We start from the raw sequence: 57,671 nt of genomic DNA, 5'->3' as shown, positions 1-57,671 counted from the left end.
CCCGTCGTGGGTGACGGTGGTCTCCTCCTTGATCACGTTGTGGTCGGAGTCCAGGGTGAGGTGGGTGTGCACCGAGCCGTTCGCGGTGTCGATGGTCTGGTCGACGGGCGGTGCGCCGGGGTCGGTGGCCCGGCAGAACTCCGGCACGGTGCCGTCCGCGCCGGGGTGGCACTGGTCGGCGTGGGCGTTGCGGTACTCCCAGGCGGCCTGCCGGTCGCGCCACTGGTCGAGCCCCATGTTGGCGCCCATCACGCCCAGCCCGTCGGCGATCTGGGCGTCCACGTCGAAGAAACCGTCGGCGACGGCGCCGAACACGTCGCCGAGCTTCTTGAGGTGGTCCACGGCCCGGTTCATCGGGTCCTTGGAGAGCCGGTAGAGGCTGCGGAAGCCGTTGGTGACGTTCGGGTCGCCGAACACCGCCTGGGCGTCGCCGAGCTTCCCCGAGCCGTACTGGGAGAACAGGCTGTCGTGCAGGGTCGGGGAGATCCGGTCGGCCAGGTTGTGGAGGTCCTTGCGGGCCTCGTGCAGGACGCCGTAGTCCATCGAGAAGTCGGGCACGGGATTTCCCTCCGGTCGGATCGGCGCGCGGTTCCCGGTCGACCACGTGCCGGCGGCCCGCACGGTTCACCGGACAGCGGAGGCCGGCCGTCGTGAACCGTCCGGGACCCCGGCACGTGGTCCCCCCGAGAGGTGCCGCGCGCCGCGGCGGCCGGGCCGTGCCCACGGACGAGGAGGAGACGACGGTGCCCCAGCGTCCGACCGACTGGAACGCGATCGGCCTGTCCGCCGACCCCACACCGGGGGACCCGGACCGGATCGACGAGGTGCAGCGCTCCCTGGCCGACCTCGGCCGCACCGCCCGGGAGATCGACGACGCCCTCGCCGCCGTGCTCGACAAGACCGGCCAGGGCGCGTTCACCGGGCAGACGGCGGACGCCCTCCGGGACAAGATCAGCGGGCCGCTGCGGGCCTTCGTCCAGTCGGTGGCCGACGGCTTCGAGAACTCGGCGCGGGCCCTGACGACCTACGCCGGAGTGGTCCGCGACCAGCAGTGGCGCGCCGACAACGCGCTCTCCCAGGGCCGCGGCCTGGCCGAGGACGACACCCGGCGCACCGAACTGGCGAGCACCGCCCGTCAGGCCGGCACCGCCCAGGACGAGGCCGGCCGCACCGCCGGATCGGCCCTCAGCAGCGCCGCCCGCGGGATCAAGCAGCCGGTCTCCGACTGCGACCTGTTCTGGGAGGCCTTCCAGTGGCTGGCGATCGCGCTGATCCTGCCCGCGCTGATCTTCGGCGGGCCGATCGCGCTGCTCGCCATCGGCGTCAACCTGGCGATCTTCGTGAAGACCGCGGTCGACTTCTCCCAGGGCAAGGCCAGCGCGCTCGACCTCTTCCTGTCCGGCCTCGGCATGATCGCCCCCACCACCAAGGGCCTGCCGCTGCTCAAACTCATCAGCGCCGGGGCCAAGTTCACCTGGACCGGGATCAAGGGCGTCGCCCAGGCCGTCGGGGGCTTCTTCCGCGGCGTCTTCACCGGCGGCGGCTCGCACGCCTTCGCCTTCCTGCCGGGCCTCGCCGACCTCGCCCGGATGACCGGCGGCTGGGTGAAGGCGGGCGGCCTCTGGGTGCTGAACGGGGTCACCAGGCTGCCGCACTTCGCCGGGGTGACCTTCCGGGCGAGCGGCATCGCCGTGGTCAACGGCGTCAAGGGCCTGCCCGCTCTGGTCCGCGGACTGCCGGCCAACCTCCGGCTGGCCGGGTCCGCCTCCTGGGACTTCGCGCGCGCCCAGCTCGGCGGCGCCAAATGGCTGCGCCTGGTGCTGCCCGTCGATGCGGCCGAGATCGGCCGGTACGGGCTGCGCGGCGCCCTGCGGATCGGCCTCTGGGAGCGCGGGGTCCTCGGCAACTTCCGCTACGGCGCCCCGCTGCTCGGCACCGCCGGGCGGACCGCCGCCGCCGTGCCGGTGCCGCCGCCGGTGCACAAGGTCGATGCCCTGGTGGACCTCTCCCGCACCGATCTGGCGAAGGTCAGGGTCGGCGACTGGGCCGGGCCGCGGCGGCTGGAGATCCCGCACCTGGAACCGTCCGGCTCCGGCCTCTCCTACACCCGGCCGTCCGACTTCCGCCTGCACAACGACCTGGCCGACCGCCTCTCGATCGCCCCGGACGCCGTCCGCCGGCTGGACGCGCTGCTCGACACCCCGATCCGCGAGCTGCGCCCGGTCGGCAGCTGGGCCGGCGGCACCGTCGTCACCCCGGGCGGACTGCACGTGGAGACCGGACTCGGCGTCAGCGCCGCCCCCGGCGGCCTGCACGGGATCGGCGGACTCACCGGTGCCCCGACCCCCACCCCCGTGCACCTGGCCGACACCCTCACCGTCGGCGCTCCCGCCACCGCCCACGCCCCGAACCTCCAGACCCAGGCGCTCGCCCTGCACCAGGCCGGGGGTGCGCCGGCCGCCCTCGGCACCGGCGCGCTGCACACCGCCTCCCCGGCCGCCCCGGCCGTGCACACGGCCGACCTGTTCACCCCGTCCGCCGCCGCCGTACCGCATCTGACCACCGGTACGCTCCCGACCGCCGCGCTGCACGGCGGCGGCACGGGGCTGCCCTCGGCCGTCACGGGTGCCGTGACCGTCCCCGGTCTCGGCACGACCGGCCCCGGCGCGCACCTGAACGGCGCCCTCGACCTGCTGGCCACCGGCTCCCCGCTGAACCGGGCCGACGCCCCCGTGTTCACCGCGGGCGGGCACCTCGGCGACCACAGCACCCGGGCCCTGGCGGCCAGTCAGGTCAACCTGCACCTGGGGGAGTTCGCGGCGCCTCGGGTCGCCGCGACCACGGCCCCGGTGCTGCCGCCGGTGCACGCCGTCACCCCGCCCACCGCGCTGGTCGGCGTGCCCGGCCCCGGCGGTGTCACGGACCTCGGCGGGGCCGGGGCGCACGGCGGCCTCGGCCGGGTGGACGAGGCGCTCGGACTGCTCCAGCCCGGCCCCGGACACGGGCACGGCCCGGTCCAGGGGCTCGCCGGGCCGGTCCCGGCGGCACCCGCCCCGCTGCCGCCCGCCGTGCTCGGTTCGACGCCGCTGCCGCCCGTCACGCCGCTGGCCCAGGGCCCGGTGGCGCCGCTGCCGCCGGTCGGCCCGGCGCACCCGGCCGCCGGGTCGGCGCACGACCTGCCGACCGTGCCCGGTACCGGCGGACACGGCGGCCCCGAACGGCTGACCGGCGCCCAGCTGGACCGGCTCTGGCGCGAGCAGGGCGACCGGGTGGCCGGGCTGTTCGGCGCGAGCGACGACCCCGGCCGCGGCGCCCGGCTGGACGCCTGGGCCGACCTCACCCTCGCCCGGCACGACCTCGGCCGGGCCGAACGCCTGCTGGCCGACCTGCGGGCGCGCCCCGGCGGCGGTTCCCGCCCCAGCCCGGTGGTGATCCACGCCGAGGCGTCGGTGGACGCGGCCGCGTTCAAGGTCGACGTGGCCCTGGACCGGGTCACCGGCCTGGGCATCGACCCCGCCCGGATGGACCGCGACCTGGCCGCGCTGACGGCCGACAGCCTGCGCGAGCGTCCCCGGCTGCTCGGCGGCTCGGACGGCGGCGGCGGGGTGCCCCCGCACGTCGGACAGCAGCCCCAGCTCGTGCCCCAGCCCGGTCCGGCCCCGCACGGCCAGGGCCCGCAGCACGTCCCACCGCAGCACGTCCAGCCGCAGCCGCCCGCGCCGCAGCCCGTCGTGCTCGCGCTCGCCGACCAGGGCACGGCGGGCCCCAACGGCCTGCGGGTCGAGTCCACCGTCACCCCGAACGGAACCGTGCACCGGGTGCTCGACGCCCACGACGTGCCCGACCCGATGCTGCAGCCGACGCCCCGTCCCGGCGGCGGCTTCGACCTGCACGACACCCGGCTGGGCACCACCCAGTCCTACGACGGCGGCGGCCGCCTGATCGCCGAGGACCTGCCGCTCACCGGCCTCGACGGCGGCCCGGCCGGCCTGCGCGTGCACACCGACTTCGACGCCCAGGGTGCGGCCACCCACCGGGTGCTCGACCCCAACGGCGCGACCGGCCTCCAGGCCGCCCCGCGCCCCGGCGGCGGCTTCGACCTGCGCGACCCCGCCACCGGCGGCCACCGGGGCTTCGACCACGCCGGCCGGCTGGTGGAGGAGGGCCGCCCGCTGCTGCGCGGCGACGGCACGCCGTTCGGCCCGGTCCTGCTGCTCGGACACGACAACGGGACGGTCACCCGCTCGCTGTCCGGTGGCGGACATACCCTCACCGAACTGCCCGGCGGCGCCGGCCTGCGGGTCACCGACCCGGTCTCCGGCCGCTCGGCGCTGTTCGACGACGGCGGGGCCTTCCGGGCCGAGGGCCTGGCCCTGGGCGACGCCGCGGGCCTGCGCGGCCACCGCTTCGCGATGCGCCAGGGCGGCGGGTTCGTGGTGACGGACGTCGCGGGGGCAGTGGTACCGGGTTCCTCGGCGGTAGGTGTCGCGGGCGGCGGGGTGCGGGTCACGGAGGCGGTGTCGGGCGGTTCGGTGCGCTTCGGCGCGGACGGTCTCCAGGTGGAGCGTGGTGTGGCGCTGGCGGACGGGGTGGGGGTGCGCGGCGTGCGCTTCCTGGAGGGGGCTCCGCCGCGGGTGACGGATGTGTCCGGGGCGGCGGTGCCCGGTCTGTCGGGCGAGGGCCTGGCCGGCGGTGGCTGGCGGGTAACGGACTCGGTGTCGGGTGGGTCGACGCGGTACACGCCGCAGGGTGCGGTGGTGGAGCGTGGTGTGGCGCTGGCCGACGGGGCCGGGGTCCGGGGTGCGCGCTTCCTGGAGGGGGCTCCGCCGCGGGTGACGGATGTGTCGGGTGCGGCGGTGCCGGGTCTGTCCGGGGAGGGTCTGGCGGGTGGCGGTTGGCGCGTCACCGATCCGGTGTCGGGTGGGTCGACGCGGTACACGCCGCAGGGTGCGGTGGTGGAGAGCGGTGTGGCGCTGGCGGACGGCGCCGGGGTCCGGGGCGTGCGCTTCCTGGAAGGGAACCCGCCGCGGGTGACCGACGTGGCGGGCGGACCGACGGGTCTGTCCGGGGAGGGTCTGGCGGGCGGTGGTTGGCGCGTCACCGATCCGGTGTCGGGGCAGTCCACGCGGTACACGCCGCAGGGCGCGGTGGTGGAGAGCGGGGTCGCGCTCGCCGACGGGGCCGGACTGCGCGGCGGCCGGTTCGTCGTGCCGCAGGGCGGCGGGCACGCGCTCACCGACGCGGCCGGCGGCGCACTGCCCGAGCGCGTGGTGGCGCACCCCGGCGGCGGGTTCCGGGTCGAGGGCGCGCCCACCGTCCCGGGCGGCGGAGTGCCGTACGAGCGGTTCGCCGCCGACGGCACGCCGACCGCCGGCGGGCGGCAACTACTCGACGGCAACGGTGCCGTGGTGGGCCACCTGGAGCGCCCGGTGCCCGCGCCCGGCCACCCGGCGCCCGCCGGGCAGCCGGCCTGGCTGGACGCCGCCTTCCAACCGGACGCCACCCGGGTGGTCACCGCCGACGGCGCCGGTCTGCGGGTCACCGTCGCGGGGGGCTCCTACCGGGTCTTCGACGACGCCGGGCGCCTCACCGACGACGCCGCCCGGCTGCACGCGCCCGGCGGCGGCGCGCTCGACCAATGGGTGGTGGTCCACACCCCGCCCGGCGGTCCGCGCACCCTGGAGGTCCTGGACGCCACCGGCACGCCGGTGCCCAACCTCACCGCCGCCGACCGGCCCGGAGGCGGCTTCCAGGTCACCGACGCCGCCGCCGACAACGGCTTCGTCCGCTACGGCGCCGACGGCGGCCGGCTGGAGACCGGCACCGCGCTGCGCGGCCCCGACGGCAATCCCGACCGGACCTTCGCCGTGCTGCCGCCGCCCGGCCCCGGCGGCGCCGCCCTCCCGGGCCACCTGGAGAACGCGGCGGGCGCGCGGATCCCCGAACGGGCCGTCACCGTCCGCGCCGACGGCGGCCTCCAGGTCTCCGTCGACCGGCCGAACGGCCCCCGGCACGGCGAGTTCACCGCCCACGCGCCGGGTGACGGACGGATCACCCACCAGGGGTTCAACGTCGTCGACGGCGGGCGGCGCACCGATCACCAGTACGTCGTCGACCGCACCCCGGCGGCCGGCGCGACCTGGAGCCGGCAGCCGCACCCGGCCGCCGCGGTGCCGCCGCCGGCCGGCACCGGCGCCTTCCACCACGGCCGGGTGGAGATCACCGGTGGCGGCGACCGGATCCGGCTGCTCTCCTCCACCTACACGCCGGTCGAGGTGTTCGAACGCCGGGTGCTGCCCGGCGGCGGCCTGCTGGACTCCTTCCGCCGCACCGACACCCTGCTGTTCGGCGACCTCGACCGCCGCACGGTCTGGACGCAGTGGGACGCCGCCGGCGGCCTCGGCGCGCACGGCACCCGGCGCTACGACACCTCAGGCTTCGGCTGGCGGGACCTCGACCACCGCGGCAACCCCGTCCACGAGTACCGGGACGGGCTGCAGAAGACCGGCGGGGTCACCGGCCACACCCTCGCCGTCCGCAACGCCGACCGCAGCTGGACCTGGCACCGCTTCGACGGCGCCGGCCAGGAGCTCGCCCACGGCCCGCGCACCCAGCACCGCGACGCCGGCTGGACCGACCGGCTGGCCGACGGCACCCTGGTGCAGAAGCAGTGGGGGATGGGCCACGGCCCCGGCAAGGCCGGCCAGTTCCTGGAGCACACCTGGCAGGGCGGCGGCGTGCGGCAGACCTGGGAGCGGCACTCCCCGCACGGCAAGGAGGTCGGCAAGCGCGAGGTCCTGGCCACCGACAACGGGGTGCTGACCACCAGCCGCTGGTCCGAGCAGCGCCCGCCGGTGTGGGTGCGCCGGCACCTGGTGGGCGCCGGCGGGCCGCAGGGCGTCGCCGCGCACCTCGCCGACGACACCCGCTACCAGGTCTTCCTGTGGGACAAGGCGGGCGGCGTCAACCCGGGCGGAGGCGTCCGCTACGTCGGCATGGACGGGGCCGCCGTCGACCTCGGGGCCGACGGCCGCTTCGTCCGGTCCACCGGGAAGCTGCACGGCGGCACCACGCTCAAGGTCGGCGACCACGCCAACCCGCCCGCGTACCCGCCCACCAATGCGGCGCACCTGCCCTGGGAGGAGCCCGGCCGCCGCGGCTACCGGGCCGAGGTGGTCCCGCCCGCCGGGGCCGGCCGCGACCACCCCGTGTGGCAGGACCGGTTCAGCCCGGACGGCGGCGCCAACTGGCAGGTCGCCCGGGAGGGCTTCGCCGACGGCTCGGTCCGCGAGTACCGGGTGCCGCCCCAGGTGGACCCGGCGACCGCCAACGTCCAGGGCCGGGGCACCCACGCCTGGGTCCAGCGGGACGCGCACGGCAACCTGACCGGCAGCCACGACATCTGGCAGGATCCCCAGGCCAACCGGATTGAGGTCACCGGCGCCGGCCGCCCGGACTCCGGCCGGTGGACCTGGACCGCCACCGACCACCTCGGCAACCGGACCACCGGCCGCCGCGAGTTCTTCCGCGGCTCCGACGACCCCCGGCTGCCCTGGGACGACTCCTTCCGGGACTTCGACGCGGGCGGCGCGCTGCTCCGCGAGCGCAACATGCTGGACGGCGGCCGCTGGGTCGACTCCTGGCGGGGTGCGGCCCCGCCCGGCGGCGGGCAGCGCTGGCACACCGCCAAGTACGAGGCGAACGGCACCGCCGTCGACTTCGGCGCCGGGCAGCAGGTGCGCCGCTGGTGGAACGCCGACACCCGGGCCTGGCAGGACGGCTGGACGGCCGGGACCCGGCACTTCCGCGACGAGTTCCGCCCGGCCGCCGGCGGCCCCGCGCTCACCCTGCGCGAAGTGCCCCCGCACCTCGCGCTCGGCGAGGGGCCGCTGCGGGTGCGCCAGTACGTGCCCGGCGGCAACGCCCCGCACCCCGCCGGGAGCTGGAAGGAGTTCGACCACGGCGCGGTGGTCCGCGAGCGCAAGCCGCTCGGTGACGGCACCTTCCTGGAGAAGGACGCCTGGCGCGGCCAGTGGCGCCGCTACGACCAGCACCAGCGGATCGTCGCCCAGCGCACCGACAGCGGTCTGGTCTGGGAGACCGGGCCCGGCGGCAACCTGCGGGTCACCGGCAACGAGTACGACTTCCGCGGCCCGCTCACCGAGATCCGCGGCTTCGGCCGGCGGGTCCGCGAGGCCAACCGGCTGCCCTGGGGCGACTCGGTCGAGGTGCGGGTGCCGCTGATGCAGAACGCCCTCGCCGGCGTGCCGGGGCTGCCGGCGGCGCGCAACGGGGCGGTCCCGCTCGGCGAGGCCCTCTACCAGCCCTACTGGAAGGTGCTGGCGAAGAAGGTCGCGCTGGAGTTCGGCCAGGAGTTCGTGCTGGAGTTCGGCGCCAACCTGGCCGTCAACGGCATCGTCGCCGCCGCCAACAACAAGCCCTTCACCGGCAAGGACGTGCTCAAGTCCTTCGCCAACGCGGCGGTCGGGGCGGGCGTCAAGAGCCTGGTCTCCACCGGCATGCACGAACTGCGCGGCAGTGCCGCCGGCGGCCCCAAGTCGGTGTTCGGCAACGTCGACGGCGGCAAGCACGAACGACGCCACCCGAACAACCACGACAAGCACTGGGCCAACGAGTGGGCGGGCAACGAGACCCCGACCCGCTGGCGCGGCGGCACCTACGACTTCTTCTACAACGCGGCGCTCGGCGGCGTCGTCGGCTGGGTCAACGGCGCGATGAACGCCTCCGTCTGGGGCGTCACCGGCGCCGACGGCAAGACCCACGTGCTCAGCGGCATGGACGCCTTCCTGGACGGCGGTATCGCCGGTCTGGCCGGCCTCACCACCGCGAGCAGCGCGGCGCTCGCCAAGAACGCCGTCATCGCCGGCGGCGGCAGCCGCTTCTTCCACCGCCAGGGCTTCGCCGAGTTCTGGCTCCAGCTCCCGTTCAAGATCTTCGAGAAGACGGTCACCTCGCTCTGGCTGACCAACGCCTACCGGGCGAGCATCAACCCCGCCTGGTACCGCGCACCCCTGCCCGCCCCCGCCCCCGCCCCCGCACCGCCGCCCGCCCCGTGACCCCGCCCGGCCCGTGGCTCCGGCCGGTTCCGGTAGCCCGGCCCGGCCCGGCCCCGAGACCGTGCCCGTAGCCCCGCCCGCCTGCCCGCCCCGCACCGCACCGAAGCAAGGACAGCAGCCCTGATGCCCCACCGGACGACCACCCGGACCCACGCCGTCGGCCCGCGCGGCCGCGGTGCCCACCGCCTCGTCGCCGACGCCCTGCGGGCCGCGCAGCCCGGTGACACCGTGGTCGTCGCGCCCGGCCGCTACCAGGAGTCGCTCGAACTGGCCCGCCGGGTCGTCCTGGTCGCCGAGCAGGGCCCCGGGACGGTGGTGCTCGCGGCCCCGCCGGGCGGCGCCCCGGCGCTCCGCGTCCTCGGCCCCGACTGCCTGCTCCGGGGCCTCGACCTGGAGGGCGCCGACCCCGGGGACCCGGCCGTCACCGTCACCGCCGGGGCCGGCCTCGTGCTCGACCGCTGCACCGTGACCGGCGGCCGGATCGAGGTCCGCGGGCCCGAGGGCGCCGAGCCGGGGGACTTCCGCGAGGGCGAGGAGGGGACCTCCGCCGTCCTGCTGCGCGACTGCCGGCTGACCGGCGCCCGGCACGCCGCCCTGCGCCTGTCCGGCGGTGCCCGGGTGCGGATCGAGTCCACCACCGTCGCCGACGTCGACGGGGTGGGCGCGGTGCTCGCCGGCACCGCCCGGCTGGACGTCACCGGCCTGCGCCTGGAGTCCACCACCGGCTCGGGGGTCCGGCTGCGCGGGAGGTCCCGGCTGCGGATGACGGAATCCCGGCTGACCTCGCCCGGCCGCGCCGGGCTGCTGCTGGAGGACACCGCGCACGCCCTGGTCACCAACACCCGGATCGAGACGCCCGGGACCGCGGGCCTCCACCTCGGCGGCGACTCCCACGCCGACCTGACCGACACCCGGGTGCTGCGCCCCGCCGCCAGTGCCCTGGTGCTCCAGGACGCGGCCCGGCTGACCGCCGACGGCTGCACCGTGACCGCCCCGGGCGCCAACGGGCTGCTCGCCACCGGCACGGCCCGCGCCCGGCTCACCGACTGCCGGCTGGAGGACTCCGGGTTCAGCGCCGTCCACCTCGCCGACCGGGCCGAGGCCGCGTTCACCGACTGCCGGGTGCGCCGGGGCGCCGAGCACGGCTTCCACGTGGCGGGCTCGGCCGTGCTGGGCCTCACCGACAGCACGGTCGGCGAGATCGTCCTGACCGGCGTCGCCGTCACCGACGAGGCCCGGGCCACCGTCACCGGTTGCCGGATCGACACCGCGCACACCGGGGTCGCCGTCGCCTCCCCGGCCGGCTCCCGGATCGACCGCACCACGGTCGTCGGAGCCGCCCGGGCCGGCCTCGAGGTCTCCTCCGGCGGCCGCGCCGTGCTGACCGGCAACCGGGTCACCGGCTCGGGCGCCGCCGGACTCCTGCTCGACTCCGGTTCCGAGGCCACGGTGGAGGGCGGTTCGGTCGAGGGCGGCAGCGGCTCGGGCGTGGTCGTCTGGACCGGCGCCCGCCCGGTGATCAGCCGCCTGCGGATCGACGGCACCGGCCGCAACGGCGTGTACTTCGCCGAGGGCGCGGGCGGTCTGCTGACCTCCTGCGACCTGGTCGGGACCCGGCTGCCCGCCCTGCACCTGGCGGCCGGTGCCGCGCCGCGGCTGCGCCGTTGCCGGGTGCTGGACTGCCCGGCCGCGTTCGGCGGCGACGGCTCGGCGGTCCCCGTCCTGGAGCAGTGTGACGTCGACGGCGCCCCGCTCGCCTTCGTCGGCGCACCCCAGCCGCCCGCCGCACCCGTCCTGCCGGGCCTGCCGGGCCTGCCCGCCGTACCGGCGGTACCCCTCCCGCCCGCCGCGGCGCCCGCCGAACTCCCCACGGCGGAGCCCGAGGAGGAGCACCTGGACGACCTGCTGGCCGAACTCGCCACCCTGGTCGGCCTGGACCGGGTCAAGCACGACGTCCACTCGATGGTGAAGCTGATGCAGGCCGTCCGGCTGCGCGAGGAGGCCGGCCTGCCCGCGCCGCCGCTCAGCCGCCACCTCGTCTTCGCCGGCAACCCCGGCACCGGCAAGACCACCGTCGCCCGCCTCTACGGCCGCCTGCTCAAGGCCCTCGGCCTGCTGCGCCGCGGCCACCTGGTCGAGGTCGACCGCAGCGCGCTGGTCGGCGAGTACGTCGGCCACACCGGCCCGCGCACGGCGGCCGCCTTCAACCGCGCGCTCGGCGGCGTCCTGTTCATCGACGAGGCCTACTCGCTGGTCCCCGAGTCCGGTGGGCACGACTTCGGCCTGGAGGCGGTGGCGACCCTGGTCAAGCTGATGGAGGACCACCGCGACGACGTGGTGGTGATCGCCGCCGGCTATCCGGCGGACATGGCCCGCTTCGTCGGCTCCAACCCCGGACTCTCCTCCCGCTTCACCCGCACCCTGCTGTTCGAGGACTACTCCGCCGCCGACCTGGTGGCCATCGTCGAGCACCAGGCGCGCGAGCACCGCTACGAGCTGACCGGCCCGGCGCGCCTGCGCCTGCTCCACCACTTCGAGACGCTCCCGCGCGGCGCCGGCTTCGGCAACGGCCGCTCGGCCCGCCAGACCTTCCAGGAAATGACCGAACGCCAGGCCCAGCGGATGGCCGAGGCCGTCACCCCCACCCCCGACCAGCTCTCCACGCTCGAACCCGCGGACCTCCCCGCCACCGTCTGACGGCCGACACGGCGCCCACCGCCGCCCTCTGGCGGTACGGCGCCACGTCGGTAACATGAGCAGTCCTCACATTTTCGCCCGGGAGGCTGCCATGCCGGATCGCTTCGACCTGCCGGCGGGGTTCCGCTGGGGTGTCGCCACCGCCGCCCACCAGATCGAGGGGGCGGTCGACGAGGACGGCCGCGGCCCCTCGATCTGGGACACCTTCACCGCCCGCCCCGGTACCGTCCGGGACGGGCACACGGGTGCGGTGGCCTGCGACCACTACCACCGGTACGCCGAGGACATCGCCCTGATGCAGGGCCTCGGCCTCGACGGCTACCGCTTCTCCATCGCCTGGCCCCGGATCCGGCCCACCGGCGCGGGGCCCGTCAACCCTGCCGGACTCGCCTTCTACGACCGCCTGGTCGACGCGTTGTTGGAAGTGGGCATCACCCCGCTCCCCACCCTCTTCCACTGGGACCTCCCGCAGGCCCTCGAAGACGCCGGCGGCTGGCTGAACCGCGACACCGCTTACCGCTTCGCCGAGTACACCGCCCTCGTCGCCGACCGCCTCGGCGACCGCGTACCCGCCTGGATCACCCTCAACGAGCCCTTCGTGCACATGGTCTACGGCTACGCCCTCGGCATCCACGCCCCCGGCCGCGCCCTGATGCTCGAGGCCCTCCCGGTCGCCCACCACCAACTCCTCGCCCACGGCCTGGCCGCCTCCCTCCTCCACGAGCGCGGCCTCGACGTCCTCGTCTCCAACAACCTCACCCCGGTCGAACCGGCCTCCCCCTCACCCGCCGACCTCGCCGCCGCCGACGCCTACGACACCCTCCACAACCGCCTGTTCACCGACCCGCTGCTCCTCGGCCGCTACCCCGACCTCACCGCCTTCGGCGCCGGCCCCGACCTCCACGGCGCCGTCCGCCCCGGCGACCTCGACCTCATCACCGCCACCCCCCTCACCGGCCTCGGCGTCAACTACTACAACCCCACCCGCATCGCCGCCCCCACCGACCCGGGCCTCCCCTTCGCCTTCGCCGAGATCCCCGACGTCCCGCACACCGCCTTCGGCTGGCCGATCGTCCCCGACGGCCTGCGCGCACTCCTCGTGGGCCTCCGCGACCGCTACGGCCCCGCCCTCCCACCGGTCACCGTCACCGAGAACGGCTGCTCCACCACCGAGGGCCCCGACGACCCCGTCCGCGTCTCCTACCTCTCCACCCACCTCGACGCCCTCGCCGCCGCCGTGGCGGAGGGCGTCGACGTCCGCGGCTACTTCACCTGGTCCCTGCTCGACAACTTCGAATGGGCCGAGGGCTACCACCAGCGCTTCGGCCTCGTCCACGTCGACTTCGAGACCCAGGAGCGCACCCCGAGGGCCTCCTACGCCTGGTACCGCGACCTGATCGCTCAACACCGTTCGCGTACCGCTTCCTGACCGGAGGGGCGCCTGGTCGCCACATCGGCCCGTAGGGCAGGGTGGAGACATGGCAGGCGTGGCGAATCCGGCGGTGTGGCGCTCCGTGCGCGAGGCGGCGCTGCCGCAGGTGTCTCCGGAGCGCGAAGTCGCGGTGCTCTCGCTCCTGGGAACTCGCGCGATGGTGGCGTGCCGGGTCGATGAGGTTGAGCACGGCAGACGGCAGACGGCTTGCGCCGACCGGCTGGACAGCATCCCGATGCTGGAGCGCCTGCTCTGCCTCCCCGTCGGTATTCCGGTCCCGATGGCTTCTCTGTCCGACCCGGCTGTGGTCGGAGGCCTCCCGCAGGGTGCGGTCCACCGGGACGGTGACATGGTGACGCGTCTGGCAGTCCGGCCGCTGGCCGTGGACATCGCGGTGGTTCGGGTGGTCGGCTGGCGGAACGGGCTGGAGCGAGCGGGTCGGTTCGCACCGTTCTGCTGCCGAGCCGTCCTGGTCGACGAGGGGCCGCAGATGGGGGAGGAGGGGGTCCTGGCGGAGGCGGCCTTCTACGGAATCGGCGTTCTCGTCAGGGGGCCGGAGGGAATTCGGACCGCCCTGGAGCCCGAGGTGTACAGGCCGCAGCGGTACACCGTTGCGGCCTGGCACTTCGTCGAGGAGCTGTACGCGCGGCTGCGCTGAGCCGCCGGCGCGCACCTCAGTCGGCTCCGACACCGGCCCGGGTCGAGGGCGCCGGATCGAGGAGAGACCATCTCAGCAACTGCGGTTGGGCCTTGAAGCCGTTCGGCTGTCGGATGGTGGCGTTGGCCAACGGGTACCGACTCACTGCGGAGCGGCAGCGCTCCTGCCAGCATCGTTGGCGGTCGGGCCCGACTGTGGACGACGTACTCGTGACTCCAGCGTACGGAGCGCGCGCCGACTCTTCTCGGTTGCTCCAACCACCGCCGAGCGGAGCATGGTTGGCCGGATCCGTAGGTCGCTTCGGCGAGGATGGCAGCCCGGCGGGCGGGCCGCCGGCCGCCGCCGGCAGTTCGGAGTGCTGTCGCCAGAAGTCGCGCCGCCCGCGCAGTGCTCGGCGGGGTCCTTGGGTGGAGCTGCTGAGTGAGTGTCCGTATCGCTCAGGCGATGCTCGGAAGAGGGCGCATGGCGCCCGAGAAAGGTTATGTCATCACCAAATCCGTTGGTGATTCGGTGAATTGGGATTCAGGTGTCCCAACGGGCGCGATCGAAGGCCTTATTCAGCGGGTGCGGAGAGCCAAGCACCCGCGCGTCCTGCAGAACCGGACTTGAACGGAAGGCGAAGCATGACTCCTGCAGCGCATCGACTGGTGCTCGACCGTATCGAATCGGCGTTCCGGGACCTTGCCGACGGCCCGTTCGCGTTCGACGTCGGCGCTCTGGGGCTGAGACTGCCGGCCGGGCGGGTGCCGCTCGACGAGATGAGGGAACTGCTTCTGAAGCCTCCGCATCCGGACGTGCTGCCGGCCGTGTGGGGTGAACTGGTCAGGAGAACCCGGCAGGAGGCCGATCGGGAGGAGTGGACGGTGGCGGCGCTCGGGGCGATCACCCCGGCACTTCGCGCGATATGCCATCGAGTGGTCGTCACCCGGACGGACCGGGCAGATCTTCAGGCCGAGGTGGTTGCGCAGTTCCTCGTCCGACTGGACGAGGTGGACCCGGACAGCCCAGGACTCGTCGGCCTTCTCTTCGGTGCCGCGCGGAGTGCGGGCCAACGGTTCCAGCGGTGCGTCATCGACGCGGATCGGACGCTCGTTCCGTTCGACACCGCACCGGACCGACCGGTGGCGCGCCGAGGTGGCGGCCATCCCGACATCGCCCTGAGCCGACTGCTCCGGCAAGGAGTTATCAGCGCGGAGGAGGCGGACCTGATTGGGCGGACCCGCCTGGAGGACGAGCCGCTCGCCGCGGCCGCCACCCGGCTCGACATCACCTACGCGGCGTGCCGCAAGCGTCGGCGTCGCGCCGAGCGGCGCATCGTCGAGCACTACGCGCGCACCGGTCTGTTATCGGCCGAACGGGCACGGGGACTGACGACCGGAGGTCTGGAGTGCCTGACCGGAGCCGGGGCGGAAGCTCGTCCGCCCGCCATGGCTGCCTGAACGAACGTTCGAGTGGAGGAGAGTTGATGACAATGACGTATCCGGCCTCCGTCCTGAAAGCGGTGGCCGCAGCCATCAGCGGGCCCGATGCCTGGGTGGGCCCCCTGTGCCTGGACGGTGCGGCTGTTCACCCGGCCCTGCCGCAGGGCAGGCTGTCACTCACCGAGTTGCGGCCACTGCTGCTCCTGCCCGAAGCGCCGGCCGGGGCTCGGGACGCGGTGTGGTCGGAACTGGCCTTCCATGCCCAGCGCCACGGCCCCGACTGGGAGTTGGGCGCCGTCTGGATGATGTCACCCGGCCTGCGCAAGGCGGCGTGGCGGGTCGTGAACAACAGCTGGGTGCCGTACGCCGACATCGAGGCAGAGGTCGTCGAAGGGTTCCTGCGTGAACTCCAGGGTGTGGATGTCGAATCACCGGCGATCGCCGGACGGCTGTGGTGGGCCGGGTACCGCCAGGGGCTGCGGGCACGTGACTCCTACCGCACCACGGCAGCGAGGTCGGAGCTTCCGGAACCGGCGTGGCTGGGGCGTCGCAGGGGATTCGGAGGCCACCCGGACCAGGCGCTGGAGCGGGCTGTGCGAGCCGGGGCCATCACCGGGGACGAGGCCGAGCTGATCGGCCGTACTCGGTTGGAGGACGGTGGTCTTGCCGAGGTCGCTTTTCGTCTCGATCTCGGCTTCCATGCCTGCCGGACTCGACGGGCTGCCGCCGAGGAGCGTCTTGCGCGCTTTCTGGTGGTGTCCGAGCCCAGGAACGACTTCACTCCCGGCGCCCCGGGAGCGGCATGCGGGAGGGCGGCGTGAGATGGCGGCGCGAGTGTTCGGTCACGGTGGGTCGACCGTCGATCACGATGGGTCGACCGTCGATGAGCCGACGCGGCGTGTGCGGTGCCATTGCCGCGTGGACGAGATGGTACGGAGCTCGTGGGCGGCGGGTGACGATCTGGGCCGGCTGCTGCTCGCCGCGCCCGTCGATCGTTCCGAGCCCGGCCTTCTGTGCAGTCCGACCGCCCGTTCGGTGGACCTTGCTACTGGTGTGACGACCGGGCGCTGCCGGAACTGCTTCGCCCGTCTCCGCCGTCTGCGTCATCACGCGTCGTGGTGACGGCACACCTCATCACGCCGTGGGCCGCGCGCCTCGCGCGGCCCACGGGCTGGGAGCCGTACATGGACATCCTCGACCGATACCGGCACGGCCCTTGGGCACCGATCGCCGGTCCGCAACCCGACAGGACGGTGATCCTCGCCGTCCGTGCGCTTCTGACCGAATCACTGCACGGAATCGCCGAGGACCTCCTGCCCGGCGAGTTCGCCCTCCCCGGCACCATCGGTGCGGTGGTCGCCGACGGTGGGAACCAAGGCCGCCGCCGACCGGCGGTCTACGTACGTGCCGACCAGCCGAGCGACTTGCGGGCCGATCTCTGGGGATTCTGCACGGCTCTTGCCGTGCTCGTGTGCGAGGAGCGGATGCCGCTCGCCCTCGGCGAGTGCCTGTTGATCGGGAACGAGCGGACGCCCGTTCGGGGCAGGGGCCCCGCGCTCCTCGGGGCACTGATCCTGCAGCGTCTTGGGCGACGGTCCGGTTCCTGCGGCTTCACGGTCTACCAGTGGCGGGACGAGGCCGAACTCCCGTACGCGGCTGCATGACTGTGCCCTCCGCCGCCCGAACCGGCCGGGGGCAGGGCATCCCGTAGCACACCGGAAGCTCCCCGGTGGTCAAGTCATGGGCCGCGGCACGTCGGTGCGTCCGCGTAGTGTGGTGTCGGGCGGAGGGGAGGGCAGCTGGTTGCGCAGGGTCCCGACGGAGATGTTCCGGTTCACGACGGGGGAGAAGGCCGAACTCTACGGCGCGATCCTCCAGGCGTTCGGAGCGGCCAACGAACGGTTGGAGACCGCGCTCGGGCTGGATGACGTCCGTACGCGGTTGCGGACCGTCGGCTGGCTCGACGCGGTGCACGACGACGAACTCCAGGAGGCGCTGCGCAAGCTCAGGGAGTGGCAGCTGCTGGACGTCGTCCAGAACCATGCGGAGAACTACCGCACCGCCGAGGAGTACGAGCGCCGCAACCTCCAGTACTCGTTGACCCGACGCGGCGAGGCCGCGTTCGCCGGGGTCGAGCACGCCCTCTCCGTGCTCGCCTCGACCGGGGCGCTCCAGACAGCGGTTCTGGAAGCGATCACGGACCGGCTCGACGAGCTGTACCTCCTGACGGGCGATGGCGCCTCCTCGGACCGTCGGGTGTTCACGACACTGCAGGAGCTGGAGGGGCACCTGGAGGCGCTGCTGGCCAACACCAAGGCGTTCAACGGAGAGCTGCAGCGGCTGCTGCGGGCGGAAGGCGCGGACCTGGCGACCTTCCGCGAGGTGAAGGCCGCGACGGTGGCCTACCTTCAGGAGTTCCTCGTCAACCTGGACCGGCGGGGGCGGGCGGTCTCCTCCGCAGTGGAACGGCTGGAGCAGCGCGGAGTGGGCCTTCTGCACGAGCGGGCGCTGCGGGGCGCCGAGCTGCCGCCGGTCGCCGACGGCGATCCAGCACCGGACTGGTTGGCGCGGCGCCGGGCACGCTGGGAGGGGCTCCAGGCCTGGTTCCGACCGGCGGACGGGTCCCGACCGCGGGTGGAGCAACTGCACGACGTGGCGCGCAGGGCGATCGTGACGCTCCTCCAGGTTCTCGACCGGATCACCGAGTCACGGCGCCGTGCGTCCAGCGCCGTCCAGGACTTCCGGGAGCTGGCCCGCTGGTTCGCCGCGGCGCCCGGCGAGGACGACCTGCACCGCCTGTGGTCGGCCGCCTTCGGGCTCGGCCCGGCGCGCCACGCCCATCTCTCGCACCCGGACCCGGAGCTGGTCCCTTCCTCGGACACCTGGGCCGAGGCTCCGCCGGTGGTGGTGTCGGCCCTGCTGCGCACCAGCGGCCGGACCGAGAGGTTCACCCGTACCGGCAGGGTGCGCGACATCCGCGGCCTCAAGGCGGCACGGGCCGAGCGGGCCAGGAACGAGCGGGCCGAGCTCGAGGCCGCCTGGGCCGTCCTGGACACCGACGGCCCGGTGCGGCTCTCCGGCTTCGGCACACTGGACCACACCGCCTTCGAGCGGCTGCTCGACCTCCTCGGTCGGGCGTTGGCGGTACGACCGGACGGCTGCGGAGCGCGTCGGGCGGTCACTTCGGACGGCCGGGTCGAGATCGCGCTCCGGCCGCTGTCCGACGGTTCCAGGGCCGTTCTGCAGACTTCCCGGGGGCGGCTGGAGGGGCCCGACTACCTGATCGAGATCCGCGGCCCGGGGAGCGAGCGGGCGATCCACCAGGGAGAGGCAGGATGAGTACGCTCGCCAACCAACTGGTCCTGGCCGAGCGGCAGGACATCGCCCGAGGCATCAGACTGCTCCTCGGCCGGCCGTTGATCACCGAGCGTGGCGATCGGCCGGCCTTCGAGCTGATCCGCCGCCGACAGGATCCGCTGACGAAGTGGTTCGACTACAACTGCGGCTGGCAGCTGGTGGTGGAGCCGCGCCTGGGGTACGCGCGCCTCCTCAAGATCCGGGAGGTCCCGGACGCCTCGCGTCCCGCGCGTCGGCTGCGGTCCGGCAGGGCCCCGTTCGACCGCCGCCGCTACACACTGTTGTGCGTCGTCGCGGCCGAACTGCTCCCGATCCCGGTGACGACGGTCGGCCTGCTCGCCGACCGAGTCGTCCAGGCCTGCGCCACTGACGAGGGGCTACCGCCCTTCGACACGGCGGGAAAGTCGGAGCGCATGGCCTTCGTGGACGTCCTCAAGCTGTTGGAGTCCTACGGCGCACTCCTCACCGTGGACGGAGCCACGGAGAGCTTCGTCGACTCGGCGAAGGCCAAAGTCCTCTACCGGGTCGACGCCACTGTCCTGATCCGCCTGCTCGCCGCGCCCGTCGGGCCGTCCCGGCTGGCCCTGCCCGCGGAGGACGTACCGCTGCGCTTCGAGGAACTCCTGCGGGGCACGGTGCGCGAGAGCCGCTACGGCGGTGCCGAGGCCTCCGACGCGCAGCGCAACCTGCGGCTGCGGCACTCGGTGCTGCGCCGGCTCCTGGACGACCCCGTGCTCCACCACGACGAGCTGTCCGCAGACGAACTGGCCTACCTGGGCTCGCCGACCGGCCATCAGATCGTGCGGCGAGCCGCCGAGCAGGGCGGCTTCGTACTGGAGGAACGGGCCGACGGCCTGCTTCTCGTCGACCCGGACGGGATCGCCACCGACAGCCGTTTCCCGGACGACTCCGCGACGGCCCGCGTCGCCGCCTTGCTCCTGCTGGAGCCGCTGACGGCCGCACCGGACGGGCTGACACCGGAACAGCTCGCCGTCGAGGCCGCTGAACTCCTGCGGCGCTTCCCGCAGTGGGCGAAGACCTACCAGTCGGAGGACGGCGCCCAGCGCCTCACCGCCGATGCCGCTCGGGTCCTCGGCGAGTTCGGCCTGGCCCGCAGGGTCGGCGACCGCACCGTTCCCCGGCCCGCCGCGTTCCGGTACCGGCCCACCGTGGCCGAAGGCCCCGCAACCTGATCAGGGAAGAGCTCGGATGACTGTGACACGGCTCCCGCAACGCTCGGCGTTCCCGCTGGCGGCCGCGGTGGTGCGATGGAAGCCCTCCCGGGCCGGCATCCTCAACGTCTGGCGCTACTACGACGAGACGTTCACCTTCCACGAGGGGCGGCTGCTCCTGCGCGGGCAGAACGGCACCGGCAAGTCCAAGGCGCTGGAGGTGCTTCTGCCGTTCCTGCTCGACGCCAGCCTTCGCCCCAACCGGCTGTCCACCTTCGGCGGTTCCGAGCGCACCATGCACTGGAACCTGATGGGCGAGGGCACCTCGGGCAAGACCCGGGTCGGGTACGTGTGGCTGGAGTTCGTCCGCGACGACGGCGGTCCCGGCTGGTTCACCTGCGGCGCCCGGCTCCAGGCCAGCGTGCACACCACCGGTGTCACCGTCGACTACTTCACCACCGGTGCGCGGATCGACCGCCCCGGTGGCCTCGCCCTGGTCAACGAGGCGGGCCAGCCGCTCACCCGCGCCGCCCTGGCCGAAGCCTTGGAAGGTCGAGCCGAGCCGCACGGCCGGGGTGAATTGCACGGATCGCCCACCGACTACCGCAACGCGGTCCGGAGCACTCTCTTCCTCGGGCTGAGCGAGCAGCGTTACGACGCCCTGATCACCGCACTGCTCCAGCTCCGTACCCCCAAACTCTCCGAGCGCCTCGACCCCTCGTTGCTGTCCTCCCTCCTCTCGCGGGCCCTGCCCCCGCTCGGCGAGGGCGAGATCACCGAACTGGCCGAAGGCTTCGAGCGTCTCGACCGCCAGCGCGAACACCTGAAGACGCTGGACGACGAGGTGGCCGCAGCCACCACCGTCGCGAACCAGCAACGCGGCTACGCCCAGCGCGTGCTGCGCGCCGGGGCGGCGGCGCTCATCTCCGCGACGACCGAGATGGACAACCTCGCCCGGATCGCCAGGGAGAGCGAGGAGGCGCACGGCGAGGCCCTGCTCCGGCGCGAGGAGCGCAGAGCGGCGCAGGAGGAGTTCGAACACCGACGACAGGAGATCGACGGTGCCCTCGAGGGCCTGCTCGGCTCCGAGACCTACCGGCAGGGACAGGAACTCGACCAACTCCGCAGCCGGGCCGACCAGGCTGTCCGCAACGCCGGCCGTGCCCGCGCCGCCGCCGGCCGGAAGGCCGGCACGGCCGCCGAGGACGCCGGGCGTGCTGACGATGCCCGGGCCCGCTCCGAGCGGCGGGCCGAACTCACCCGCACCGCGGGCGAGGAGACGCGGGAGGCGGCCCGGCGAGCGGCCATGGAGTCCGTCTGCGCCGAGGTCCAGTCGCTGCTCGCCGTCGCGCCGGGATCGCCGGGGGACACCGACGAGCAAGGCCGCACCGCGCGACGGCTGTTGCGCGGTGCTGTCGTCATCCGGCACGGCCGGATCGCCGAGGTCCTCGCCGTCGTCGAACGCCACGAGCGTGCCCTCGCGCACCGGACGACGGCGGAGCAGCACCTCGACACGGTGCGCGAACGGCTGGCCGACGCCACCGCGCGGCGCGAGGGGAACGCCCACGCCTACGACACCGTTGTCGACACCCAGGCGGAGGCGCTGCGCCGCTGGGCCACGGCGGACTGCACCGAGCTGTCCATCGCAGATGTCGAGGAACTCGCGTCCCGCGCCGCCGTCGAGGCCGACGTCCTCGCGCTGGTCGAGGCCGCCGCCCGGGCGGCGGAGAGCTCCGTCACCGCAGACGAGACGACCGCCCGCGCCGGCCGGGCGGACGCCCGCGCCCGCCGCGACCTGGTCGTCGGGGAGTTGGAACGCACCGCGGCCGCGGCCGATCTGCCGCCGGTGCCACCCCGCACCCGTGCGGCCGACCGGTCGGTCCTGCCGGGGGCGCCGTTGTGGCGCCTGCTGGCGTTCCGGCCGGACGTGCCGCCCGGCGACCAGGCGGGCATCGAAGCGGCCCTGGAAGCGGCCGGCCTGCTCGACGCCTGGATGACCCCTGACGGTGGTCTCGCCGTTGCCGGACACGACACGCTGGCGGACCCGGCGGCGGCCGTTCCCGCGACGGGGTCCTCGCTGCTCGACGTCCTCGCTCCGGAACCCGCCGGTCCCGTACCACCCGCCCGGGTCCGGCGGCTGCTGGCGGGTATCGCCTACGGTCCCGTGCTCCCGGACGGACACCCGGCCGCCGTAGCCGCTGACGGAAGGTGGCGGCTGGCGCCGGCGGTCGGCTCCTGGAGCAAGCAGGAGTCCAGTCACATTGGCGCCGTTGCCCGGGAACGCGCCCGACAACGGCGGATCGCGGAACTCACCGCCGAGCTGGCTGCTGCCGACGCCGTCGTCACCGGCTTCGAGACGCGGCTGCACGTCCTGGCCGACCGCCGGACCCGGCTCGGCGCCGACCTGCGCTCTCGGCCGGACCACCGGGCGGTGGAGCAGGCCAGGCGCCTCTGGGAACGGTCCGAGTCCGAGGTGGGTGCCCGCGAGGACGCCGTGCGTGACGCGGTCGAACGGCTGGCGCGCCAGGAGGACGCGGTCGCGGTCGCGCTGCGCGCACTCGCCGTCGCCTCGGCCGAGCACGCCCTGCCGACCGAACGCGCAGCCCTGGACGCCGCCGCGAGGGCCGTCGATGCACTGCGCGAACAGGCCGACGGCTGGCTCGACGCCCACCTCGCCTGGGCGGCCGCCCAGCTGGCCTGGGACGCCGCCCGAAGTCACGCCGACGCGTCCCGTGCCGCCGCAGCCGAGAGCCTGGCCGAGGCCGAGGATGCGGAGGCCACCGCCCGGGGGCTCCGGTCCGCGCTCCAGGCCGTCGAGGACACCATCGGCGAGGAGTACCGTCAGGTGGCCGCGCGGATCGGCGACTGCCGGAGAACACTCGACCGGACCCGGCGTGAGATCGACACCGGTACCCGGAAACTCCTGGAACTCGAAGGCCGGATCGGCGCGCTGGGCGCCACCACCGCCCAGGACGCCACCCGGCGCGACGAGGCCGTGGCGGCCCGGAACGAGGCCGCTCGTGGCTTTCGCCGCCTCTGCCTGCTGGGGTTCCCCGAGGACGCGGGTCTCGGGCTCGCCGTCACTCCGGCGGACGGCACCCGTGCCACCCTCGAAGCGGCGCGCGAGACCGCGGCCGCGTGGCCCAACCTGCTGCACAGCACCAGGAACCTCGGCGATTCCCTGAACCGGCTCTCCGAGGCCGTCCACCGGGCCCGCCAGAGTCTCAGCAGCCGCGCCGACCTCGAACTCGAGGCCGAGGAGGACATCCACGTCCTCACCGCCACCCTCGACGGTGTGCGCGTCGGCGCGACCGGACTCCTCGCCATCGTCACCGCCGACCGGGACCGTAGCCAGGAGGACATCACCGCTGCCGAACGCGGCCTGTTCGACCGGACCCTCACCGGTGACACCCGCCGTCACCTCGCGTCCCGGATCCGCCAGGCCGGCGAACTCGTCGAGCGGATGAACGGCCACCTCGAACGGGTCCGCACCGCCTCACGGGTGGCCGTCCGTCTGGTGTGGCAGGTCCACCCCGAACTGCCCGCGGGTACCCGGACAGCCCGGGAGCTGCTCCTCAAGGACCCGGCCCGGATCACGGACACCGACCGCGAGGCCCTGCACGCCTTCTTCCGCAGCCGCATCGAGGAGGCCAAGACCCGTAACACGGCGGCGACCTGGGAGGAACAGCTCGCCGAGGTCCTCGACTACACGGCCTGGCACCAGTTCGTCGTCAAGCTGGACCGTGCCGACGGCTCCGGGTGGCAACTGCTGACGAAGAAGCTCCATGGCGCGCTGTCGGGAGGCGAGAAGGCCATCGCCCTCCACCTGCCGCTGTTCGCCGCGGTGGCCGCCCACTACGAGGCGGTGCCGGAGTCCCCACGGTTGATCCTGCTCGACGAGGTCTTCGTCGGCGTCGACACCGTCAACCGGGGGCAGGTCTTCGGCCTCCTCGCGGCGCTCGACCTCGACCTGGTGCTCACCTCCGACCACGAGTGGTGCACCTACCGGGAACTCTCCGGCATCGCCGTCCACCAGCTGATCACCGGAGGCGACGGCGACGACGCCGTCACGAGCGCACGGTTCATCTGGACGGGAACCGATCTCCGACCCGACGGAATCGAGACGGAAGCACCGGTATGACGGATCGCCACCCGTTCGACCTCCCCGAACTCCGGCCGCTCTGGTCGGCGGTCCATGACCGGCTCTCGACCGGCCGGCCCGTCAGTCGGGTGCGGTCCGGCCCGCTCGACGACGCCGGCCGGGAGGCACTGGCCGATCTCCTGGGACTCGACCGACTCCCCGGCACCGAACCGACGATTCCGCTCGCCGGACTCGAGGGCGCCGTCCTGGACGCCTGCGGTCGGTCCCTCCGGGACGTGGTGACCACGATCCTCGGCCCGATCCACGACCAGGCCGCCGAGCGCGCCCGCAAGGCCGGTCAACGCGACGCCGTGTGGGAGTGGCTGGCCGGCCACGGCATGGTCACCACCCGGCCGGCCCTCCTGGAATGGGTCGGTCACCTGCGGACCAACGGGCTCGTCGACGGCTCACCCGACCGGACCCGGGCCCTACTGACCGCCGCGCTGACCGTCCTCGCCGCACTCCCGGCCGACGGCGAGCCGCTTCCGGTCCTCGCCGCCCGCCTCCTCGACGGCGACTCCCATGCCCTCGACGACGGGACTCCGGTGTCCGGCCTCGTCCTGCGAGCCCTGGCAGTGCTCCACGGCACCGACCTGCCCGACAGCGCCGAAGCCCGGCGAGCCCTCTGGAGCGCGGCCGGCGTGGCCGACGACCAGCTCTCGACGACCGTGCTCGCCGTCGGCCTGCGCCTCGACGGTGACGGCCCGATCGCGGAGGTCACCCGGATCTGTGCCGACACCGGCCATCCCGTCAGCCTCACCCTCGCCCAACTTCGTACACCCGGCGAACTCGTCGTACCCGCTGGGCCGGTGCACATCACCGAGAACCCCAGCGTGCTCGCCCTGGCTCTGCGCCGCTTCGGGCGTCACTGCCCGCCGCTGGTCTGCACCGCAGGCTGGCCCAACACCGCTGTGATCCACCTGCTGCGTCGCCTCGCCGACGGCGGTGCCTCCCTCCGCTACCACGGCGACTTCGACGGCGAGGGCGTCCGCATCGGGGCTCACGTCATGGCCAGGACCGGCGCGGCCCCCTGGCGGATGGCAGTCGGCGACTACCGGGCCGCCGCACCCCGGGTTCCCGCGGGCCCCGACCCGGGGCGCCTCACGCCCGCACCGTGGGACTCGGCACTTGTCGACTCCATGGCCGAATTGCGCATCGCCGTGCTCGAGGAGGTGGTCGCCGACCTCCTCCTGGACGATCTGACGGACCACCGTCACGGATAAAATCACAGCCTGTTCGACGGGCCGAGGGCTACCACCAGCGCTTCGGCCTCGTCCACGTCGACTTCGACACCCAGCAGCGCACCCCGAGGGCCTCCTACGCCTGGTACCGCGAGCTGATCGCCGCCCACCGGGCGAAGCCCGCGGCACAGTAGCGGGGGCCGGCCCGGGGCACGATCCGGCGGTCCCTAAGCGGCCCGGGGCGGGGGGCTTGCGGTGGTCAGGCGGTGGAGCAGGTCGACGGTCTCTGTCTCGTGCGACGCGAAGGCTCCGTGGTCGCTGGGCCAGGTGACCGTACGAGTGGCGCGGGAGGCGAATCGGCGTTGCAGGTCGGGGTGCATGACGCGGTCCTCGGTGCAGACGACGTAGGTGCTGGGGCGGTGGTGCCAGGCGGCGCCGGTCGTCGGCTGGTGGCCGGGGGCCATGGTCTGGGGGACGAGCCGGGCGGTGTGGTGGGCGCGTTCCGTCGGGTCGAGTCGGGCGTGGAAGAGTCGTCCCGCGGCCTCCGGGGCGATCGTGGTGGTGCCGGCGGGATCACCGACCATGCTGGACCGCAGGTCGGTGGGTGGCGCGCTGGCGAGGAGGCCGAGGGCGGTCTCGCCGAGGTCGGGCATCATCGCGGCGAGGTACACGAGGTGGTCGATCCTGTGCGGCGGAAGGCCCGTGATGACGGCACCGCCGTAGGAGTGACCGCACGCCACGGCGGGTCCGCCCCCGGGCAACAGGTCCAGGGCGGTCTCGGCCGCGGCCGTGTCGGCCGCCAGCGACCCGCGGTGCAACTCGGCGACGGCCACGACGACACCGCGGGCCCGCAGTCCGGTGGCGACGCCGTCCCAGGCGTGGCCGGTGTGCCACGCGCCGTGCACCAGCAGCACGCCCCGTGGAGCGGAGGGGGAAGGGGGAAGGGTCATGACGGGCCTCTTGTGCTCGGTCGAGGGCGGGAACGAAGGGTGGGCGCGGGGCGGCTCCCGCGGTTGCCGGACCCCGTGCAGAAGAGGCACCGGCGGCCGAAAAGGATTCAGCGGATCCGGGAACGGGTGTTTCGGCCTCGACCCGTGACCTTGACCGTGACCTCGGCCTCGACCTCGGCCGTGTTCGCGTCGGCATCTAGGCGCAGAAGCCCCCCCGGGTGTGACATCGGACACACCGTCGTCCTCGGGGGGCCGTCAACTGGTCCCCGTGGCGGTCGAATCCGCAGGTCGGCGGCGCGAACCGCAGCCCCGGCCGGTCCAGGGGCGATCGAACGAAATAGCGGGCCGGGGAGGTTTGACCCTAGCCTGCCCGCCATGTCCCAGAACACGAACACTCCCGGTTTCCCCGGGCAGCCGGCCGCTCCGGCCGGCGACTCCGCCAAGGTGCAGCGTCAGGTGCAGCAGCAGGCCGGTGTCGGACCGGTCGCCGGTGGCGGCGGCACCCTCTTCTCCGAGCCCGTCCTGGTGGTGAACCAGAAGGCGAAGCTGATCGAACTCACCAACGAGTACGCCGTCTTCGACCAGCAGGGTGCCACGCTGGGCTCGGTGGTCCAGGTCGAACAGAGTGCGCTGCGCAAGGTGATACGGCTGCTCACTTCGCTCGACCAGTACCTGACCCACAAGCTCGAGATCCGGGACGCGCACGGCACCCCGGTGCTGCTGCTGACCCGCCCGGCGAAGTTCATCAAGTCGCGGGTGGTCGTGCAGCTTCCGAACGGTCAGGAGGTCGGCCAGATCGTCCAGCAGAACGCGATCGGGAAGATCAACTTCGCGCTGGAGGTCGGCGGGCAGAAGGTCGGCGCCGTCAAGGCCGAGAACTGGCGGGCCTGGAACTTCTCCATCGTCGACGCGACGGACACCGAGATCGCCCGGATCACCAAGACCTGGGAAGGCCTGGCGAAGACGATGTTCACCACGGCCGACAACTACGTGCTCCAGATCCACCGACCGCTGTCGGACCCGCTGCTCAGCCTCGTCGTGGCGACCGCGCTGACCGTCGACACCGCGCTGAAGCAGGACGCCCGCGGCCTCGGTTAGCCGCGACCGCGACCCGTTCGTTGTCCGCACCCCGTCCCTCCGTCCAGGGGCGGGGTGCGGTACGCACAACGACGGAGGAGGGCTCAGCCGGGGCGGCGACGGGTGAACTCCGCGATCTGGGCGCGCCGGAGGGCATCGATCTTGAGGTCCTCGCGACTGGGGTCGGGGAGGACGGCGTTCGGCCAGACCAGCGCCAGTTCGTAGCCGAAGTCGGCCAGCCAGTCGAGGCGTTCGGTGAGAACGGCGCCCGGTGCCTGGGTCTTGCGGGACTGCTGGAGAACCGGCCAGAGGTTCTGGGTCCGGCGCATCGGCCCGATCTGGTCGAGCACCACCCTGTCGCCCCGGGCGGTGGCGTCCCGCTGCAGGGCGTCCAGCTCCCCGCCGGTGATGCAGCCGAACTCGCCGAGGAACGGGCGCGTGCCGCTCAGGCCGGAGAGCACCGGCAGGGCGTCCACCCCCGGGAGCGAGGCGTAGTAGTGGAACTGCGGGCGGGTCACCTTGACGCTGCCGAAGACGTTGGCGATGTCCCGGTGGAAGCGGTGCCCGACGGTGGACGGCAGCCCGGCCGCCTCCACGGCCGCCACGCAGTCCCGCATGAGCGCGGTGAGGGCGTCCTGGTTGACGGACTGGCCGAAGAGGTCGCCCGTGATCGGGCTGACGCACCAGTACGGCTCGTTGACGACGTCCACGGCGTGAACGATCCTTCGGTGCTTCGCGATCGCCGCGACCAGTGGTTTGACGGTGCCCTCGACGAAGGTCGCCCGGAGGTTGCGGTCCTCGGCCACGGCCCGCCGGCCGCGGCCGTAGTTGAGGTCGGTCGGGGTGGGTGGCCCGGGGCCGAAGTACTTCAGCGACCAGGCTTCCGGCTCGTCGAAGAAGCCGAAGTCGAGGAGGACCGGGATGATCCGCAGGTCCGCCTTCTCGCACTTCACCAGAAGTTCCTCCACGTCGTCGAGGAACTTCGGGTGGAGCCGTTTCGGCGGTTCGAACCGCCAGCGGGCAGCCCCGTTGAGGGCGCTGACGCAGAAGACCGTCCCGTCGTAGTTGACGCCGTGCGCCATCAGCCACATCCGCACCACGGTGACGCCGAGGCCGCGCAGGGTGGCGAGGTTGCGGTCCAGGTCGGAGCCCGGCCCCTGCCACGGGTGCGGTCTGCCCTTCTCGTGGATGTTGGGCCCGATGGTGATCGGGTCGTTGCGCATCCAGGGGTAGTTGACCCCGACCTCCATCAGGACCTCCAGCGCGCGGCCTCCGCCGGCTCAGCTCATCTGCGGGAGATTGGTGTTGAGTTGGATGTCGGTTCCGGAGGAGGGGGTGTACTCGTTCCACTCGGCGATCAGCTCGCCCTTCTCCCCGGGCTGGACGACGGGGATCGGGGTGACGGTGCCGTCGTGCCGGTGCAGCAGCCGGTCGAGGGTCAGCCGGCCGGGGTCGGGAACCGCCACGACCGTGCAGGTCTCCTGGAGGTCGCGGTGGCGGGTGGAGTCGATCACGACCGGCGCGCCGGGCGTGAAGCCCCGGCTGGAGGTGACCGCAATGGTCACCGGCAGCCCCGGATTGGCCGGGTTGGGCCCGATGACGGCCGAGCACTCGGTGCTCACGGTGTCCTCGATCCGGACGGTGCCGCGGCCCGGATTGGCCGGCGGGATGCCGGGGTAGTAGCGGTCGTCGTAGGCGGCGATCTCCTGGGCGACGGTCAGGTAGGGGTGGTCGGCGGGGATGTCGGCGTCCTTGAAGCCGCCCTCGCAGAAGCGCACCCAGGCGTCCTCCCAACCCTTGCGGATGGTCAGGACGATGCGCGCGCCGCCGGCCCGCAGGAAGGCCTGCCGGGTGGGGTCGGGATGGCGGATGTGCCGGACGAAGTCCCAGGAGTCGGGGGCGTCCCAGAAGTAGGAGTAGAGGAAGGTCACCACGTTCTCCCACTCCACGGCCTGGTTGACGAAACGGACCAGGTCCTCGTGACGCCTCAGCCTCGCCCACGCGCCGTCCGGCGGCTTGAGCACCCCAGGCGCGAACCCGGCGCCGTGCGCGGTGTCCACGCCGGCCGCGCGGAGCGCGTCCACCGCGCCGGGTGCCATGAACTCGTACTCGGTGCCCAGGAGGTGGCGGAGCACGCACTTCATGATCTCGTCGTTCTCCTCGCGCCGCAGGGTGAGGGTGTCCACCCCGGCGAGGCGGTCCTCCAGTGCGGCGATCCGGTTGGCGATGTCCTGCTGTTCGGCGAGGTACCTGGTCTGCGCGGCGTCGTGCAGCATGTTCCACACCTGGGACTGCCAGCGGGAGAACAGCTCGGGCGTCCGGGCGGTGGTGATCTTCAGGCCCACCCAGGCGGGCCCGACGTCGTGGAGGAAGATCAGCACGTTCTGCTCGCCGGTGCGGCCCTTGAAGGCGTTGTACGGCGGATCGCTGAGCACCACGGCGTCGTGCAGGGGGTCGCCGGAGTCCCTCTCGAAGCCGCTGCCCTCCACGCCGTAGTGCATCCGCGGATTGTCGCTGAGCATGCCGAGGTGGAACTCCGCCGTCACGGCCGAGACGGCGTAGCCGTCCTCGATCCGGAAGCGCATCGGGTAGAAGTGCCAGCCCCCGCCGGCCGGCACGTTGTCGTTGGGGAAGAGCTCCTTGGTGGCCTCGGGCGGGTCCGGAACCTGCACGCCGTACAGATCGCCGAGGTAGCGGTAGTGCTTGCGGTTCGGCGGGAACCCGGGCGCCTGGTCCGCCGGACGGACGTCGTCGGTGATGTCGTCGTGCGGCAGGTTGAAGACGAACGGGCCGAGTGCGGCCCGCAGCGCGGCCAGTTCGACGTAGTCCTTGCGGATCGCCGCGGAGGGCTCCGGGACCACGATGTCGTAGGCCGCCCGCAGCCCGTACCGGTACAGCCGGACCCGCCAGGTGCGCAGCAGGCTGAAGTAGTCGATCCGGACCGCCTGCGTCTGGCTCGGGTTCTTCACCGTCCGGGTGGTGGTCTCCTCGGTGCCGGTGACGGTCAGGGTGGAGATGGTGACCTTGTGCTCCTGCTTGGCCCGTGAGGACGCCTTCTGGGTCAGTCCGGAGGCGTGCTTGCGGCTCTCCGACGCGGAGGTGGAGGAGCTGTCCTGGGCGGTGAACCCGGACGAGGCCGAGCCGTTGATCACCGGAATGCCGCCGGACACCGTGCCGGTGATGTTGAACTGGTTGGAGTGCTGCTGCTGGTTGGCGGTGGACTGGGAGAGCTCGGTGTTGTCGGTGACTCCCGTCTCGCTGTAACTCTCCAGCGAGTCCGTCACGATGGAGGTGAACTCCCGGGAGGTGACCGACCACTCCTTGTGGGTGACGGCCGTCTCCTCCAGCGGGGCCAGCGGAACGGTGGCGATCAGCTCACCGCGCTGGATACCGGCCGGCGCCATCTCCAGGCGCTCCAGGTTGAGCATGCTCAGGCGGCTGGAACGGGTGTTGAACACCAGGCTCTGGACGGCGACGGCGGCGCGGTCGGCGTGCGCGGTCGCCGAACCGCTTGCGGTGCGGCGCAGTTGCGTGAGCGCGAGGCCGAACGCGACGAGGTCGTCGACCGGCACCTCGGCGAACGGCGCCGGCCCCGGTGGATCCGCCGCACCCTCCTCGTACCCGGTGAGCAGTCGGGCCAGCGCGGCCCCGCCCGGCTGGCCGGCGGCCCGTGCGGTGGCCTCCACCTCGCCCGGCCGCAGGGCGAGTTGGTGGGCGAAGCTGTGCTTGAGCAACGCCTGACCGCCGGACGGCGGCGCGATGTCCAGTGCCACCAGGGTGGCCTTGGGAATGTGCCGCGAGGCGGGCGCCAGCACGGGCGGGGGATCGCTCGGGGGAGTGGCCGGTGCCGGGATGCCGACTCCGGGCGCCGGGGCGCCGACTCCCGGGGCCGGGGCGCCGACTCCCGCCGTCGGAGCGGCGGACGGTGAGTGGCCGATGATTGATGCGGGCTCGGGTGCGTGATCGGACATGGTCGTCCTCCCGGACGCGTCGATCTGGCGAGCAGTCAGGAAGCAGGCATGCCAAGCCTAGGAATCCGCTCACCGCGATGGCCAGGTCCCGACCTCCACTGTCACCTCATCGAGTGACACCACCACGGCGTGTCGCGCGCCGGGGTCCCGTTCCGTGCCTCGGTGCCGGGTCGACGGGGCCGCGGGCGCCCGGGTGTTCAGGGCGGAGGACGGTCCCCGGTCAGGACGGTCCGGTACAGGCTGCGGAGCTCCGCACCGGGCCCGGTGCCGAGTTCCTCGGCCAGCCGTCGCCGTACCGCGCCGTACCGCTCCAGCGCCTCCGCACCCCGCCCGGCCGCGTGCAACGACCGGATCAGCACGCATTCGAGGGGTTCGGCCAGCGGATATTCGACGGTGAGATCCGGTACGGCGGAGATGACCGCGGCGGGGCGGCCGAGCCGGAACTCCGCCTGCGCCCACCGGACCAGGGCGTCCAGCCGCCGCCGGTGCCAGCTCGCCCGGACCTGTGCGGCCCAGGCGCCCGGGAGGCCGGCCAGGGGTTCCCCCCGCCACAGGGCCAGGGCTTCGGCGAGTGTCGAGGCCCCGGTCGCGTCGTCGTCCGGCGCGCCGTCGCCCTGCTCGACGAGCCGGCGGAACCGGTGCAGGTCCACCAGCTCGGGGTCGATCTCCAGCACGTAGCCGGCGTGCCGGCGCTCCACCCGCGCGGCCGGCCCGCCACCGGGTGCGGTGGTCTGTCTCAGCAGCCCGCGGATCCTGCTGAGGTGTGCGTACAGCGCGGGCCGGGGGCCGGCGGGCGGGTCGTAGCCCCAGACGCGGTCGACGAGTGCCTCCATCGAGACCGGTCTTCGGGCGTTGACGACCAGTACCGCGAGCACCACCTGCTGCTGCGGCGTCCCCACACCGAGCGGCCGGCCCGCCGACCGGACCTCGACCTCGCCCAGCAGCCGGATGTCCACATGTCCCCCCGTGCGGTCGACGGCCCGTGCGAAACATCCCCACGGTCCATGCTGGCGGGCCCGACAAGGTGCCCGCAAGGTGTCCGACAGGTGCGCGACAAGGTGCCCGACCAGGTGCCGGACCAGGTGGTCGACAAGGTGCCCGACAAGGTGCGCGCAAGGTCGGTACCCAGGCCGTGGCGGCAGGGTGGGGGCCGTCCGGGCCGGGCGCGGCCGGACCGGGCGGACCAGCCTCGTCCGCCTGCCGGTCGAGACCTACGGAGGAGAACAGCATGCGGATGCACCGTCCCCGGCGGACCGGCGGTTCCGGGAGGACCGCCCGACCCGCTCCGGTCACCCCGGCGGCCCTGGTGGCGGCACTGGCGTTCGCCGTCCTCGCGGCGTTCGCCGCCACGCCCGCGCAGGCGGCCGAACCCACCCGCTACGAGCTCGTGAACGCCCGGACCGGGCTCCGTGCCGACGTCATGTGGGCGTCGGCCGACCCGTACACCGGTGTCTTCCTGTGGCCGAACAACGCCAGTGCGTCCCAGGAGTACGAGCTGCTCGACAGCGGGAACGGGTACTTCCGGATCAAGGCCAGGCACTCCGGCCAGTGCCTGATGCTCGACTGGCGGTCGGGGACCTACGGCAACGGCACCGGCATCCTCCAGTACCCGTACTGCGACGCCGGTTACGCGCCGGCCGAATGGACCACCGCCTGGGTCGGGCACACCTGTATGTGCTTCCCCACGACCATGATCCTGAAGAACCGGGCCACCGGCAGGTGCCTGGACGCGACGGCCTCGAACGGCACACCGGTCCAGCAGGCCCGGCTCCAGCAGTGGGACTGCATCACCACCGACGAGGCGTGGAACACCGGGAACCAGAGCTGGAACCTGCTGCAGCTCAACAACTTCCCCAACCCTCCCGGCGTCCACTGAGCGGTCGCGGCGCCGAGGGCGGCTGCGTCCTGGGCCGGATCACGGCCCGGGCGCACCGTCGGTGCCGGACGGACTGTCGCGGGTCGGTGGCGGGCCGGGACGCGGCGGCCGGGTGGCGGGCCGGGGTGCAACGGCCGGGTGGCGGGCCGGGATCAGGCCGGGGCCAGGGCGGATTCGTCGAGTCCGTCGAGGACGAAGCCGTTGTCGAAGCGCACCCGGTAGTCGGTCCGGGTGCCGGTGCCGGTAGTAGGTGCTCCGGCGGCGACGACGCGTTGGCGCAGGTCGTCGACCAGGCCGGCCGCGAAGCTGTCCAGGCGGGCGCCGCGGAGTTGTTCGTCGAAGCTCGCGCGGAGGGCGTCGGCGGCACCGCCGGAGCCCTGGGCGGCGCCGGTGACGGTGCCGGTCAGGCCGGTGGCGAGGGAGAGCGGGCCGGGGGAGCCGATCCCGGCGGCCCTGCCGTCGGCGGTGACCGGAACGTCCCTGGTCAGCTTCACCTTGGCACCGATCGCGTACGGCACGGTGGTCCCCCCTTGTTCGAACACTGTCCTGTCCGGGCAAGCCTAGTCGGGGTGTTGCGGGGGGTACGGGCGTTCGGAGTTGTTCACCGGGGCCGGTCGTGCTGCCAGTCCCAGGGGACGGCGGCGAACACCGGGGCGTCGGCCGCGCGGAGGAGCCGGTGCGGGCCGCAGGCGCGGTCGAAGCGGGCGTGGCTGCCCGGGGCGGCGTCGCGGAGATCGGCGACGAGGGCGTTGTCGGGGACGTGCCGGGCCAGGGCGGCGAGGGTCGGGTCGGCGGCGTCGGTGGCGTCGGTGCGCAGTGAGGGTGCGGGGTGGAGGGGGAGCGAGGGGCCGTCGGGGTGGAGGGCGTCCCAGAACTCGTCCGCGTAGGGCTGGACGCCGTCCTCGAAGCCGATCTCGTCGACGAGGTCCTCGGCGGTGGTGACCAGCCGGTCCAGCCAGACGGCGAGCGAGGGGGCCTGGACGTACAGACCGCCCTCCCGGTACTGCATCAGCACCTGGCCCCAGGTCCCGTCCGGCGCGATGTCGACCCAGGTGAGCCCGCCACCGCCGTCGTCCGCCACCACCTGCCGCAGGTCGGGCAGCGCGGGGTTGCTCCGCTGCCGCGGGTGGCCGGTCAGGCGGACCTCCACCGGCGGTACGGAGAAGCCGCCCAGGTGGCGCAGGACTTCACGCTCGGCGGGCGGCACCGGCGCGGGGAGCGCGGTGGTGTCGGGGCCGGGGGCCGCGGTGGCGTCGAGGCCGGGAAGTACGGCGAGGTCGAACGGGACGCGGGCCGCCAGTGCGCTCAGACGGGTGGCCAGGGAACGACCGGTGATCATGGCGCCACGCTACCGGAGCCGGAGGGGCCCGCAAGGAGCCGGACCGGGCCGCAACCGCCGGAGGGTGCCGCACGGGCCGGACGGGATCGCCGGGCCCGCCGGATCGGCCGGGCGGGTGCCCGTCGGCGCGGGAACACCCCGCGGGCCGCTCCACCCGCTATCCAGGGTTCATGCCGCTCTCGCACCCCAGCAGTACCGGAGGACTCCCCGGACGGCGCCCCGCGCCGGGCGGCGGTGCGGCATGCCGCTGAGGCGGCCCGGCCCCCGCCGCCGGGACCCCCGCCGCCCGGGCTCCCCGGGCCCGGTTCCGGCCGCCACCGGCGCGGGCCCCGTGCTGCGCCGGCTCTCCGACTACGCGTGGCGGCTGCTCGCCGTCGCGGTGGCCGGGTACCTGGTGCTGACGGTGCTGGGGCGGTTCCACCTGATCACGCTGGCCGCCTTCCTCGCGCTGGTGATCACCTCGGTGGTCCGGCCGCTGGTGGATCTGGCCGGCCGGGTCGTCCCCCGCCCGTTCGCGGTGCTGATCGGTCTGGCCGTCGCGATCCTGGTGCCGGCCGGCCTGCTCGCGCTGGTCGGCGAGATCGTGGCGAACGACCTGGACCGCCTGAACCGGGAGTTCGAGGGCGGACTGGACCGCCTGGAGAAGGCGCTGGAGGGGGCGCCGTTCCGCCTGGAGCCCTCGACCTTCGACGACCTGCAGCGGAAGGTCGCCGACTTCGTCTCCGCACACCGCTCGACGCTGATCAGCACAGCCGTCAGCGGTGGCCGGCGGCTGGTCGAGCTGGGGAGCGGCGCCGCGCTCGCGGTGTTCATGTCGGTGTTCTTCCTGCACTCCGGGGGACGGATGTGGCGCTGGACCGCCGCCCAGTTCCCGGCCGCGGCCGGGGAGCACCTCGACCGGGGCGGCCGGGTGGCCTGGCGGACCTTCGCCGGTTACACCCGGGGCATCTTCGTCGTCGCCGCGACCAACGCGGTGATGGTCGGCATCGCGCTCTACTTCCTCGGCGTGCCGCTGGCCGTGCCGTTGACGGTGCTGGAGTTCCTCGCCTCCTTCGTGCCGCTGATCGGTTCGCCGATCGCGATGCTGGTCGCCTCGGTGGTGGCGCTGGCCGCCCGGGGACCGGTGATCGCGATCGTCGTGCTGCTGCTGATCGTGGTGATCGGCCAGATCGAGGGCCATCTGCTGCACCCGCTGGTGATGAGCAGGGCGGTCAGCCTGCACCCGGTGGTGGTCGCCGTCGCGGTGCTCGCGGGCAGCATCGCGGCCGGGGTGATCGGTGCCGTGGTCGCGGTGCCGCTGGTCTCGGTGCTCTGGGCGGTCTACGCCGACCGGCGGGGACCGGCGCCGGGAGCGGCGGCCTCCGAGCCGTCCGGACCTCCGGCGGATCGGGGGCGCTGACGCGGCGCCGGTCGTCCGGCGGGGTCCGGCGGGCGGGGGGGTCGTCCGTCGGGGTTCGGCGGGCGGGGGTTCAGCGGGCGCTGCCGAGGTTCCGGTCGGCGTCGCTGCCCGCCAGCATGAGGGTGGTCTCCTCGATCCGGAGGAAGCGGCCGTCGGGGGCGAACTCGCCGAAGAGGTAGACCTCCATCCGGACGGTGGAGCCGTCGGTCTTGACGACCTCCATGGTGTGCCGGTCGGCGTAGCGGTCGCCGTCGGCGAGCTCGTCGTGCACCTCGACCGATCCGCCGGCGACGACCGTGCGCAGGTGGGCGATGTGGGCGAGGAACTCGGTGCGGTCCGCCCAGCTGCCGTCGGTGCGCTGGCGGTAGTCGGGGGCGAAGTGGCGGTCGGCGGCCTCGTCGAGGTCGAGGCCCGGGGTGAGGAGGAGGTCGGTGAGCGCGGTGCGGATGTCGGTGCGGGTGGTGGCGGCGGCGGTGGCGTTCATGAGGTCCTCCGGTGGGGTGACGGGCGGCCTTGCGACCCCCGATAAAATGCGTGCCTTGAGCACGCTTATGACTGTAGCAGGAGAAGCGTGCTTCGCGCACGCTAATCTTCGGGGGTGACCGATACGACAGGACAGGACATCGCCGAGGCCCTCGGGCTGCTCCTCCGGCGCAGCACCCGCACCGACCTCCACGCCCGGCTGACCGAGGGACTCGGCGAGGAGGTCGACGACCTCACCTACCCGGTCCTCAGCGGCCTCGCCCGCACCGGCCCCCTCAGCGCCGCCGACCTCGGCCGCGAGATCGGCCTCGACCGCACCACCGTCACCCGCCGCGCCGACCGCCTGGAGCGGACCGGCCTGCTGGAACGCCGCCCCGACCCGGCGGACCGCCGCGCGACCCTGCTGGCGCTCACCGACGGCGGCCACGACGTCGTCGCGGTGACCCGCCGCCGACTGGCCGCCGACATCGAGACCTCCCTCGCGGGCTGGCCGCCGGAGGACGCCCGGACCTTCGCGCGCCTGCTGCGCCGCTTCCTCGACGAGGGGCCGTTCACCCCCGACCGCGACTGACCCCGGGGCCCACCGGCCGCCGCCCGACAGCCTCATGGCGGGGACGGCCGGATCGGCGGGGCGTCATGACCGGGGGCGGGTCGGCCGGAGCGCCGGGTCCGGGCGGGCTGACTCGCGCCGGCCGGGCGGCGGGGTGCTGCGCCGCCGGGCTCGGCACGTCGCCTACGCCGCGAGGCTCCGGGCCGCGTCGCGGATGACGTCGAGCACGAAGTCCGGGTGGGACAGCATGGGCACGTGGCTGCTGTCGACGGCGTAGGTCTTCGCGCCCATGCGTTCGGCGGCCGCCCGCTCCAGGTCCGGGTTCACGGTGCGGTCGTTGTTGGCGACGATGTACCAGCTGGGCTTCGTGCGCCAGGCGGTACCGGGGACCTGCTGGCCGAACAGGTCCGGGACGGGCACGGCGCCCGTCGCCAGGACGAGCTTCTGCTCCTCCTCCGGCAGGTCGCCGCAGAAGTCGGGGACGCCGGCCTCGGTGAGCCAGATGCGGCCCTGGCTGATGTCGAGCTTCCCGAACACGGGTGTGGCGTCGAACTTGTTCTGCTGGTCCTGCGAGGTCTCGTCCTCGTCGGGGGCGAGCGCGGCGATGTAGACCAGCGCGCCGACGCGGTCGTGGACGCCGGCCTTGGTGATCAGGGTGCCGCCGTAGGAGTGCCCCACCAGCACCACCGGGCCCGGTACGTGGTCGATGGAGCGGGTGACGCACGCGACGTCGCCCGCCAGCGAGTCGAGGCCGTGCTGCGAGCACGACACCGTGTGGCCCTCGGCCTGGAGGGCGGGGACGAGCTTGTTGAAGCACGAGCCGTCGGCCCAGAGTCCGTGGGCGAAGACGATGCTGGCCTTGGTCGTCATGTATGTCCTCCTGCGTCGGTGTCGAGCCGTGACGGGAACCGTGGGGGCCGGAGCCCACTCCAGCCTCGGGTCTGCCCCGGACTTCCGCGCCCCCGGCCGGGCGCGCGGTGCATCCGAACGGGTGGCCGGACCGGGGTCACGGCCGCCCGGCGGCTACCGTGGCCGGAGGCTGCACCTCACCGGACCCAGGAGGCCCCCGCATGGCGATCCGGCGCATGGACGACGTCCTCGTCGCCGTCGACGACATCGAGGACGTCGTCACCCGCCTGCGCACCCGCGGCGGCGAACTCGTCGGCGAGATCGTCCAGTACGAGAACGTCTACCGGCTCTGCTACGTCCGCGGCCCTGAGGGCATCGTCGTCGGCCTCGCCGAGGAACTCGGCTGAACGGGCCGACGGCCGCCGCTGTCCTCAGGGAGACGGCGCCGGGGCCGGTTCGGAGATGCGGGTGAGGGCGTCGCGGAGGGCGGCGCGGGTGGTGATGCCCAGCTTGGGGAAGGCGCGGTAGAGGTGGGCGCTGACGGTGCGGGGGGAGAGGCGCATCTGTTCGCCGATCTCCTTGTTGGTCAGGCCTCCGGCGGCGAGTTCGGCGACGCGGCGTTCCTGCCAGGTCAGCGGCAGCGGGGCGGGGGCGGGGGAGTGGGGTGCGACGCCGGCGGCCCGGAGTTCGGCGTGGGCGCGGGCGGCCCAGGCGGGGGCGTCGAGGCGGTCGAAGGCGTTGGCGGCCTGGGTGAGCGGGAGGCGGGCGGCCGCGGCGCCGTGCAGGCGGCGGACGGCGATGCCGTGGGCGAGCCGGATCCGGGCCAGCTCGAACGGGAAGCGCTCGGCGGCCGGGTGGGACTGCGCCCGGGCGTAGTGGGCCGCGGCCTCGGTGTCGTCCTCGGCGGTCATGGCCAGGGCGCCGTGGGTGATCAGGGCCAGTCGGGGGGACAGGTCGGGCAGGCCCGCGTCCCGCGCGGCCAGCGCGTGGGCCCGGGCCTGCCCGGCGCGGCCGGTGTGCAGGGCGGCCTCGACGAGGTCGAGCAGGGTCCGCGAGGCCTGGTAGGCGTAGGGCCGGAACGCTCCCGGCGACGTGATGCCGATGGCGTGGAGGAACGCGGTCTCGTAGTCGCCGGCGCTGAGCGCGGTGGTGGCGCCGACGGCGTCGGCGATCTGGGTCAGGAATCCGACGCCGCGCGGGCGGGCCCAGGCGTCGACGGCGGTCTGCAGCTCGCGGGCCTCCGCCGTCCGGCCGCGCACGGCGGCGAGTTGGGCGAGGTAGGCCCGGGTCTGGTGGGCGAACAGGCCGTGGCCGCGTTCGGTGGCCAGGGCGAGGGCGCGGTGTCCGGTGCGTTCGGCGGCGTCCCACTGGCCGAGCGCCAGTTGGTCGAGCAGGACCAGGTGCAGCATGACGATGCCGCTGGACATGGCGCCGGTGTCGAGTTCGCGGTCGACCACGCGGTCCAGGTAGGGGCGCAGCGGGCTCAGGACGTCGAGGTGGTAGGCCGACACGGCGAGGCGGGTGACGTCCCAGGGGTCCTGGTCCTCCAGGTCGGCCGAGGCCCGCTCCACCCGCCGGGACCAGCCGGAGCCGTGCCGGACGACGTCGCTCCAGGTGCTGCCGTACATCCACGCGCGTTCGGAGGCGCGCTCGCCGAGGGTGGTGAGGACCTCGTGGGTGCGCCGCCAGGTGGCGCGGTCTCCCGCGTACTGGCTGACGGCGAGCAGGAGGCTGACGAGCCGGTCGAGCACCTCGTCGGGGCGGTCGGGGCCGGGACGGGGGCCGCCGGCGCCGGGGTCGGTGCCGGGGTCGGTGCTGTGGCCGGGGCGGCGGCCGCGGTCGGGGGAGTCCCGGAGCCGCTCGACGGCGGCGACGATCCGGCGGTGGGTGGCCCTCACCTCGCCGTCCCGGTACAGCGCCAGGTAGCACTCGGCGAGGACGGCGGCGGGGCTCCCGTCCGTGCCGGGCGCGGCGGCGGCCAGCGCGAGGCTGCGTGCCCGGCCGAGGTGGTCCGCCTGCCCGGCGACGTACGCGGCCTCGCCGAGCCGCCTGGAGCGGTCGACCCGGGTCTCGCTCAGTTCCGCGGCGCGGGTCAGCCAGGAGACGGCCATCCGCGCGCCGCCGCGCCTGGTGGCCGACCGGGCGGCGGCCTCCAGGTCGGCGGCCACGCCCTCCTCGGGGTCGACGGTGGCGGCCGCCAGGTGGATGGCGCGCCGTTCGGGGTACTCCCGGTGCAGCTGCGCCAGGACCCGGTGGGCGGAGCGGCGCTGGTCGGGTGAGGCGAGCTGGACGACGCTCGACCGCACCAGCGGGTGCCGGAACGCGGGCTCGCCGGTCATTGGTTCGACGACCAACAGGCCGCAGGCCACGGCTTCGTCGACCTCGCGCATGCGGTAGCGGGCGATCGGCGCCGGGCCGTCGCCGGGCCGGGCCGCCGCTCCGTCCAGGGCGCCCCGGAGCAGTTCCGCGCGGACGGTGTCGCCGAGGCGGGCGAGGCGGGCGGCGTAGATCTCCTGGATCCGCCGGGGGAGCGGGACGCCGTGCAGGCCCAGGAGGTCCTGGCCGGCCCGGTCGCCGGGGCCGGCGGCGAGGTGGGCGGGCAGCTCGAGCAGGGCGAGCGGGTTGCCGCCGGCCTGCTCCAGGACGAGCCCGCGGACCTGCCGGCCGAGCTGCGGGTGGTGCAGGTCCAGCAGGCGGGTGGCGTCGGCGTCGGCGAGGGCGCCGACCGGCACCTCCGGCAGTGCCGCGGTGTCGAAGGGGGAGGCGGTGTCGGCCCGGACGGCGACCAGGAGCTTGACGCCGGGGCGGCCGGCCAGCCGGCGGCCGACGAATCCGCACACCTCGGCGCTGGCCCCGTCCAGCCACTGGCCGTCGTCGAGGACGAGCAGCAGCGGGCGGCCCTTCGCCGCCGTCCAGGAGAGCAGCTCGAGCACGGCGATGCCGAGCGCCATGACCGGCACCGGCGGACCGTCGGACCGGCCGAAGGCCGTGTCGAGGGCGGCGCGGGCGGTGGCGCCCAGCCGGGGGGCCTCGGGGTGCTGCCCGGTGCGGGCGGTCGAGTGGTGGTCGGCCTCCGGGAGCAGCGGGTAGAGCAGCTGGTGCAGCCCGGCGTGCGGGAGCCCGCTCTCCGCCTCGACCCCGGTGGCGCGGACGACCAGGTGCCCGTCCTCGGCCGCGAGCCGCGCCGCCAGGTCGAGCAGGGTGCTCTTGCCGACGCCCGCCTCGCCCCTGAGGAGCAGCGTCTGTCCGTCGGGGGCCCGGACGAACGCGGACAGCCGCGCCCGCTCGTCGTCCCGGCCGACCATCACCGTGCCCGGTTCCACGCCCGGTTCCCTCCCCTGCCCCGAAGGCGCGCGACTGCGGCCGTATTCAACTGGACGGTTAGTTGATTACACTGTGGTCCTGGTGAGCCTGTCAAGTAAACGGTTAGTTAGGAGCAGGGTGCATGGAGCGCGACGCCGAAGCCACCAAGCGGAGACTCATCGCGGCCGGCCGGGCAGAGTTCGCCGCGCACGGGCTGAACGGCGCGCGCGTCGACCGCATCGCCGCTGCCGCGCGGAGCAACAAGGCGCAGATCTACCACTACTTCGGGAACAAGGCCGGGCTGTTCGACGCGGTCTGGAACGAGATGGTCGAGCAGATCGTGGTCGGCGTGCCGCTCGACGTCGACGACCTGCCCGGGTTCGCGGCCGGGCTGGGCGACCTCTACGCCGAGCACCCGGAGATGCCCCGGATCATCACCTGGCAGCGACTGGAGCGCGGCGACGCCTTCAACGAGCTCGCGGTCGCCGAGGTGCGCAGGCGCAGTGCCGAGGTCGCCCGGGGGCAGGCCGAGGGCCGGGTGTCGACCCGGTTCGAGCCCGAGGTCCTGTTCGCCCTGCTCGTCCATGTCGCGATGCTGTGGGCGGCCGCGAACCCGGAGGTGCTGACGGTCGTGGACGTCGCCGACCGGGCGCGCGGCCGCGAGCTGATCCGCCGCATCGCCACCGTTCTGGCGGAGTGAGCCCGCGGGGTACCGCCGGGCCGCCGTGCGCCCCGGCGGCCCCGGCGGCTCCCGGCCGGGCCCTCAGCGGCTCCGGTGGTGTCCGGCCCAGACCGCGGGCGTCCGCTCCGACCACGAGTCCGCCCGTTCGAGCTGCCCGGCGAGGCGGAACAGACGGCCCTCGTGCCCGTACCCGGCCGCGAACTGCATGCCGATCGGGAGCCCCGTGCCGCTGTCGACCGTCAGTGGTACGGACATCGCGGGCGTGCCCGCCACGTTGAACGCCGCCGTGAACGGCGAGAGGTCGAGGATCCGGCGGAGCCAGCCCAGGCCGTCCAGCGCCTCGGCGCCCCGGCCGTGGGTGCCGAGCGGCACCGGCAGGTCCGGCACGGTCGGGGAGAGCAGGACGTCGTGGTCCTCGAAGGTGCGGGCCAGGCTGCGGGAGACCCGGTTGCGGACCGCCAGGGCGGTCACGAACTCGGCGCCGCCCACCCGCCGCCCGTAGTGGTAGCCGGCGAGCGTGGGCGGTTCGAGGGTCGAGGAGTCGACCGGCCGGCCGAGGGCGGCGGCCAGTTCGTCGATCCAGGCGGTGAGGTTCACCGTCCAGAGACGGGCGTTGGCCAGGACGAACTCCTCCCAGTCGACGCCGAGTCCGGGCTCGGCCTCGGTCACCCGGTGGCCGAGCGACTCCAGCAGGAGCACGGTGCGCGCGAGCGCCCCGGCGACCGGCGGCGCGACCGGCCGCCCGCCCCACGGCCGGGTGAGGACGCCGATCCGCAGCGGGCCCGGCTCCCGGGTGACCTCCTGCGCGTACGGGCGGGGCGGCTCCGGCGCGGCGTAGGGGTCACCCGGCTCCGGGCCCCGGACCAGGTCGAGCAGGGCGGCGCTGTCGCGCACCGTCCGGCTGACGCTGCCGTGCACGGCCAGACCGTTGAAGATCTCGTCGACGGCCGGGCCCATCGGCACCCGGCCGCGGGTCGGCTTCAGCCCGAACAGGCCGTTGTAGGCCGCGGGGATGCGGATCGAACCGGCGGCGTCGGTGGCGTGCGCGACCGGCACGATCCCGGCGGCGACGGCCGCGCCCGCGCCGCCGCTGGAGCCGCCGGCGCTGCGGCTGAGGTCCCAGGGGTTGCGGGTCGCGCCGTACAGCACGGGTTCGGTGGTGGTGCTGTAGGCCATCTCCGGGGTGGTGGTGCGCCCGAAGGTCACCAGGCCGGCCCGGCGCAGACGCGTCATCAGGGTGGAGTCCCCGTCGGCGACCTGGCCGGCGGCGAGGCGGCTGCCGAGCTCCGTCCGGCGTCCGGCCGCGGTCACCCCGAGGTCCTTGACCAGGAACGGGACCCCGGCCAGCGGGGTGCTGCCGGGGCGGGGCGCGTCGTCGGCCGGCCAGGTCTCCGCGACGGCGTTGATCCGCGGGCCGACGGCCCGCTCGGCCGCCCGCGCGGCCGTCTCCAGTTCGGCGGGGGTCACCTCCCCCCGGGCGACGAGTTCGGCCAGCCCCACCGCGTCGTGGCGGACGTACTCGGTGATGTCCATGGTCCCTCCCGGAATCGATGACAGTACCGCTCGGTCCTTGACGGTACCGCTTGGTCCCTGGCGATACCGATCGGTATCGCCTGGAACGGACTGGTACCGTAGCAGGAACCTGGGGACGCGCAGCGGCCGCAATCGACCGGAGGCCACGAACAGCCATGACCACGCCCGTCAGAAGGCCGAGCCGGGTGGCGAAACTCCCGCCGCGCGAGCGCATCCTCGACGCCGCCGAGGAGCTCTTCCAGAGCGAGGGGATCCGGCGGGTGGGCGTCCAGGCGATCGCCGAGAAGGCCGGGACCACCAAAATGGCGATCTACCGTCATTTCGAGACCAAGGACGCCCTGGTCGCGGAGTGGCTGCGGATCGTCGCCGCCGACTACCGGGCGGCGTTCGACCGGGTCGAGGCGGAGCACCCGGACCGGCCCGAGGAGCAGATCCTGGGCCTGGCCCGGTTCATCGCCGACGGGTTGCCGGCGGTCTCGTACCGGGGCTGTCCGTTCATCAACTCCCTGGCCGAGCTGCCCGACCGCTCCGACCCCGCGCGGCAGGTGATCGAGGAGCACAAGGAACAGCAGGCCCGGCGGCTGACCGGCATCTGCGCGCGGGCCGGGCTGTCCGACCCCGAGCAGGCGGCGGCCGAGATCACCTTCGCGCTCGAGGGCGCCCAGGTCGCCGTCCAGAACGGGAGCGTCGACCGGGCGGGGGAGCGGCTGCTGCGGGCGGTCGGGGGAATCGTGGCGCGGTACCGCCCGGCGGGGGACGTTCCGGGGCCCGTGGCCTGACGTTTCCACCGGCCGGTACCCGGCCTCGCCCGACTGCAGGCCACCGCGCCGACGGCCCCGGGCCGCTGCAGGCCCGGTCCGGGCGCAGCTCGGGCACCGGGGGCTTGGCAGCCGGCCTCCGGAGTCTTGTATCGTTCTTCGCGAATCATCCAGAGGGGTGGAGGGACCGGCCCTACGAAGCCCCGGCAGCTCCCCGTTCGACCCGGCGTCCGAAGTACGCGCCGTGCCGGGCGGGATCAGTGCCAACTCCGGCCTGTCGCCAATGTGGCGCGGGAAAGATGAGGAGACACGGTGCTCTCTGTGCTGTCCTTCCCCCGGGCGCTTCCCGTCCCGGACCTTTCGCGTACCCGTCTCGTGCCCGGCGCAGGCAATCGGCCGACTTCTGCGGCCCGCCCTCGCTGACCACCCCCACCGGCTCCCCGCGGGGGGCCTCCGTGAGCGCGCCCCTCGGCGGTTCGCGGGACCTGAGACGGAGACATCCATGGAGAACACGAGCGGCGTCGGCGTGCTCGACAAGGTCACCTCGATCCTCGGCACCCTGGAGGCCGGTCCGGCCACCCTGGCCGGACTCGTGGCCGTGACCGGACTGGCCCGGCCGACGGCGCACCGGCTCGCCGTCGCACTCGAACAGCACCGGCTGGTCGCCCGGGACGTGGAGGGCCGGTTCATCCTCGGCCCCCGGCTCGGCGAGCTCTCGGCCGCCGCCGGGGAGGACCGGCTGCTGGCCGCCGCCGGGCCGGTCCTCGCCAGGCTGCGCGACGTCAGCGGGGAGAGCGCACAGCTCTACCGCCGTCAGGGCGGCGTCCGGATCTGCGTGGCCGCCGCCGAGCGCCTCTCCGGCCTGCGCGACACCGTCCCGGTGGGGGTCACCCTGCCGATGAAGGTCGGCGCCGCCGCGCAGGTCCTGCTGGCCTGGGAGGAGCCCGAGCGGCTCCACCGGGGCCTCCAGGGGGCCCGCTTCACGGCGACGGCGCTGAGCGGCGTCCGCCGCCGGGGCTGGGCCCAGTCGATCGGGGAACGCGAGCTCGGGGTCGCGTCCGTCTCCGCGCCGGTACGGGGCCCGGGGAACCGGGTGGTGGCCGCCGTCACGGTCTCCGGTCCGATCGAACGGCTCACCCGCCACCCCGGCGCCCTTCTCTCGCAGACCGTCGTCGAGGCCGCGGACCGTCTCACCGAGGCCCTCCGCCCGAGCTGACGCGCTCCGGTCGCGGGGGCCGCCCTCGCTCCCCGCGGCCGGGGCGGGTCAGCGCAGGCTGTCGAGGTCGATGCTGTCCGCCATGACGCGGTACCCGAGCGGTCCGGGGTGGAGGTGGTCACCGGCGTGGTAGCCGTCCGGGATCGCTCCGGTGCCCTCGGGGTCGATGGCCCGGTCGAAGTCGGCCACCGCGTCGTACGCGCCGGAGGTGCGGATCCACTCGTTCAGGTCGCGGCGCAGCCGGTCGGTCTGCGCGGTCCAGAAGGGTGCGCCGCCGAAGGGCATCAGGGTCGCGCCGACGGCCTTGACCCCCCGGGCGTGGGCGGCCCGGATCAGGGACCGGTGGGCGTCGATCAGCCGCTGGAGCGTCACCGGCGGGTCGTCGCGGTCCACGCCGCAGATCTGGTCGCCGCTGCGGAGGATGTCGTTCATGCCGTGGGAGACGATGACGGTGCCGACGTCGGGACGGTCGAGCACGTCGCGGCGGAAGCGCTTCAGGGCGCTGTCCCCGGCGCAGGCGGAATCGGCGAGCATCTTGTTGGAGCCGATGCCGGCGTTGAGCACCGGTCGCGGGCGGCCGGCGGCGAGGAGCCGTTCGGCGAGCAGGTCGGGGTAGCGGTCGTCGCCGTCGACGGTGGCACCGAACCCGTCGGTGGTGGACTCTCCGAACGCCACCACCGCCCTGCCCACGGGGCGCCCACCGGTGACCTCGACCCCGCCGAGGTAGTACCAGGAGCCGAACCCGGGGCGGACGGCGTCGGTGAACGCTTCCGGGCCGGTGTCCCCGCGGTGGTCGCCGTCGGCCCGGTAGGTGGTGGTCATGGAGAGCTGGTGGTAGCCGGCCGGGCCGGTCGGTCCGTCGAACCAGAGGGTCAGCGACACCCGGTCGCGGGCCGCCACCGGCAGCGGCACCGGATCGCTGAGGGCTTCTCCGCCCGGGGGGACGACGACGGAGCCCCGGTGCCCGAAGCGCAACGGCAGTACCGTCCCGGGAACGACGGCCGCGCCGTCGGCGGCCCGGCCGACGGTGGCCCCGCTCAGCCGCAGCGGGGTCGTCCCGTAGAGATTGGACAGCCGGAACCGGACGGCCTTGCCGCCCGCGCCGAGTCGTACCACCTGCCGCACCGACTGGTGGTCGAAGCCCTGCACCGCCCAGGTCGGGAACCACGGCGCCGCGGAGGGCCGCATCATCGGCGCGTACCACGCGGCCGACCAGCGCTGCGAGTACGCCGAGACCGCGGCTCCGGTGGCGGAGGCGAGGACGGGGACGGAGGTGGCGGTGACGGACAGGGCGGCGGTCAGCGCGGCGACGGATGCGGCGCGGGCGAACGGATTCATGGAGCGCTCCTCGGGACGGTCGGTCGGTCCTGCCGCCTTGACCCGGGGCGGTGCGGGAATGTGACAGCGGACCGGCGCGGCCGGCCGACGGTCCGGTCCGGGCGGACGCGATTTGTTCTGGGCGTGCGGGAGGAGTACTGTCGCCCAGTCGCCTGGCAGGGAGCACCGGACACGCAACAGCGCGGACGGTCCCGGGGCGGCCAATCCTCTGGAAATAACATCGTCACCCGGCTTCGGGTTTATTTGACGTGTCCATTTGTGGGGATTGCGGCCGGATTCGCTTTTCGGAGCGGGGATCGGCTAGAGTTTGAAACGTCGGACGGGGCGTCAAGCCGCAGAAGACACCAGCGAGTTGGGTGAAGGAAGCGCCGGGAACGGCACGGAAAACATCTGATAAGCTGGGAACACGAAAGAACGAAGCGCCCGGAGGGCCGGTGTGAAAGCCGCCTGAAGGAAGTGTCCGTTCCTTGAGAACTCAACAGCGTGCCAAAAGTCAACGCCAGATATGTTGACATCCCCGGCCTCAGGGTTTCCTGGGGTTGGAGATTCCTTTTGAAGTAAACACTAGCGAGGACGCAGTGCGCGGGGCCGCCCTATTCCGGTGGTTGCCGTGCCGCTCGACGCGAGTGCTGACCCGATTACGGGTAATCATTCACGGAGAGTTTGATCCTGGCTCAGGACGAACGCTGGCGGCGTGCTTAACACATGCAAGTCGAACGGTGAAGCCCTTCGGGGTGGATCAGTGGCGAACGGGTGAGTAACACGTGGGCAATCTGCCCTGCACTCTGGGACAAGCCCTGGAAACGGGGTCTAATACCGGATATGACCCGGGACCGCATGGTCCTGGGTGTAAAGCTCCGGCGGTGCAGGATGAGCCCGCGGCCTATCAGCTTGTTGGTGGGGTAATGGCCTACCAAGGCGACGACGGGTAGCCGGCCTGAGAGGGCGACCGGCCACACTGGGACTGAGACACGGCCCAGACTCCTACGGGAGGCAGCAGTGGGGAATATTGCACAATGGGCGAAAGCCTGATGCAGCGACGCCGCGTGAGGGACGACGGCCTTCGGGTTGTAAACCTCTTTCAGCAGGGAAGAAGCGCAAGTGACGGTACCTGCAGAAGAAGCACCGGCTAACTACGTGCCAGCAGCCGCGGTAATACGTAGGGTGCGAGCGTTGTCCGGAATTATTGGGCGTAAAGAGCTCGTAGGCGGCCTGTCGCGTCGGATGTGAAAGCCCGGGGCTCAACCCCGGGTCTGCATTCGATACGGGCAGGCTGGAGTGTGGTAGGGGAGATCGGAATTCCTGGTGTAGCGGTGAAATGCGCAGATATCAGGAGGAACACCGGTGGCGAAGGCGGATCTCTGGGCCATTACTGACGCTGAGGAGCGAAAGCGTGGGGAGCGAACAGGATTAGATACCCTGGTAGTCCACGCCGTAAACGTTGGGAACTAGGTGTTGGCGACATTCCACGTCGTCGGTGCCGCAGCTAACGCATTAAGTTCCCCGCCTGGGGAGTACGGCCGCAAGGCTAAAACTCAAAGGAATTGACGGGGGCCCGCACAAGCAGCGGAGCATGTGGCTTAATTCGACGCAACGCGAAGAACCTTACCAAGGCTTGACATATGCCGGAAACGTCCAGAGATGGGCGCCCCCTTGTGGTCGGTATACAGGTGGTGCATGGTTGTCGTCAGCTCGTGTCGTGAGATGTTGGGTTAAGTCCCGCAACGAGCGCAACCCTTGTTCTGTGTTGCCAGCATGCCTTTCGGGGTGATGGGGACTCACAGGAGACTGCCGGGGTCAACTCGGAGGAAGGTGGGGACGACGTCAAATCATCATGCCCCTTATGTCTTGGGCTGCACACGTGCTACAATGGTCGGTACAAAGGGCTGCGATGCCGCGAGGCGGAGCGAATCCCAAAAAGCCGGCCTCAGTTCGGATTGGGGTCTGCAACTCGACCCCATGAAGTTGGAGTTGCTAGTAATCGCAGATCAGCATGCTGCGGTGAATACGTTCCCGGGCCTTGTACACACCGCCCGTCACGTCACGAAAGTCGGTAACACCCGAAGCCGGTGGCCTAACCCGTAAGGGGAGGAGCCGTCGAAGGTGGGACCAGCGATTGGGACGAAGTCGTAACAAGGTAGCCGTACCGGAAGGTGCGGCTGGATCACCTCCTTTCTAAGGAGCAATGTGCCGCTTGCAGGCGAATGTTCTGCACGGTCGCTCATGGGTGGAACGTTGACTATTCGGCACACTGGGCGAGGGTCCTGTTAGTACTGCTTCGGCGTGGAAAACAGAGTTCTGGCTGGTGTGTCGGGCACGTTGTTGGGTCCTGAGGGAACGGCCGTGAGGCTGTTGCTTCAGAGATGCCGGTCTCATGCGAGGCAGCCTGCTTGCGGGTTGTCGGGTATGAGGGACTGGTCGTTGTTTGAGAACTGCACAGTGGACGCGAGCATCTGTGGCCAAGTTTTTAAGGGCGCACGGTGGATGCCTTGGCACCAGGAACCGATGAAGGACGTGGGAGGCCACGATAGTCCCCGGGGAGCCGTCAACCAGGCTTTGATCCGGGGGTTTCCGAATGGGGAAACCCGGCAGTCGTCATGGGCTGTCACCCATACCTGAACACATAGGGTATGTGGAGGGAACGCGGGGAAGTGAAACATCTCAGTACCCGCAGGAAAAGAAAACAACCGTGATTCCGGGAGTAGTGGCGAGCGAAACCGGATGAGGCTAAACCGTGATGGTGTGAGACCCGGCAGGGGTTGCCGTCACGGGGTCGTGGGATTTTTCTTGACCGGTCTGCCGGCCGGTCGGCGAGTCAGAAACCGTATGGATAGTCGAAGGACATGCGAAAGGTCCGGCGTAGAGGGTAAGACCCCCGTAGGCGAAATCTGTACGGCTCGTTTGAGAAACTCCCAAGTAGCACGGGGCCCGAGAAATCCCGTGTGAATCTGGCGGGACCACCCGCTAAGCCTAAATATTCCCTGGTGACCGATAGCGGATAGTACCGTGAGGGAATGGTGAAAAGTACCGCGGGAGCGGAGTGAAATAGTACCTGAAACCGTGTGCCTACAAGCCGTGGGAGCGTCGGACATGCAGCTTGCTGTGTGTCTCGTGACTGCGTGCCTTTTGAAGAATGAGCCTGCGAGTTTGCGGTGTGTAGCGAGGTTAACCCGTGTGGGGTAGCCGTAGCGAAAGCGAGTCCGAACAGGGCGTCTGAGTTGCATGCCCAAGACCCGAAGCGGAGTGATCTAGCCATGGGCAGGTTGAAGCGGAGGTAAGACTTCGTGGAGGACCGAACCCACCAGGGTTGAAAACCTGGGGGATGACCTGTGGTTAGGGGTGAAAGGCCAATCAAACTCCGTGATAGCTGGTTCTCCCCGAAATGCATTTAGGTGCAGCGTCACGTGTTTCTTGCCGGAGGTAGAGCACTGGATAGGCGATGGGCCTCACCGGGTTACTGACCTTAGCCAAACTCCGAATGCCGGTAAGTGAGAGCGTGGCAGTGAGACTGTGGGGGATAAGCTCCATGGTCGAGAGGGAAACAGCCCAGAACACCGACTAAGGTCCCTAAGCGTGTGCTAAGTGGGAAAGGATGTGGAGTCGCAGAGACAACCAGGAGGTTGGCTTAGAAGCAGCCACCCTTGAAAGAGTGCGTAATAGCTCACTGGTCAAGTGATTCCGCGCCGACAATGTAGCGGGGCTCAAGCACATCACCGAAGTCGTGTCATTGCAGCACATAGGGCCAACGCCTGCTGTGATGGGTAGGGGAGCGTCGTGTGCCGGGTGAAGCGGCGGTGGAAACCAGTCGTGGACGGTATACGAGTGAGAATGCAGGCATGAGTAGCGATACAAGAGTGGGAAACTCTTGCGCCGATTGACCAAGGGTTCCTGGGTCAAGCTGATCTGCCCAGGGTAAGTCGGGACCTAAGGCGAGGCCGACAGGCGTAGTCGATGGACAACGGGTTGATATTCCCGTACCCGCTTTGAAGCGCCAACGCTGAACCCTCTGATGCTAAGCCCGTGAAGCCGGCCCGGAGTCTTCGGACAATGGGACGTGGTGGAGCCGGTGACCCGACGGGGTATTAGGTGAGCGATGGGGTGACGCAGGAAGGTAGTCCAGCCCGGGCGGTGGTTGTCCCGGGGTAAGGGTGTAGGCCGAGTGATAGGCAAATCCGTCACTCATTGAGGCTGAGACCTGATGCCGAGCCGATTGTGGTGAAGTGGATGATCCTATGCTGTCGAGAAAAGCCTCTAGCGAGTTTCATGGCGGCCCGTACCCCAAACCGACTCAGGTGGTCAGGTAGAGAATACCGAGGCGTTCGGGTGAACTATGGTTAAGGAACTCGGCAAAATGCCCCCGTAACTTCGGGAGAAGGGGGGCCATTCCTGGTGACGGCACTTGCTGCCAGAGCTGGGGGTGGCCGCAGAGACCAGCGAGAAGCGACTGTTTACTAAAAACACAGGTCCGTGCGAAGCCGTAAGGCGATGTATACGGACTGACGCCTGCCCGGTGCTGGAACGTTAAGGGGACCGGTTAGCTCTGATTCGTCGGGGCGAAGCTGAGAACTTAAGCGCCAGTAAACGGCGGTGGTAACTATAACCATCCTAAGGTAGCGAAATTCCTTGTCGGGTAAGTTCCGACCTGCACGAATGGCGTAACGACTTCTCGACTGTCTCAACCATAGGCCCGGTGAAATTGCATTACGAGTAAAGATGCTCGTTTCGCGCAGCAGGACGGAAAGACCCCGGGACCTTTACTATAGCTTGATATTGGTGTTCGGTTCGGCTTGTGTAGGATAGGTGGGAGACTTTGAAGCCGTGACGCCAGTCATGGTGGAGTCGTCGTTGAAATACCACTCTGGTCGTGCTGGATGTCTAACCTGGGTCCGTGATCCGGATCAGGGACAGTGTCTGGTGGGTAGTTTAACTGGGGCGGTTGCCTCCTAAAGAGTAACGGAGGCGCCCAAAGGTTCCCTCAGCCTGGTTGGCAATCAGGTGTTGAGTGTAAGTGCACAAGGGAGCTTGACTGTGAGACTGACGGGTCGAGCAGGGACGAAAGTCGGGACTAGTGATCCGGCGGTGGCTTGTGGAAGCGCCGTCGCTCAACGGATAAAAGGTACCCCGGGGATAACAGGCTGATCTTCCCCAAGAGTCCATATCGACGGGATGGTTTGGCACCTCGATGTCGGCTCGTCGCATCCTGGGGCTGGAGTAGGTCCCAAGGGTTGGGCTGTTCGCCCATTAAAGCGGTACGCGAGCTGGGTTTAGAACGTCGTGAGACAGTTCGGTCCCTATCCGCTGTGCGCGTAGGAGTGTTGAGAAGGGCTGTCCCTAGTACGAGAGGACCGGGACGGACGAACCTCTGGTGTGCCAGTTGTCCTGCCAAGGGCATGGCTGGTTGGCTACGTTCGGGAGGGATAACCGCTGAAAGCATCTAAGCGGGAAGCCTGCTTCGAGATGAGCACTCCCACCTCCTTGAGAGGGTAAGGCTCCCAGTAGACGACTGGGTTGATAGGCCGGATATGGAAGCCCTGTGAGGGGTGGAGTTGACCGGTACTAATAGGCCGAGGGCTTGTCCTCAGTTGCTCGCGTCCACTGTGTTGTTCTGAAACAACGACCCCCGGTTCCTGGCCAGGAACCGGGTGCGGTTGACAGTTTCATAGTGTTTCGGTGGTCATAGCGTGAGGGAAACGCCCGGTTACATTCCGAACCCGGAAGCTAAGCCTCACAGCGCCGATGGTACTGCAGGGGGACCCTGTGGGAGAGTAGGACGCCGCCGAACAATCATTGTGAAGAACCCCCGTCGGGAAACCGACGGGGGTTCTTTGCGTTCCGCCGAAAGCGGTTCCGAACGCCGAACAGGGTGTTCCGGTGCGTCAGCCGTTGTAGGAGCCGACGGTGGCGTCGTTCAGGGCGTTGATGGCGTCGTCCCCGGCGACCTGGTTGCCGTCGCCGACGATGACCGTCCCGTAGTTGCCGCCGGCCGCCTGGGCGGCGTCGACGGCGGTGCCGCCCACTCCGCCGGAACCGTTGTGGGAGCCGACGGTCGCGTCGTGGCCGGCGTCGATGATGTCGTATCCGGCGACCTGGTTGCCGTCGCCGACGATGACGGTCCCGTGGTTGCCGCCGGAGACGACCTCGGCGCCGGCTGCGGTCGGAACGGCGGCCAGGCCGAGGACGGCGAGCAGCGCCAGGGTGCGGCCGATCTGACGGTTCATGAGGGTTCTCCGCTTCTGTCCGAAGATGCTTCTGTTCGGTGCAAAGGTGACAGTAGGTGCGGAACCCTGCGCCGGCGGGTGATGGTCCGCCGCCCGTGGCGTGTCGGTGGTCGCCGGTCGGCGGAACCGTCAGCCGTCGGACAGCACGGTGCTCAGGAACCGGGTGGCGGCCGGCAGCAGGGCGAAGCCGTTGTGGGCGATGCCGGGGACGACCTCCAGGGTGGCCGGGACTCCCCGCCCCATGAGGTGCCGGTGCAGTCCGAGGGCCTGGTCGAGCCGGGTGTCGTGCGGAGGTCTGCGAAGCGGCCGGGTGTCGAGTGCGCCCACGGTCACATGCACCGGCACCGGTCCGTCCGGCAGCAGGTGCGTGACGCCGAACTTCTCGGCCACGTCCCTGATTCCGGCGGGCCAGGGCAGCGCCGGGTCGAGCCGGGTGATCGAGCCCGGGGCGCCGACCGAGACCCCGAGCAGCCGCGCCGGGTGCAGGTAGGAGAACCGGAGGGCGAACAGACCGCCGCCGGAGTAGCCGTGCAGCAGGAAGCGGTCCGCGCGCACCGGCCACCGGGCGGCGGACTCCTCGACCATCCGCAGCAGCACCAGGTCGAACCGGACGTCGCGTCGGCGGAGTCGCTTGTAGCTCAGCACGTCCTCCGGCTCCGGGACGCCGACGGGGAACAGCGGCGCGAGGACCACGCACCCGTGGGCGTCGGCGAAGTCGGTGAGCGCGTCCCGGTAGCGCTCGGCGGTGCGACGGTCCCCGTGCACGACGACCAGCAGCGGCCGGGGCCCGGCGGGGACCCTGGGCGGCACGTACAGGCAGTAGGAGAACCGGGGGTCCGCCCGGCAGGCGAGGAACGGGGTCCGGCGGCGCTCCAGTCGCGAGGTGTGGCGGACGGCGAGGCTCATCGGACCTCCGGAATCGGTGACGGCACCCGACATCCTGGTGGCTGGGCCGGGGGAGCGCGGTACCCGGCCGACGGAGATCACCCATTGGGGTGAGGGAATATGACTGGCCGTCAGCACCTGTGCAGACTGGTGGCCGACAAGCCGGAGACCAGGGACTGGAGCGTCATGGGTGGGGTAGTCGAGAAGCCGGTCCGGGTACCGGCGCCAGCACCGGTGCCGACGCCGACGGCGGTGGCCGAGCGGGCGCTCGCGGCCCACCCGGGTGTGCTGGAGGCGGCGGTGGCGCCGTCCGGCGACGGGGTGGGGGTCCTGGTGGTGCTCGACGAGATGTCGACGGCGCTGGAGGTCCGGGAGGACCTGCGCGCCTCGCTGCTCGCGGCCGGGCTGGAGGCCGAGCCCGCGGTGCTGCCCGTGGTCAGGCTGCCCGCGCCGCCGCTGGGGACGTTCGAGGAACTCGTGGCCGGGGCGTCCGTGCCGGGTGCCGCGGAGGTGTCCCGGTACGAGGCGCCGGCCGCCGGGCCGGAGGCGGACCTGGCGGGCCGGCTGGCCGGGTTCCTCGGTCTGCCGCGGGTCGGCGCCCTGGACGACTTCGTCGAGCTGGGCGGGGACTCGCTGGTCGCGGTGGCCTTCCTGCACGCGGTGCAGGAGGCGTACGCCGTGCCGCTGGGCGTGGTCGAGCTGTTCACCGCCGGTACCGTCCGCGGGATCGCCGGGCTGCTGGCCGCACGGCCCGCGGCCGCCCCGCAGGTGGCGTGAGGTGCACTCGCTCCGGCTCGCGGCGGCGCCCGCGTTGGTGGACGGCGTCGAGGCCGTGCCCGCCTCGACCGTGGCCGTCGGCCTGGCGGCCGTCGGGCGCGGTCTCGCCGGGCCGGACAAGGCGCTGGTCGCGATCCTGACCGGGCGCGGCCCGGCCGGCCTGCTGGCATATCTGGGCGCCCTCGACCTCGGCCACGCCGTGCTGGTGAAGGAGCGGCCGGACCTCGCCACCCGGGACGGCCTGCTCGCCGCCTACCGGCCTGAGTTCGCGCTCGACGAGGGTGACGAGCCGCTCCCGGCGGGGTACCGCCCCGTCGGGGAACTGTGCGGCGCCCGGCTGCTCGGCCGGGCGGAGGCCGCCGGCAGCGTGATCCACCCCGAGCTGGCCGCGCTGATCACCACCTCGGGCTCGCTGGGCCCTGCCAAGGCCGTCCGGCTGTCGTACGCGAACCTGGCGGCCAACGCCGGTGCGGTCGCGGCCGCGCTGGGCCTCGGGCCGCAGGACGTCGGGATCACCTCGCTCCCGTTCGACTACAGCTTCGGCCTGTCAGTGGTGAACTCCCACCTGGTGGCCGGCGCGCCGCTGGTGCTCTCCCGGCTGAGCCCGACCTCCCGGCGGTTCTGGCAGACCGCCGCCCGGACGGGGGTGACCGACCTGGGGGCGGTCCCGCTCACCTACCGCCTGCTGCACGGCACCGGCTGGCGGCCGGACGCGTTCCCCGCGCTGCGGCTCGCCTGCCAGGCCGGGGGCCCGCTGGAACCGGCCCTGGTCGAGCACTTCGGGCGGCTGATGGCGGCGCACGGCGGCGGCTTCTGCCCGATGTACGGGGCGACCGAGGCCACCGCGCGGATGTGCTGCCTCGGTCCGGAGGAGCTGTTCGAGCACCTCGGTTCGGTCGGACGGCCGGTGCCGGGCGGGCGGATCCGGCTGGCGGGCGCGGACGCGGACGGCGTCGGCGAGATCGTCTACGAGGGACCCAACGTCATGCTGGGCTACGCGTCCGGCCGGGCCGACCTGGCCGAGGGCCGCAGCGTGCCCGAGGTGCTGCACACGGGCGACCTCGGGCGGCTGGAGCGCGGGATGCTCTACGTGCTGGGCCGCAAGGACCGCCAGTTGAAGCTGTACGGGAAGCGGGTCCTCCCGGACGAGATCGAACGGCGGCTGGCGGCGGTCGGCCCGGCCGCGGTGGTGCCGACGGCCGCCGACAGTGCCGTGGTCTTCGTCGAGGGCCGCAGCGAACCGTTCCGGGACGCGTGGCTGGACGTGCTGCGCGAGCTCGGACTTCCGGCCGAGTGCCTGGCGCTGCGGGCGACGCCGGGCCTGCCGCGCACCGGCTCGGGCAAGGTCGACCTCGGCCGGCTGCGGGAGTTGGCCGATGCCCGCTGAGCGGGGCGCCGGGGCGCCGGTGGTGGAGACCGGCTCGGGCCGGGTGCGCGGGGTGGCGGCGGACGGGGTGCTGGCCTTCCTCGGGGTGCCGTACGCCGCGGGCACCGGGGGCGCGGCGCGGTTCCGGCCGCCCCGGCCGCACCCGGGCTGGTCCGGGGTGCGGGAGGCGGACTCGTACGGCCCGGCCTGCCCGCAGCGGCCGCTGGCCGAGGCGTTCGGCGCGCGTCCGGCGGTGGTCCCGCTGCTGCCGCTGTTCGGCATTCCCGCCGACGCGGGTGCCCAGGGCGAGGACTGCCTGGTGCTGAACGTCTGGACGCCGGGCGTCCGGCCCCCGGCGGCCCGCCCGGTGCTGGTCTGGCTGCACGGCGGCACGGACTTCGGCGCGGGCGACTGGCCGCGGTTCGACGGGGCCGCGCTCGCCCGGGCGGGCGGTCTGGTGGTGGTGACGGTCAACCACCGCCTCGGCGTGCTCGGTCACCTGGACCTGTCCTGGACCGGTCGGGCCGAGTACGCCGCCTCCGGCCGGGTCGGGCTGCTGGACCTGCGGGCGGCACTGGACTGGCTGCGGGAGAACGTGGCGGCGTTCGGCGGCGACCCGGCGAACCTGACCCTGGCGGGCGGTTCGCGCGGCGCCTCCCGGGTGGCCGCCCTGCTGTCCGCGGGCGCGCCCGAACCGCCGTTCCGGCGTGCCGTCCTGAGCAGTCCGCCGCCGCCGCGCCCGGCCGCCGCGACGACGCCGCAGGAGGCGGCCGGGGCGGTGCTGCGGCTGCTCGGCGTCCCGGCGGACCGGCCGGAACTGCTGGCCGCCCGGCCGGTGGCGCAACTCCTCGACGCCCAGGCGGTGCTGCGGGCCCGGGACCGGTTCGCGTTCCAGCCCTCGGCGGACGGCGGCCCGGTCGAGGAGCGGTGCTACGCGGACCTGGCCGCCGGCGCGGCCCCGGGTGTCCCGCTGCTGATCGGCAGTGCCCTGCACGAGACCACCCGGACCATCGACGCCGACCGGGCGTCCTGGGACGGTCTGAGCGACGACCGGTTCGCCCGCCGCTGCTCGCGGATCGCCCGGCAGGACGTCACCGGGCTGATCGCCGAGTACCGGCGCGAGCGGCCGCGGGACCCGGCGCGGCGGGTCGCGGTCGCCGTCACCACCGACGCGCTGTACCGCTTCCCGGCCCTGGACCTGGCCTCGGCCCGGAGCGTCAACGCCACCGCCCCGGTGTACGCGTACGTCTTCGCGGGCGGCACCGGCAGCCACGGCGAGGACGTCCTGTTCTTCTTCGACAACCTGCGCCACGCGGCCCTGGTGTCCCGGAACCCCGCCAACGCCGCGCTCGCCCGGGCCGCCAGCACGGCCTGGATCGGCTACTGCCACGACGGGCGGCCCGAGGTCCCCGGCGTCGGACCCTGGCCCGCCTACACCGAGGAGCGGCGGGAGACCCTGGTCCTCGGTACCCCCACCCGCTCGGTCGCCGATCCCTTCGCGGCCCGTCGCGCGGCCTGGGCGGCCGTCCGCCGGGGTGGCCGCCCGGGCCGGGTGACGGCGGCCGCCCCGGTCGGGTGACGGCGGCTGCCCGGCCGGGTACGGACGGTGCGGGTGGCGGTGGGCCCGGTGGCGGGTTCGGTCAGCCCTGCGCGGTGGGCCGCACCACGATCTCGCCGACGTCCACGCCTTCGGGCTGCTCGATCGCGAAGCCGATGGCGGCCGCGACGGCGGAGGGCGGCATGGCGATCGCGTCGCGCTGTTCGATCAGAGCCGCCGCGACCTCCGGTCCGGCGCCCTTGCCGATGCCCTCGGTGTGGGTGAAGCCCGGTGACACCAGGGTGACCCGCAGATCCGGCCCCGACTCCTGGCGCAGGCCCTCGGTGAGGACCTTCACCGCCGTCTTGGTGGCCGCGTAGACGCCCTGCGGCGACCTGACGGTGCAGGCGGCGGTGGAGCCGATGGTG

Annotated in this window: 37 protein-coding genes, 3 rRNA genes, 1 pseudogene and 1 riboswitch (2 of these 42 cut by a window edge); of the genes and pseudogenes, 26 read left to right on the top strand and 15 right to left on the bottom strand. The window is 72.8% G+C overall.

Translation table 11 applies throughout. The annotated features are described in order from the left end of the window. On the bottom strand, window positions 1-558 hold the 5' portion of the coding sequence (locus BLU95_RS06915) for a hypothetical protein (protein WP_093859200.1). Its footprint begins 225 nt before the window's first position; 558 of the gene's 783 nt are visible here — the first part of the coding sequence; its start codon is at window positions 556-558; its stop codon lies beyond the left edge, outside the window. A gap of 185 nt (window positions 559-743) precedes the next feature. On the opposite strand from BLU95_RS06915, the gene BLU95_RS06910 reads away from it, so the two are divergent. The 12 genes and pseudogenes from BLU95_RS06910 to BLU95_RS45805 all read left to right on the top strand — a co-directional run. After that, window positions 744-9,077 carry a putative T7SS-secreted protein gene (locus BLU95_RS06910; RefSeq protein WP_093859199.1) on the top strand — a complete coding sequence of 2,778 codons (8,334 nt, stop codon included), beginning with the start codon at window positions 744-746 and terminating at the stop codon, window positions 9,075-9,077. A 123-nt stretch (window positions 9,078-9,200) separates the two neighbouring features. Then, window positions 9,201-11,774: a right-handed parallel beta-helix repeat-containing protein gene (locus tag BLU95_RS06905; protein ID WP_093859198.1), complete on the top strand. Its 2,574-nt coding sequence runs from the start codon at window positions 9,201-9,203 to the stop codon at window positions 11,772-11,774. 91 nt (window positions 11,775-11,865) lie between these two features. Next, the gene (locus tag BLU95_RS06900; protein WP_093859197.1) at window positions 11,866-13,203 is read left to right on the top strand and encodes a GH1 family beta-glucosidase; all 1,338 of its coding nucleotides are present in this window, start codon (window positions 11,866-11,868) and stop codon (window positions 13,201-13,203) included. Between the two features lie 49 nt (window positions 13,204-13,252). Further along, window positions 13,253-13,864, top strand: coding sequence for a hypothetical protein (locus BLU95_RS06895; protein WP_093859196.1), 612 nt, complete (start codon window positions 13,253-13,255; stop codon window positions 13,862-13,864). A gap of 623 nt (window positions 13,865-14,487) precedes the next feature. Next, window positions 14,488-15,303, top strand: coding sequence for a hypothetical protein (locus BLU95_RS06890; protein WP_159424810.1), 816 nt, complete (start codon window positions 14,488-14,490; stop codon window positions 15,301-15,303). 26 nt (window positions 15,304-15,329) lie between these two features. Then, on the top strand, window positions 15,330-16,106 hold the full coding sequence (locus BLU95_RS06885) for a hypothetical protein (RefSeq protein ID WP_093859194.1): 777 nt from the start codon (window positions 15,330-15,332) through the stop codon (window positions 16,104-16,106). Between the two features lie 363 nt (window positions 16,107-16,469). Continuing rightward, the gene (locus tag BLU95_RS06880; protein ID WP_093859193.1) at window positions 16,470-16,949 is read left to right on the top strand and encodes a hypothetical protein; all 480 of its coding nucleotides are present in this window, start codon (window positions 16,470-16,472) and stop codon (window positions 16,947-16,949) included. Window positions 16,950-17,109: 160 nt separating this feature from the next. Continuing rightward, complete coding sequence (locus BLU95_RS06875; RefSeq protein ID WP_173862232.1) at window positions 17,110-18,624, top strand: TIGR02677 family protein; 1,515 nt, start codon at window positions 17,110-17,112, stop codon at window positions 18,622-18,624. After that, window positions 18,621-19,835 carry a TIGR02678 family protein gene (locus tag BLU95_RS06870; RefSeq protein WP_093859191.1) on the top strand — a complete coding sequence of 405 codons (1,215 nt, stop codon included), beginning with the start codon at window positions 18,621-18,623 and terminating at the stop codon, window positions 19,833-19,835. Before BLU95_RS06875 ends, BLU95_RS06870 begins: the two co-directional genes overlap by 4 nt. 16 nt (window positions 19,836-19,851) lie before the next feature. Further along, window positions 19,852-23,955, top strand: coding sequence for a TIGR02680 family protein (locus BLU95_RS06865; RefSeq protein WP_093859190.1), 4,104 nt, complete (start codon window positions 19,852-19,854; stop codon window positions 23,953-23,955). Then, window positions 23,952-25,178 (top strand): TIGR02679 family protein, encoded by a 1,227-nt coding sequence (locus tag BLU95_RS06860; protein ID WP_093859189.1) that lies wholly within the window; start codon window positions 23,952-23,954, stop codon window positions 25,176-25,178. The genes BLU95_RS06865 and BLU95_RS06860 overlap by 4 nt, the downstream gene beginning before the upstream one ends. A gap of 20 nt (window positions 25,179-25,198) precedes the next feature. After that, window positions 25,199-25,330: pseudogene (locus tag BLU95_RS45805) on the top strand (family 1 glycosylhydrolase); the annotation flags it as partial. Window positions 25,331-25,363: 33 nt separating this feature from the next. Here BLU95_RS45805 and BLU95_RS06850 read toward each other — a convergent pair. Next, window positions 25,364-26,086 (bottom strand): alpha/beta hydrolase, encoded by a 723-nt coding sequence (locus tag BLU95_RS06850; RefSeq protein ID WP_093859187.1) that lies wholly within the window; start codon window positions 26,084-26,086, stop codon window positions 25,364-25,366. A gap of 327 nt (window positions 26,087-26,413) precedes the next feature. Between BLU95_RS06850 and BLU95_RS06845 the strand changes: the two genes are divergently transcribed. Then, entirely contained in the window at window positions 26,414-27,184 is a 771-nt protein-coding gene (locus BLU95_RS06845) for an LURP-one-related family protein (RefSeq protein WP_502689860.1), read from the top strand. 83 nt (window positions 27,185-27,267) lie between these two features. On the opposite strand, the gene BLU95_RS06840 is transcribed toward BLU95_RS06845, so the two are convergent. The 3 genes from BLU95_RS06840 to BLU95_RS06830 all read right to left on the bottom strand — a co-directional run bounded on the left by BLU95_RS06840 (window position 27,268) and on the right by BLU95_RS06830 (window position 32,090). Beyond that, window positions 27,268-28,413, bottom strand: coding sequence for a hypothetical protein (locus BLU95_RS06840; RefSeq protein WP_093859185.1), 1,146 nt, complete (start codon window positions 28,411-28,413; stop codon window positions 27,268-27,270). Between the two features lie 30 nt (window positions 28,414-28,443). Continuing rightward, the gene (locus BLU95_RS06835; RefSeq protein WP_093859184.1) at window positions 28,444-30,978 is read right to left on the bottom strand and encodes a hypothetical protein; all 2,535 of its coding nucleotides are present in this window, start codon (window positions 30,976-30,978) and stop codon (window positions 28,444-28,446) included. Between the two features lie 353 nt (window positions 30,979-31,331). Beyond that, entirely contained in the window at window positions 31,332-32,090 is a 759-nt protein-coding gene (locus BLU95_RS06830) for an AfsR/SARP family transcriptional regulator (protein WP_093859183.1), read from the bottom strand. A gap of 272 nt (window positions 32,091-32,362) precedes the next feature. On the opposite strand from BLU95_RS06830, the gene BLU95_RS06825 reads away from it, so the two are divergent. Continuing rightward, window positions 32,363-33,010 carry an RICIN domain-containing protein gene (locus BLU95_RS06825; RefSeq protein WP_093859182.1) on the top strand — a complete coding sequence of 216 codons (648 nt, stop codon included), beginning with the start codon at window positions 32,363-32,365 and terminating at the stop codon, window positions 33,008-33,010. Between the two features lie 152 nt (window positions 33,011-33,162). On the opposite strand, the gene BLU95_RS06820 is transcribed toward BLU95_RS06825, so the two are convergent. After that, on the bottom strand, window positions 33,163-33,528 hold the full coding sequence (locus tag BLU95_RS06820) for a hypothetical protein (RefSeq protein ID WP_093859181.1): 366 nt from the start codon (window positions 33,526-33,528) through the stop codon (window positions 33,163-33,165). An 83-nt stretch (window positions 33,529-33,611) separates the two neighbouring features. Continuing rightward, window positions 33,612-34,349 carry an SMI1/KNR4 family protein gene (locus BLU95_RS06815; protein ID WP_093859180.1) on the bottom strand — a complete coding sequence of 246 codons (738 nt, stop codon included), beginning with the start codon at window positions 34,347-34,349 and terminating at the stop codon, window positions 33,612-33,614. A gap of 241 nt (window positions 34,350-34,590) precedes the next feature. Here BLU95_RS06815 and BLU95_RS06810 point away from each other — a divergent pair, with 241 nt between their 5' ends. Then, window positions 34,591-35,748 carry an AI-2E family transporter gene (locus BLU95_RS06810; RefSeq protein WP_093859179.1) on the top strand — a complete coding sequence of 386 codons (1,158 nt, stop codon included), beginning with the start codon at window positions 34,591-34,593 and terminating at the stop codon, window positions 35,746-35,748. Window positions 35,749-35,818: 70 nt separating this feature from the next. Here the strand turns inward: BLU95_RS06810 and BLU95_RS06805 are convergent, their stop codons facing one another. Next, window positions 35,819-36,232: a nuclear transport factor 2 family protein gene (locus BLU95_RS06805; protein WP_093859178.1), complete on the bottom strand. Its 414-nt coding sequence runs from the start codon at window positions 36,230-36,232 to the stop codon at window positions 35,819-35,821. 114 nt (window positions 36,233-36,346) lie between these two features. On the opposite strand from BLU95_RS06805, the gene BLU95_RS06800 reads away from it, so the two are divergent. Continuing rightward, window positions 36,347-36,802 (top strand): MarR family winged helix-turn-helix transcriptional regulator, encoded by a 456-nt coding sequence (locus BLU95_RS06800; RefSeq protein ID WP_093859177.1) that lies wholly within the window; start codon window positions 36,347-36,349, stop codon window positions 36,800-36,802. A gap of 162 nt (window positions 36,803-36,964) precedes the next feature. On the opposite strand, the gene BLU95_RS06795 is transcribed toward BLU95_RS06800, so the two are convergent. Continuing rightward, window positions 36,965-37,651, bottom strand: a complete 687-nt coding sequence (locus BLU95_RS06795; RefSeq protein ID WP_093859176.1) for an alpha/beta fold hydrolase — start codon at window positions 37,649-37,651, stop codon at window positions 36,965-36,967. Between the two features lie 200 nt (window positions 37,652-37,851). On the opposite strand from BLU95_RS06795, the gene BLU95_RS06790 reads away from it, so the two are divergent. Then, on the top strand, window positions 37,852-38,037 hold the full coding sequence (locus BLU95_RS06790) for a VOC family protein (protein ID WP_197698726.1): 186 nt from the start codon (window positions 37,852-37,854) through the stop codon (window positions 38,035-38,037). A gap of 24 nt (window positions 38,038-38,061) precedes the next feature. Here the strand turns inward: BLU95_RS06790 and BLU95_RS06785 are convergent, their stop codons facing one another. Continuing rightward, window positions 38,062-40,953, bottom strand: coding sequence for a helix-turn-helix transcriptional regulator (locus BLU95_RS06785; protein WP_353653542.1), 2,892 nt, complete (start codon window positions 40,951-40,953; stop codon window positions 38,062-38,064). Between the two features lie 122 nt (window positions 40,954-41,075). Here BLU95_RS06785 and BLU95_RS06780 point away from each other — a divergent pair, with 122 nt between their 5' ends. Further along, the gene (locus tag BLU95_RS06780) at window positions 41,076-41,633 is read left to right on the top strand and encodes a TetR/AcrR family transcriptional regulator (protein WP_093859175.1); all 558 of its coding nucleotides are present in this window, start codon (window positions 41,076-41,078) and stop codon (window positions 41,631-41,633) included. A 63-nt stretch (window positions 41,634-41,696) separates the two neighbouring features. Here the strand turns inward: BLU95_RS06780 and BLU95_RS06775 are convergent, their stop codons facing one another. Further along, window positions 41,697-43,148: an amidase gene (locus tag BLU95_RS06775; protein ID WP_093859174.1), complete on the bottom strand. Its 1,452-nt coding sequence runs from the start codon at window positions 43,146-43,148 to the stop codon at window positions 41,697-41,699. A 155-nt stretch (window positions 43,149-43,303) separates the two neighbouring features. Here BLU95_RS06775 and BLU95_RS06770 point away from each other — a divergent pair, with 155 nt between their 5' ends. Together BLU95_RS06770 and BLU95_RS06765 are read left to right on the top strand one after the other, a co-directional pair. Further along, window positions 43,304-43,927 (top strand): TetR/AcrR family transcriptional regulator, encoded by a 624-nt coding sequence (locus tag BLU95_RS06770; protein ID WP_093859173.1) that lies wholly within the window; start codon window positions 43,304-43,306, stop codon window positions 43,925-43,927. 142 nt (window positions 43,928-44,069) lie between these two features. Beyond that, window positions 44,070-44,212, top strand: a riboswitch (SAM riboswitch). A gap of 196 nt (window positions 44,213-44,408) precedes the next feature. Next, window positions 44,409-45,122: an IclR family transcriptional regulator gene (locus tag BLU95_RS06765; protein ID WP_093859172.1), complete on the top strand. Its 714-nt coding sequence runs from the start codon at window positions 44,409-44,411 to the stop codon at window positions 45,120-45,122. 48 nt (window positions 45,123-45,170) lie between these two features. Here BLU95_RS06765 and BLU95_RS06760 read toward each other — a convergent pair whose 3' ends face one another. Next, window positions 45,171-46,460 (bottom strand): SGNH/GDSL hydrolase family protein, encoded by a 1,290-nt coding sequence (locus tag BLU95_RS06760; protein WP_093859171.1) that lies wholly within the window; start codon window positions 46,458-46,460, stop codon window positions 45,171-45,173. A 651-nt stretch (window positions 46,461-47,111) separates the two neighbouring features. On the opposite strand from BLU95_RS06760, the gene BLU95_RS06750 reads away from it, so the two are divergent. The 3 genes from BLU95_RS06750 (at window position 47,112) to rrf (ending at window position 52,242) form a co-directional block, all read left to right on the top strand. Then, a 16S ribosomal RNA gene (locus BLU95_RS06750) occupies window positions 47,112-48,635 on the top strand. A gap of 282 nt (window positions 48,636-48,917) precedes the next feature. Continuing rightward, window positions 48,918-52,040, top strand: a 23S ribosomal RNA gene (locus BLU95_RS06745). A gap of 86 nt (window positions 52,041-52,126) precedes the next feature. Continuing rightward, window positions 52,127-52,242: ribosomal RNA gene (rrf, locus tag BLU95_RS06740) — 5S ribosomal RNA — on the top strand. The 16S, 23S and 5S rRNA genes sit together here, the layout of an rRNA operon. Window positions 52,243-52,336: 94 nt before the next feature. On the opposite strand, the gene BLU95_RS06735 is transcribed toward rrf, so the two are convergent. Further along, window positions 52,337-52,678, bottom strand: a complete 342-nt coding sequence (locus BLU95_RS06735) for a hypothetical protein (RefSeq protein ID WP_093859169.1) — start codon at window positions 52,676-52,678, stop codon at window positions 52,337-52,339. A 129-nt stretch (window positions 52,679-52,807) separates the two neighbouring features. Continuing rightward, window positions 52,808-53,584: an alpha/beta hydrolase family protein gene (locus BLU95_RS06730; RefSeq protein WP_093859168.1), complete on the bottom strand. Its 777-nt coding sequence runs from the start codon at window positions 53,582-53,584 to the stop codon at window positions 52,808-52,810. A 99-nt stretch (window positions 53,585-53,683) separates the two neighbouring features. On the opposite strand from BLU95_RS06730, the gene BLU95_RS06725 reads away from it, so the two are divergent. The 3 genes from BLU95_RS06725 to BLU95_RS06715 are packed head-to-tail and all read left to right on the top strand — an operon-like array spanning window position 53,684 to window position 57,285. Continuing rightward, entirely contained in the window at window positions 53,684-54,340 is a 657-nt protein-coding gene (locus tag BLU95_RS06725; protein ID WP_093859167.1) for a phosphopantetheine-binding protein, read from the top strand. 1 nt (window position 54,341) lies between these two features. Beyond that, the gene (locus tag BLU95_RS06720) at window positions 54,342-55,727 is read left to right on the top strand and encodes an AMP-binding protein (RefSeq protein ID WP_093859166.1); all 1,386 of its coding nucleotides are present in this window, start codon (window positions 54,342-54,344) and stop codon (window positions 55,725-55,727) included. Then, the gene (locus BLU95_RS06715; RefSeq protein ID WP_093859165.1) at window positions 55,717-57,285 is read left to right on the top strand and encodes a carboxylesterase/lipase family protein; all 1,569 of its coding nucleotides are present in this window, start codon (window positions 55,717-55,719) and stop codon (window positions 57,283-57,285) included. The genes BLU95_RS06720 and BLU95_RS06715 overlap by 11 nt, the downstream gene beginning before the upstream one ends. Before the next feature lie 61 nt (window positions 57,286-57,346). Here BLU95_RS06715 and BLU95_RS06710 read toward each other — a convergent pair whose 3' ends face one another. Continuing rightward, window positions 57,347-57,671 carry the 3' end of an SDR family oxidoreductase gene (locus BLU95_RS06710; protein WP_093859164.1) on the bottom strand. It continues 413 nt past the right edge of the window, so only the last 325 of its 738 coding nucleotides appear in the window; its start codon lies off the right edge, out of view; the stop codon is at window positions 57,347-57,349.

Source organism: Streptomyces sp. TLI_053 (assembly GCF_900105395.1).
Lineage (GTDB): Bacteria > Actinomycetota > Actinomycetes > Streptomycetales > Streptomycetaceae > Kitasatospora.
Note: the sequence above shows the minus strand (reverse complement) of the source record. Positions and strands in the feature narration are given on the sequence as shown.

Excerpts from the sequence above, each read along its gene's own strand:
- BLU95_RS06905 (WP_093859198.1), top strand. The coding sequence starts at position 9,201 with ATGCCCCACCGGACGACCACCCGGACCCACGCCGTCGGCCCGCGCGGC.
- BLU95_RS06900 (WP_093859197.1), top strand. The coding sequence starts at position 11,866 with ATGCCGGATCGCTTCGACCTGCCGGCGGGGTTCCGCTGGGGTGTCGCC.
- BLU95_RS06895 (WP_093859196.1), top strand. The coding sequence starts at position 13,253 with ATGGCAGGCGTGGCGAATCCGGCGGTGTGGCGCTCCGTGCGCGAGGCG.
- BLU95_RS06890 (WP_159424810.1), top strand. The coding sequence starts at position 14,488 with ATGACTCCTGCAGCGCATCGACTGGTGCTCGACCGTATCGAATCGGCG.
- BLU95_RS06885 (WP_093859194.1), top strand. The coding sequence starts at position 15,330 with ATGACAATGACGTATCCGGCCTCCGTCCTGAAAGCGGTGGCCGCAGCC.
- BLU95_RS06880 (WP_093859193.1), top strand. The coding sequence starts at position 16,470 with ATGGACATCCTCGACCGATACCGGCACGGCCCTTGGGCACCGATCGCC.
- BLU95_RS06875 (WP_173862232.1), top strand. The coding sequence starts at position 17,110 with ATGTTCCGGTTCACGACGGGGGAGAAGGCCGAACTCTACGGCGCGATC.
- BLU95_RS06870 (WP_093859191.1), top strand. The coding sequence starts at position 18,621 with ATGAGTACGCTCGCCAACCAACTGGTCCTGGCCGAGCGGCAGGACATC.
- BLU95_RS06865 (WP_093859190.1), top strand. The coding sequence starts at position 19,852 with ATGACTGTGACACGGCTCCCGCAACGCTCGGCGTTCCCGCTGGCGGCC.
- BLU95_RS06860 (WP_093859189.1), top strand. The coding sequence starts at position 23,952 with ATGACGGATCGCCACCCGTTCGACCTCCCCGAACTCCGGCCGCTCTGG.
- BLU95_RS06850 (WP_093859187.1), bottom strand. The coding sequence starts at position 26,086 with ATGACCCTTCCCCCTTCCCCCTCCGCTCCACGGGGCGTGCTGCTGGTG.
- BLU95_RS06840 (WP_093859185.1), bottom strand. The coding sequence starts at position 28,413 with ATGGAGGTCGGGGTCAACTACCCCTGGATGCGCAACGACCCGATCACC.
- BLU95_RS06825 (WP_093859182.1), top strand. The coding sequence starts at position 32,363 with ATGCGGATGCACCGTCCCCGGCGGACCGGCGGTTCCGGGAGGACCGCC.
- BLU95_RS06815 (WP_093859180.1), bottom strand. The coding sequence starts at position 34,349 with ATGATCACCGGTCGTTCCCTGGCCACCCGTCTGAGCGCACTGGCGGCC.
- BLU95_RS06810 (WP_093859179.1), top strand. The coding sequence starts at position 34,591 with ATGCCGCTGAGGCGGCCCGGCCCCCGCCGCCGGGACCCCCGCCGCCCG.
- BLU95_RS06805 (WP_093859178.1), bottom strand. The coding sequence starts at position 36,232 with ATGAACGCCACCGCCGCCGCCACCACCCGCACCGACATCCGCACCGCG.
- BLU95_RS06795 (WP_093859176.1), bottom strand. The coding sequence starts at position 37,651 with ATGACGACCAAGGCCAGCATCGTCTTCGCCCACGGACTCTGGGCCGAC.
- BLU95_RS06790 (WP_197698726.1), top strand. The coding sequence starts at position 37,852 with ATGGCGATCCGGCGCATGGACGACGTCCTCGTCGCCGTCGACGACATC.
- BLU95_RS06780 (WP_093859175.1), top strand. The coding sequence starts at position 41,076 with ATGGAGCGCGACGCCGAAGCCACCAAGCGGAGACTCATCGCGGCCGGC.
- BLU95_RS06775 (WP_093859174.1), bottom strand. The coding sequence starts at position 43,148 with ATGGACATCACCGAGTACGTCCGCCACGACGCGGTGGGGCTGGCCGAA.
- BLU95_RS06770 (WP_093859173.1), top strand. The coding sequence starts at position 43,304 with ATGACCACGCCCGTCAGAAGGCCGAGCCGGGTGGCGAAACTCCCGCCG.
- BLU95_RS06765 (WP_093859172.1), top strand. The coding sequence starts at position 44,409 with ATGGAGAACACGAGCGGCGTCGGCGTGCTCGACAAGGTCACCTCGATC.
- BLU95_RS06760 (WP_093859171.1), bottom strand. The coding sequence starts at position 46,460 with ATGAATCCGTTCGCCCGCGCCGCATCCGTCGCCGCGCTGACCGCCGCC.
- BLU95_RS06735 (WP_093859169.1), bottom strand. The coding sequence starts at position 52,678 with ATGAACCGTCAGATCGGCCGCACCCTGGCGCTGCTCGCCGTCCTCGGC.
- BLU95_RS06730 (WP_093859168.1), bottom strand. The coding sequence starts at position 53,584 with ATGAGCCTCGCCGTCCGCCACACCTCGCGACTGGAGCGCCGCCGGACC.
- BLU95_RS06725 (WP_093859167.1), top strand. The coding sequence starts at position 53,684 with ATGACTGGCCGTCAGCACCTGTGCAGACTGGTGGCCGACAAGCCGGAG.
- BLU95_RS06715 (WP_093859165.1), top strand. The coding sequence starts at position 55,717 with ATGCCCGCTGAGCGGGGCGCCGGGGCGCCGGTGGTGGAGACCGGCTCG.